General features: G+C 44.8%; 59 protein-coding genes, 1 tRNA gene and 1 riboswitch (1 of these 61 running past the window's edge). Of the genes, 33 read left to right on the top strand and 27 right to left on the bottom strand.

Annotated features, from left to right (window positions below):
* Positions 1-390: 390 nt before the first annotated feature.
* The 3 genes from AB6E54_RS18025 to AB6E54_RS18035 form a co-directional block, all read right to left on the bottom strand.
* Entirely contained in the window at positions 391-1,644 is a 1,254-nt protein-coding gene (locus AB6E54_RS18025; protein ID WP_372058744.1) for an HD-GYP domain-containing protein, read from the bottom strand.
* Positions 1,645-1,727: 83 nt separating this feature from the next.
* Positions 1,728-2,135, bottom strand: a complete 408-nt coding sequence (locus AB6E54_RS18030; protein ID WP_017055297.1) for a VOC family protein — start codon at positions 2,133-2,135, stop codon at positions 1,728-1,730.
* A gap of 582 nt (positions 2,136-2,717) precedes the next feature.
* Positions 2,718-2,802: transfer RNA gene (locus AB6E54_RS18035), tRNA-Leu, on the bottom strand.
* Positions 2,803-2,996: 194 nt separating this feature from the next.
* On the opposite strand from AB6E54_RS18035, the gene AB6E54_RS18040 reads away from it, so the two are divergent.
* Positions 2,997-3,473, top strand: a complete 477-nt coding sequence (locus AB6E54_RS18040; RefSeq protein ID WP_017058939.1) for an RDD family protein — start codon at positions 2,997-2,999, stop codon at positions 3,471-3,473.
* 64 nt (positions 3,474-3,537) lie between these two features.
* On the opposite strand, the gene lptG is transcribed toward AB6E54_RS18040, so the two are convergent.
* Together lptG and lptF are read right to left on the bottom strand one after the other, a co-directional pair.
* The gene (gene lptG / locus AB6E54_RS18045) at positions 3,538-4,608 is read right to left on the bottom strand and encodes an LPS export ABC transporter permease LptG (RefSeq protein WP_017058938.1); all 1,071 of its coding nucleotides are present in this window, start codon (positions 4,606-4,608) and stop codon (positions 3,538-3,540) included.
* Positions 4,609-4,611: 3 nt separating this feature from the next.
* Positions 4,612-5,712 carry an LPS export ABC transporter permease LptF gene (gene lptF / locus AB6E54_RS18050; protein ID WP_017058937.1) on the bottom strand — a complete coding sequence of 367 codons (1,101 nt, stop codon included), beginning with the start codon at positions 5,710-5,712 and terminating at the stop codon, positions 4,612-4,614.
* Between the two features lie 192 nt (positions 5,713-5,904).
* On the opposite strand from lptF, the gene pepA reads away from it, so the two are divergent.
* The 5 genes from pepA (at position 5,905) to AB6E54_RS18075 (ending at position 12,125) form a co-directional block, all read left to right on the top strand.
* Positions 5,905-7,425, top strand: coding sequence for a leucyl aminopeptidase (gene pepA, locus AB6E54_RS18055; RefSeq protein ID WP_017058936.1), 1,521 nt, complete (start codon positions 5,905-5,907; stop codon positions 7,423-7,425).
* Between the two features lie 99 nt (positions 7,426-7,524).
* Positions 7,525-7,974, top strand: a complete 450-nt coding sequence (locus AB6E54_RS18060; protein ID WP_017066664.1) for a DNA polymerase III subunit chi — start codon at positions 7,525-7,527, stop codon at positions 7,972-7,974.
* A gap of 102 nt (positions 7,975-8,076) precedes the next feature.
* Complete coding sequence (locus AB6E54_RS18065) at positions 8,077-10,950, top strand: valine--tRNA ligase (protein WP_372100564.1); 2,874 nt, start codon at positions 8,077-8,079, stop codon at positions 10,948-10,950.
* Positions 10,951-11,178: 228 nt separating this feature from the next.
* A complete protein-coding gene (locus AB6E54_RS18070; RefSeq protein ID WP_017058933.1) occupies positions 11,179-11,583 on the top strand; it encodes a DUF2061 domain-containing protein in 405 nt (134 codons plus the stop codon).
* A gap of 47 nt (positions 11,584-11,630) precedes the next feature.
* Positions 11,631-12,125: a GNAT family N-acetyltransferase gene (locus tag AB6E54_RS18075; protein WP_017066666.1), complete on the top strand. Its 495-nt coding sequence runs from the start codon at positions 11,631-11,633 to the stop codon at positions 12,123-12,125.
* A 49-nt stretch (positions 12,126-12,174) separates the two neighbouring features.
* Here AB6E54_RS18075 and AB6E54_RS18080 read toward each other — a convergent pair whose 3' ends face one another.
* Together AB6E54_RS18080 and rraB are read right to left on the bottom strand one after the other, a co-directional pair.
* Positions 12,175-12,969 (bottom strand): glycosyl hydrolase 2 galactose-binding domain-containing protein, encoded by a 795-nt coding sequence (locus AB6E54_RS18080; protein WP_017058931.1) that lies wholly within the window; start codon positions 12,967-12,969, stop codon positions 12,175-12,177.
* Positions 12,970-13,094: 125 nt separating this feature from the next.
* Complete coding sequence (gene rraB / locus AB6E54_RS18085; protein WP_017058930.1) at positions 13,095-13,511, bottom strand: ribonuclease E inhibitor RraB; 417 nt, start codon at positions 13,509-13,511, stop codon at positions 13,095-13,097.
* Between the two features lie 576 nt (positions 13,512-14,087).
* On the opposite strand from rraB, the gene arcA reads away from it, so the two are divergent.
* The 5 genes from arcA to AB6E54_RS18110 all read left to right on the top strand — a co-directional run bounded on the left by arcA (position 14,088) and on the right by AB6E54_RS18110 (position 18,666).
* Positions 14,088-15,308 carry an arginine deiminase gene (gene arcA / locus AB6E54_RS18090; protein WP_372106828.1) on the top strand — a complete coding sequence of 407 codons (1,221 nt, stop codon included), beginning with the start codon at positions 14,088-14,090 and terminating at the stop codon, positions 15,306-15,308.
* Positions 15,309-15,465: 157 nt separating this feature from the next.
* Positions 15,466-16,470 (top strand): ornithine carbamoyltransferase, encoded by a 1,005-nt coding sequence (locus AB6E54_RS18095; protein ID WP_017063738.1) that lies wholly within the window; start codon positions 15,466-15,468, stop codon positions 16,468-16,470.
* A 266-nt stretch (positions 16,471-16,736) separates the two neighbouring features.
* Complete coding sequence (gene pyrB, locus AB6E54_RS18100; RefSeq protein ID WP_012604860.1) at positions 16,737-17,666, top strand: aspartate carbamoyltransferase; 930 nt, start codon at positions 16,737-16,739, stop codon at positions 17,664-17,666.
* Between the two features lie 12 nt (positions 17,667-17,678).
* Positions 17,679-18,140 (top strand): aspartate carbamoyltransferase regulatory subunit, encoded by a 462-nt coding sequence (gene pyrI / locus AB6E54_RS18105; protein ID WP_017058927.1) that lies wholly within the window; start codon positions 17,679-17,681, stop codon positions 18,138-18,140.
* 136 nt (positions 18,141-18,276) lie between these two features.
* Positions 18,277-18,666 (top strand): RidA family protein, encoded by a 390-nt coding sequence (locus AB6E54_RS18110; protein WP_004735319.1) that lies wholly within the window; start codon positions 18,277-18,279, stop codon positions 18,664-18,666.
* 124 nt (positions 18,667-18,790) lie between these two features.
* Here AB6E54_RS18110 and AB6E54_RS18115 read toward each other — a convergent pair whose 3' ends face one another.
* The 8 genes from AB6E54_RS18115 to mlaF form a co-directional block, all read right to left on the bottom strand.
* Entirely contained in the window at positions 18,791-19,516 is a 726-nt protein-coding gene (locus AB6E54_RS18115; protein ID WP_017058926.1) for a 1-acylglycerol-3-phosphate O-acyltransferase, read from the bottom strand.
* Between the two features lie 152 nt (positions 19,517-19,668).
* Entirely contained in the window at positions 19,669-20,934 is a 1,266-nt protein-coding gene (gene murA / locus AB6E54_RS18120; RefSeq protein WP_017058925.1) for a UDP-N-acetylglucosamine 1-carboxyvinyltransferase, read from the bottom strand.
* Positions 20,935-20,942: 8 nt separating this feature from the next.
* Positions 20,943-21,197 carry a BolA family iron metabolism protein IbaG gene (gene ibaG, locus AB6E54_RS18125; RefSeq protein WP_017058924.1) on the bottom strand — a complete coding sequence of 85 codons (255 nt, stop codon included), beginning with the start codon at positions 21,195-21,197 and terminating at the stop codon, positions 20,943-20,945.
* A gap of 13 nt (positions 21,198-21,210) precedes the next feature.
* A complete protein-coding gene (locus tag AB6E54_RS18130) occupies positions 21,211-21,519 on the bottom strand; it encodes a lipid asymmetry maintenance protein MlaB (RefSeq protein WP_017058923.1) in 309 nt (102 codons plus the stop codon).
* Positions 21,519-22,148: a phospholipid-binding protein MlaC gene (locus AB6E54_RS18135; protein WP_120459707.1), complete on the bottom strand. Its 630-nt coding sequence runs from the start codon at positions 22,146-22,148 to the stop codon at positions 21,519-21,521. The genes AB6E54_RS18130 and AB6E54_RS18135 overlap by 1 nt, the downstream gene beginning before the upstream one ends.
* 52 nt (positions 22,149-22,200) lie before the next feature.
* On the bottom strand, positions 22,201-22,692 hold the full coding sequence (gene mlaD, locus AB6E54_RS18140) for an outer membrane lipid asymmetry maintenance protein MlaD (RefSeq protein ID WP_017058921.1): 492 nt from the start codon (positions 22,690-22,692) through the stop codon (positions 22,201-22,203).
* 2 nt (positions 22,693-22,694) lie between these two features.
* Positions 22,695-23,474: a lipid asymmetry maintenance ABC transporter permease subunit MlaE gene (mlaE, locus tag AB6E54_RS18145; RefSeq protein WP_017058920.1), complete on the bottom strand. Its 780-nt coding sequence runs from the start codon at positions 23,472-23,474 to the stop codon at positions 22,695-22,697.
* Between the two features lies 1 nt (position 23,475).
* Complete coding sequence (mlaF, locus tag AB6E54_RS18150; protein ID WP_017058919.1) at positions 23,476-24,270, bottom strand: phospholipid ABC transporter ATP-binding protein MlaF; 795 nt, start codon at positions 24,268-24,270, stop codon at positions 23,476-23,478.
* A gap of 264 nt (positions 24,271-24,534) precedes the next feature.
* On the opposite strand from mlaF, the gene AB6E54_RS18155 reads away from it, so the two are divergent.
* The 12 genes from AB6E54_RS18155 to mgtE all read left to right on the top strand — a co-directional run bounded on the left by AB6E54_RS18155 (position 24,535) and on the right by mgtE (position 33,807).
* A complete protein-coding gene (locus AB6E54_RS18155) occupies positions 24,535-25,500 on the top strand; it encodes a calcium/sodium antiporter (protein WP_017063737.1) in 966 nt (321 codons plus the stop codon).
* A gap of 34 nt (positions 25,501-25,534) precedes the next feature.
* Complete coding sequence (kdsD, locus tag AB6E54_RS18160) at positions 25,535-26,506, top strand: arabinose-5-phosphate isomerase KdsD (protein WP_017058917.1); 972 nt, start codon at positions 25,535-25,537, stop codon at positions 26,504-26,506.
* Positions 26,506-27,063: a 3-deoxy-manno-octulosonate-8-phosphatase KdsC gene (gene kdsC, locus AB6E54_RS18165; protein ID WP_017058916.1), complete on the top strand. Its 558-nt coding sequence runs from the start codon at positions 26,506-26,508 to the stop codon at positions 27,061-27,063. Before kdsD ends, kdsC begins: the two co-directional genes overlap by 1 nt.
* Complete coding sequence (gene lptC, locus AB6E54_RS18170; RefSeq protein WP_004735306.1) at positions 27,060-27,623, top strand: LPS export ABC transporter periplasmic protein LptC; 564 nt, start codon at positions 27,060-27,062, stop codon at positions 27,621-27,623. Before kdsC ends, lptC begins: the two co-directional genes overlap by 4 nt.
* Positions 27,604-28,098 carry a lipopolysaccharide transport periplasmic protein LptA gene (gene lptA, locus AB6E54_RS18175; RefSeq protein ID WP_017058914.1) on the top strand — a complete coding sequence of 165 codons (495 nt, stop codon included), beginning with the start codon at positions 27,604-27,606 and terminating at the stop codon, positions 28,096-28,098. The genes lptC and lptA overlap by 20 nt, the downstream gene beginning before the upstream one ends.
* A 2-nt stretch (positions 28,099-28,100) precedes the next feature.
* Positions 28,101-28,826, top strand: coding sequence for an LPS export ABC transporter ATP-binding protein (gene lptB / locus AB6E54_RS18180; protein ID WP_004735304.1), 726 nt, complete (start codon positions 28,101-28,103; stop codon positions 28,824-28,826).
* Between the two features lie 54 nt (positions 28,827-28,880).
* Positions 28,881-30,341 carry an RNA polymerase factor sigma-54 gene (locus tag AB6E54_RS18185; RefSeq protein ID WP_017058913.1) on the top strand — a complete coding sequence of 487 codons (1,461 nt, stop codon included), beginning with the start codon at positions 28,881-28,883 and terminating at the stop codon, positions 30,339-30,341.
* A 62-nt stretch (positions 30,342-30,403) separates the two neighbouring features.
* The gene (gene hpf / locus AB6E54_RS18190; RefSeq protein ID WP_372106826.1) at positions 30,404-30,691 is read left to right on the top strand and encodes a ribosome hibernation promoting factor; all 288 of its coding nucleotides are present in this window, start codon (positions 30,404-30,406) and stop codon (positions 30,689-30,691) included.
* A gap of 1 nt (position 30,692) precedes the next feature.
* Positions 30,693-31,154 carry a PTS IIA-like nitrogen regulatory protein PtsN gene (gene ptsN / locus AB6E54_RS18195; protein ID WP_004738707.1) on the top strand — a complete coding sequence of 154 codons (462 nt, stop codon included), beginning with the start codon at positions 30,693-30,695 and terminating at the stop codon, positions 31,152-31,154.
* Between the two features lies 1 nt (position 31,155).
* Entirely contained in the window at positions 31,156-32,025 is an 870-nt protein-coding gene (gene rapZ, locus AB6E54_RS18200) for an RNase adapter RapZ (protein WP_017063735.1), read from the top strand.
* Positions 32,026-32,027: 2 nt separating this feature from the next.
* A complete protein-coding gene (locus tag AB6E54_RS18205) occupies positions 32,028-32,303 on the top strand; it encodes an HPr family phosphocarrier protein (RefSeq protein ID WP_017066670.1) in 276 nt (91 codons plus the stop codon).
* A 148-nt stretch (positions 32,304-32,451) separates the two neighbouring features.
* Positions 32,452-33,807, top strand: coding sequence for a magnesium transporter (mgtE, locus tag AB6E54_RS18210; RefSeq protein ID WP_017058911.1), 1,356 nt, complete (start codon positions 32,452-32,454; stop codon positions 33,805-33,807).
* Positions 33,808-33,903: 96 nt separating this feature from the next.
* Here mgtE and pmbA read toward each other — a convergent pair whose 3' ends face one another.
* Positions 33,904-35,247, bottom strand: a complete 1,344-nt coding sequence (pmbA, locus tag AB6E54_RS18215; protein WP_017058910.1) for a metalloprotease PmbA — start codon at positions 35,245-35,247, stop codon at positions 33,904-33,906.
* 118 nt (positions 35,248-35,365) lie between these two features.
* On the opposite strand from pmbA, the gene yjgA reads away from it, so the two are divergent.
* On the top strand, positions 35,366-35,890 hold the full coding sequence (gene yjgA, locus AB6E54_RS18220; RefSeq protein ID WP_017058909.1) for a ribosome biogenesis factor YjgA: 525 nt from the start codon (positions 35,366-35,368) through the stop codon (positions 35,888-35,890).
* Between the two features lie 108 nt (positions 35,891-35,998).
* On the opposite strand, the gene thiQ is transcribed toward yjgA, so the two are convergent.
* From thiQ to mpl, 5 genes are all read right to left on the bottom strand, one after another.
* Positions 35,999-36,703 carry a thiamine ABC transporter ATP-binding protein gene (thiQ, locus tag AB6E54_RS18225; protein WP_102333029.1) on the bottom strand — a complete coding sequence of 235 codons (705 nt, stop codon included), beginning with the start codon at positions 36,701-36,703 and terminating at the stop codon, positions 35,999-36,001.
* Complete coding sequence (thiP, locus tag AB6E54_RS18230; protein WP_170967441.1) at positions 36,703-38,316, bottom strand: thiamine/thiamine pyrophosphate ABC transporter permease ThiP; 1,614 nt, start codon at positions 38,314-38,316, stop codon at positions 36,703-36,705. The genes thiQ and thiP overlap by 1 nt, the downstream gene beginning before the upstream one ends.
* Positions 38,317-38,408: 92 nt before the next feature.
* Positions 38,409-39,401, bottom strand: coding sequence for a thiamine ABC transporter substrate binding subunit (thiB, locus tag AB6E54_RS18235; RefSeq protein ID WP_102333028.1), 993 nt, complete (start codon positions 39,399-39,401; stop codon positions 38,409-38,411).
* A gap of 53 nt (positions 39,402-39,454) precedes the next feature.
* Positions 39,455-39,574: riboswitch (TPP riboswitch) on the bottom strand.
* 43 nt (positions 39,575-39,617) lie between these two features.
* A complete protein-coding gene (locus tag AB6E54_RS18240; RefSeq protein WP_016787846.1) occupies positions 39,618-40,241 on the bottom strand; it encodes a flavin prenyltransferase UbiX in 624 nt (207 codons plus the stop codon).
* Positions 40,242-40,279: 38 nt separating this feature from the next.
* Entirely contained in the window at positions 40,280-41,638 is a 1,359-nt protein-coding gene (gene mpl, locus AB6E54_RS18245) for a UDP-N-acetylmuramate:L-alanyl-gamma-D-glutamyl-meso-diaminopimelate ligase (RefSeq protein WP_065584318.1), read from the bottom strand.
* Between the two features lie 270 nt (positions 41,639-41,908).
* Between mpl and fbp the strand changes: the two genes are divergently transcribed.
* On the top strand, positions 41,909-42,919 hold the full coding sequence (gene fbp / locus AB6E54_RS18250; RefSeq protein WP_008220458.1) for a class 1 fructose-bisphosphatase: 1,011 nt from the start codon (positions 41,909-41,911) through the stop codon (positions 42,917-42,919).
* A gap of 87 nt (positions 42,920-43,006) precedes the next feature.
* On the opposite strand, the gene AB6E54_RS18255 is transcribed toward fbp, so the two are convergent.
* Genes AB6E54_RS18255 through AB6E54_RS18265 form a run of 3 tightly spaced genes read right to left on the bottom strand, consistent with a single transcriptional unit; the run spans position 43,007 to position 48,849 of the window.
* A complete protein-coding gene (locus AB6E54_RS18255; protein ID WP_017069403.1) occupies positions 43,007-43,363 on the bottom strand; it encodes a gamma-glutamylcyclotransferase in 357 nt (118 codons plus the stop codon).
* Positions 43,364-43,381: 18 nt separating this feature from the next.
* Positions 43,382-47,140 (bottom strand): translocation/assembly module TamB domain-containing protein, encoded by a 3,759-nt coding sequence (locus AB6E54_RS18260; protein ID WP_372106824.1) that lies wholly within the window; start codon positions 47,138-47,140, stop codon positions 43,382-43,384.
* A complete protein-coding gene (locus AB6E54_RS18265; protein ID WP_017063725.1) occupies positions 47,137-48,849 on the bottom strand; it encodes an autotransporter assembly complex family protein in 1,713 nt (570 codons plus the stop codon). Before AB6E54_RS18265 ends, AB6E54_RS18260 begins: the two co-directional genes overlap by 4 nt.
* Before the next feature lie 195 nt (positions 48,850-49,044).
* On the opposite strand from AB6E54_RS18265, the gene msrA reads away from it, so the two are divergent.
* A complete protein-coding gene (gene msrA / locus AB6E54_RS18270) occupies positions 49,045-49,674 on the top strand; it encodes a peptide-methionine (S)-S-oxide reductase MsrA (RefSeq protein WP_017058899.1) in 630 nt (209 codons plus the stop codon).
* A 110-nt stretch (positions 49,675-49,784) separates the two neighbouring features.
* Here msrA and AB6E54_RS18275 read toward each other — a convergent pair whose 3' ends face one another.
* Entirely contained in the window at positions 49,785-49,985 is a 201-nt protein-coding gene (locus AB6E54_RS18275) for a DUF1107 family protein (protein ID WP_017058898.1), read from the bottom strand.
* A gap of 253 nt (positions 49,986-50,238) precedes the next feature.
* Between AB6E54_RS18275 and AB6E54_RS18280 the strand changes: the two genes are divergently transcribed.
* The 7 genes from AB6E54_RS18280 to AB6E54_RS18310 all read left to right on the top strand — a co-directional run bounded on the left by AB6E54_RS18280 (position 50,239) and on the right by AB6E54_RS18310 (position 55,969).
* Complete coding sequence (locus AB6E54_RS18280) at positions 50,239-50,790, top strand: YtfJ family protein (protein ID WP_017063723.1); 552 nt, start codon at positions 50,239-50,241, stop codon at positions 50,788-50,790.
* Between the two features lie 91 nt (positions 50,791-50,881).
* On the top strand, positions 50,882-51,172 hold the full coding sequence (locus AB6E54_RS18285; protein WP_372100555.1) for a DUF2607 family protein: 291 nt from the start codon (positions 50,882-50,884) through the stop codon (positions 51,170-51,172).
* A gap of 40 nt (positions 51,173-51,212) precedes the next feature.
* A complete protein-coding gene (locus AB6E54_RS18290; RefSeq protein ID WP_372106822.1) occupies positions 51,213-51,902 on the top strand; it encodes a DUF2796 domain-containing protein in 690 nt (229 codons plus the stop codon).
* Between the two features lie 141 nt (positions 51,903-52,043).
* On the top strand, positions 52,044-52,760 hold the full coding sequence (locus tag AB6E54_RS18295) for an ABC transporter ATP-binding protein (RefSeq protein ID WP_372106820.1): 717 nt from the start codon (positions 52,044-52,046) through the stop codon (positions 52,758-52,760).
* Entirely contained in the window at positions 52,757-54,016 is a 1,260-nt protein-coding gene (locus AB6E54_RS18300; RefSeq protein WP_017067558.1) for an FtsX-like permease family protein, read from the top strand. The genes AB6E54_RS18295 and AB6E54_RS18300 overlap by 4 nt, the downstream gene beginning before the upstream one ends.
* A 14-nt stretch (positions 54,017-54,030) precedes the next feature.
* The gene (locus tag AB6E54_RS18305; protein WP_017058892.1) at positions 54,031-54,546 is read left to right on the top strand and encodes a DUF3299 domain-containing protein; all 516 of its coding nucleotides are present in this window, start codon (positions 54,031-54,033) and stop codon (positions 54,544-54,546) included.
* A gap of 514 nt (positions 54,547-55,060) precedes the next feature.
* Entirely contained in the window at positions 55,061-55,969 is a 909-nt protein-coding gene (locus tag AB6E54_RS18310) for a TIGR03899 family protein (RefSeq protein ID WP_372100553.1), read from the top strand.
* Between the two features lie 163 nt (positions 55,970-56,132).
* On the opposite strand, the gene cysC is transcribed toward AB6E54_RS18310, so the two are convergent.
* A complete protein-coding gene (gene cysC / locus AB6E54_RS18315; RefSeq protein WP_017067555.1) occupies positions 56,133-56,753 on the bottom strand; it encodes an adenylyl-sulfate kinase in 621 nt (206 codons plus the stop codon).
* A gap of 24 nt (positions 56,754-56,777) precedes the next feature.
* Positions 56,778-57,671, bottom strand: partial view of an SLC13 family permease gene (locus tag AB6E54_RS18320; protein WP_017067554.1) — the 3' portion only. The gene runs 831 nt beyond the window's last position; only the last 894 of its 1,725 coding nucleotides appear in the window; the start codon falls outside the window, past its right edge; it ends in the stop codon at positions 56,778-56,780.

Below are 57,671 nucleotides of genomic sequence, written 5' to 3' on the forward strand. Positions count from 1 at the left end.
ATATTCATCAACGAGTGCCCACACAGATTGATAGGTTTAAATTGTTAAAGAGCTTCTCTTCGTTGTGACTTACATCACTTCGGAAGAGGCGGCCATTCTAGCGATTTAATTCTCAGTGTCAAACACTTATTTGGAATTAATTCCTACTTTCTAAAAGTAGAAGCGAATCATCGCTTAAAGCTAGTTGCCTTACTAACATTTCTCGCTGAAGCCTTGTGGCGTCTGCCGTGTCAGTGAGGCGGCATTATAGAGATGCCGCTCATATTGGCAAGCAATAAATGCGTTTTTTATTAAAAAAAGAGGTTAAGCGAAGACATTTCAACCAAGGGCTTATTTATACCACTTTCACCCCAAGTTTCGAACAAATTACCCACAACGACCTGTGGATAACTACTCTCCACTATCAAAAAAGTAAGATAAACGAGCCCTAGGGTTTAGATACTCTCGAACTTGTTCAGGTAATTTGCTTGGATGAACGGCATTAACGATTTTGATCTCTTTAATAAAGAGGTCAATGATCGGAGCTTGGGTTCTTGGCACGCTAGGATCATAGATAAGTACATTTGGATAAAGCATATGTTTAGCGTTAACGGATATCACAATCCCAATCGAGTCATTTGAAAGCTGTACTACAGTTCCTGGTGGATAGACTCCCATGAACTTAACTAACAGCCCCAAGTTATCTTGGCTATATAGATGCTTGCAGCTCTTATATAGGTGGGACAGTGCCAAATACGGGATCATTTGTTGAGATTGCGTTTTACCATGGCAAAGGTTATCAAATGCATTAGCCACGGCGACTATCTTGGCAAATTCATCAATCTCATGTTCTTTTAAGCCCTCGGGGTAGCCAGAACCATCATTCATCTCATGATGTTGAGCGATCACCTTTTTAGCACTTTCAGGAAAGTCATCAATTGCCGATACAATATCCGCACCGTATTTAGTATGAAGCTTCAGGTAGTTCTCTTCTGGCACCGTTAGTGCACTCTGCTTTCTTAGTATCGCGACTGGTATTTTGATCTTGCCTACATCGTGAAACAACGCTGCGAATGAGAGGTCTTTCAATTGCTGTGTGTTATAGCCTTTGGCCTTTCCTATCATCAGTGCAACAACCGAAACATTTAGAGTATGAAAGTAAATATCTTCGAAATCTGCTTTAGCATTCATAAGGTGCAAGGTGACGTTATCATCGCTCACTAGAGTTTCAACGATATCATCAACAAGAGCCTTAACCTCCCCTACCGCATCTAAAGGTCTGTTACGGATCTTGGTCATCACAGATCGCATTCGAGCAAGCGAACGTTCAAACTCTCTCTCACAATGACTCACCCTGCGGCGGTAAGAGCTAAGGGTTTCGATACGCTCATGCTTATCTTTCCACATTCTTTCCGTTTCAAGGCTTACCTGTGAATCAATATTGACTTCTTGTTCACCTACGTGATTAACAGGTAAAGGTGAGGTATCACTTTGACTCAGGTTTATATAGACGTGCTTAATCCCAAGATGTCGAATTACTTTTACTTGAGCGTCATCTTTGATTTTAAAGCTGTTGAATAAAAATGGGTGTTCATTCCATTTTACGGGGAGTCGTATATGCAGACCGGGCTGAATGCGATCTACGGTAATCTTTATGCTGCCCATTTTTATATATAATATTGATGATTAATCTCTATTTATAATTCTAATAAAACCAAGCAGCAATTTCACTATCCAATTTCACAGGCTCAACTTAAAGAGTCGCAGTGCACCATCCAGCGTATACCGAATTTATCTTCTACTTTGCCAAATCGAGCCCCCCAAAAAGTATCTGCGAGTGGAGTCATTATCCGCCCTCCCTTCTTGAGCTTTTCAAAGATTTGTTCTTGAGTCGCGGTATCTTCAGTCACAAGAGAGAGAGCGAGATTGTTGCCTTCAAGTTCTTTTGCCTTAACACCATCAGACATCATCAGCTTCATACCAAACGCTTCGAACTCAGCATGCATAACCCAATCAGGTTGAGCGCCCTCGATTACCTGTGGTGCATCACTAAAAAGCTGCTTAGATAAAACCACACCACCAAAGCACTTGTGATAAAAATCCAACGCTTCATTACAACGACCATCAAAAAACAAGTAAGGGGTTACTGTCAGCATATCTATCTCCTCTGTTAGTCCTTTAAACATAGACAATAGAAAAGAGAATGACAGGTAACATCATGATTTAAGATAATTAATTCATTATCAGATCGAATAGCGAAGGGAAATTATGAGATTTAGGAGTGAAACATCAAGATCTGTCTGATTGAAGAGCAACTGCAACGACACGCCGGATTTCAAATTCACATACGTCCAAAACATAGAAAGGTCGCTATAAAAGCGACCTTTCTATGTTTGGTACCGATAGGCGGACTGATTGGACAGGCATTCTTGCCGCCACCGTGAAGGCAATGCTTCCTATACCCCACAACAAAGCCCCGATTTTCATCTAGGCTTTGTCATTTAAATATGGTGCCGGTAGGTGACTTGACTGGGCTTGCATCCAAGCCGACACGCTGGATTTAAAATTCACAAACGCCCAAAACGACGAAAGGTCGCTATAAAAGCGACCTTTCTATGTTTGGTACCGGTAGGCGGACTGATTGGACAGGCATTCCTGCCGCCACCGCGAAGGCAACGCTTCCTATATCCCAGATACAACAAAGCCCCGACTTTCGTCGAGGCTTTGTCATTTAAATATGGTACCGGTAGGCGGACTTGAACCGCCACGCCCGAAGGCAACGGATTTTGAATCCGTCGTGTATACCAATTTCACCATACCGGCATTATCTTGGGGCATTGCCCTTTCGATGTTTGGCATTATACGTATGCGAACTGATGTGGCAAGTATAAAAACTTGAATTCATGTGTGTTTGCCGATAATTTCGCCACTAAGTCATAAGCTGTGCGTCATGTCTCTTTTCAGGCTAAGCCTTAAACTATATTCTGACGCCTCAATTTTTAAAGAAGTAATAACACATGACATCAACAAACACTCTGCCACCAGCAGGAGTCATGCGCCGATTTGGTGCCTTGTTCTACGACGCTCTGATCGTAATCGCTATTGAAATGTTGGCGGCTGGCGTCATTGTCGCTCTACTGCACGCGCTCATGGCTCTCGGCATTTTTAACCACAGCGGTTATGCCGATGTTAGTGACTTCTTAACCAACCATCCGATTTGGAGCCCTGCATATACCTTTTACTTAGTCGCCGTTTGGGTATATTTCTTCGTGTTCTTCTGGACTAGAGCTGGTCAAACTCTCGGCATGAGAGCTTGGAAGCTGCGCGTTCAAAACAAAGATGGCTCAGCGATCACAGTAACTCAGGCGCTGATTCGTTTAGGTACTTCAGGTTTTGGACTGGCAAACCTATGTGTTCCATTCGATCCTGAAAAACGTGGCTTTCACGATATCTGGGCAAAGACCGAAGTCGTTGTGTTACCACAAGCACGATAATGTGATTTAAGTTAGCTCCAATCAAGATCAAAAAAGGAAGGCGTTATGCCTTCCTTTTTACTATTTACAGTTTCCGCCTCAAGAGCATGATGGCAATTCCAAGGAACACCACGCTCGGGGCTATTGCGCCAAAGGCGGGTGGTATTTGATAAACCAAACTCACTGGGCCAAAGAACTCACTGGATATATAGAAGGTAAAGCCAGCAATAACACCTGACAAAATCCTCGCACCCATGGTCACACTACGCAAAGGACCAAAGATAAACGACAGTGCCATCAACATCATAACCGCGATCGAAATTGGCTGGGTTATCTTTCTCCACAGCGCCAATTCATAGCGTGATGCATCTTGCTCTGACGCCTTCAGATAAGAAACATAATCATACAACCCACTTAACGATAGCTCTTCTGGTTTAACCGTTACTATCGCCAACTTATCTGGAGCTAATGACGTTTCCCAAGAGTAAGTCGGTAAACTTTCTTTAGTAATTTGAAGTTCGTTTTCAAAAGACGTGATCTCTACATCCTTCATCGTCCACACGTTGTCTCCAACGTAATCAACTTCGTCAGAATAAATAGCGGTTTTAAGTGCCTTGTTTTCATCAAAGCGCCACATGTTCATTCCATATAGCTTCTGGTCATCGATTTTGACAATGAAGATGAAGTCATTGGCATCACGAGCCCAGACACCACTTTGCGTCGAAATAATATTACCACCAGCAATCGAGATAGTTCTTAAATCACGAGCCATTTTCTGCGCTTGCGGTGCTCCCCATTGACCAAGCAATGTCACCACGATCATCAGTGGAATAGCTGTTTTAAGTACTGATAGGCCGATATCTAACTTAGAGAAACCAGCTGCCTGCATAACGACAAGCTCAGAACTTGCAGCAAGCATACCAAGCCCTATCAATGCGCCAAGCAATGCAGCCATTGGAAAGAACATTTCGATATCACGAGGGATACTCAATAAAACGAAATACAGCGCTTGTAATAGATCGTATGTACCACGGCCAACTTTTCTTAGCTGTTCTACATATTTGATGATCCCAGAGAGACCAACAAACGTCACCAATACCAGTGACGTCGTTGCGATGATGGTTCTGCCTATATATAAATCGAGAATCTTAAACACGGCTTAAGCCAACCTCTTATTCTTGAATTTTTCTTTCAAACGCCTTACTGGCACGCTATCCATAAAGTTGGCACCAATCGCGACAAATAACAATAACGCATTGATTGGCCACATGCCGATTACCGCAGGAATGCTCCCCTCTTCGATTGAAGACTTGGTTGCACTGATTGCTAAGAAATAGGTGAGATAAATCAGTATTGCTGGGCCGATTTTCGCAAAACGACCTTGTCGAGGGTTTACCGCAGACAGTGGCACGACAAGCATGGTCAACAATGGAATACAAAGTACCAAAGAAATACGCCACTGCAACTCTGCTTTCGCACTATTATTTGAGTTACCAATCAGTTCAAGCGTAGGGATCGCTTCCCAGTCTCGACCTTTCTTCTCAACTTCACGCTGACCAATCAGGCCTTCGTATTCTTCAAAGTGCGTCACCCTGTAGTCGAGGCGAGTCGGAATGCCTTCATGACGAGTACCATCGTACATTACGATCACTTGGCGACCATCACTGAGCTCTTTTACATCACCTGACTTCGAGAACATCACACTTGGCAGTACAGAATCACGCGGACGCATTTGAGCTACGAACACGTTTTCTAACTTATTACCGTCGATATCATCAATAAACACGACAGAAGAGCCATCCGGCGTACCTTCAAACTTACCTTTTGGTAGCAAATCAACGCTGTTCTCTGCAGCTACTTCTTCATACATTTGTTCAACTTTGTCTTGTGACCAAGGAGATAACCAAAATGAGTTAAAGGCTGCAACAGATGCCGTAATTAAAGCGAGGTAAAGCGCAGATTGGATCAGGAATTTATTACCGATACCGGTGGCGTTCATGACCACTATTTCACTTTCAGCGTAAAGGCGGCCAAAAGTAAGCAAAATACCAATATAGATACTGAGTGGAAGCATCAATAGGCCCATCGCTGGCATATTTAAGCCAACAATCGACAATATAAGACTCGCAGGGATATCACCATCAGAGGCATCCGCTAAAACACTGATGAATTTTTGGCTGAGAAACACGAGAAAAAGAACAAAAAAGATCGCAAATTGGCTCTTGATTGTCTCGCGGATCAAATATCTAACAATAATCACGCTCAAATTACCTATACAAAACTTGTTTTTTTGATTGAATCACTATAATTTCCCGTTGAACCTTTTATTTTTTTAAATTTTTAGCTAAGTGTTAGCGTTCTTCTTTAAGGTTAGTTCCATTATAGGATCCAACAAGTAAGAACCCATTATCTAACATTTAGTTCGATTTGTCTTCAGGATGTAGGAGTACGCATGGAGTTCAGTGTAAAAAGTGGCAGCCCAGAGAAACAGCGCAGCGCATGTATCGTTGTCGGTGTATTCGAACCGCGCCGCCTTTCTCCAGTAGCCGAGCAATTAGATAAGATTAGCGATGGCTACATTAGTTCACTGCTTCGTCGCGGTGATCTAGAGGGTAAACCTGGCCAGATGCTACTACTGCATCAAGTACCTGGTGTACTTTCAGAACGTGTTCTACTGGTAGGCTGTGGTAAAGAACGTGAGCTAGGCGAGCGTCAATACAAAGAAATTATCCAAAAAACCATCAGTACACTAAACGAAACAGGTTCTATGGAAGCTGTATGTTTCCTTACAGAACTTCACGTTAAAGGTCGCGACACTTATTGGAAAGTTCGCCAAGCGGTAGAAGCGACTAAAGATGGTCTTTACACATTTGACCAATTCAAGAGCAACAAGCCAGAGACTCGTCGCCCACTACGTAAATTGGTATTCAATGTACCAACACGTCGCGAATTGAGCCTGGGTGAGAAAGCAATCTCTCACGGCCTTGCTATTGCTTCAGGTGTAAAAGCGTCTAAAGATCTAGGCAACATGCCACCAAACATCGCAAACCCTGCTTACCTTGCTTCTCAAGCTCGTCGTTTAGCCGACGATTACGAGACAGTGAAGACTAAGATCATTGGCGAAGAAGAGATGGAAAAACTGGGTATGACATCATACCTAGCAGTTGGCCGTGGCTCTAAAAATGAATCGATGATGTCTATCATGGAATACAAAGGCGCTCCGGATCCAGATGCGAAGCCGATTGTATTAGTCGGTAAAGGTCTGACTTTCGATTCAGGCGGTATCTCGCTTAAGCCTGGTGAAGGCATGGATGAGATGAAGTACGACATGTGTGGTGCGGCGTCTGTATTCGGTACAATGAAAGCACTGGCTAAGCTGAACCTGCCTATTAACGTGGTTGGTATCCTAGCCGGTTGTGAAAACATGCCGGGCAGCAATGCTTACCGTCCAGGTGATATCCTAACGACAATGTCAGGCCAAACGGTTGAAGTACTCAACACTGATGCTGAAGGTCGCTTGGTTCTATGTGATGCTCTAACTTACGTTGAGCGTTTTGAACCTGACTGTGTTGTCGATGTTGCTACGCTAACTGGCGCATGTGTTATCGCTCTAGGTCACCACATCAGTGGCGTTCTATCGAACCACAACCCACTTTCTCACGAACTTGTTAATGCTTCAGAGCAAGCAAGTGACCGTGCATGGCGTCTACCAATGGCAGACGAGTACCATGAGCAGCTAAACAGCCCATTCGCTGATATGGCGAACATCGGTGGCCGTCCTGGCGGCACAATCACTGCTGGTTGTTTCCTGTCTAAATTCACTAAGAAGTACCACTGGGCACACATCGACAGTGCTGGTACAGCTTGGAAGTCAGGCGCAGCGAAAGGCTCGACAGGTCGTCCTGTCTCAATGCTAGTCCAATTCTTATTGAACCGCAGCGGCCAAGAGACTGAAGAGCAATCTTCAAAATAATAAAAAGGGCCTACGGGCCCTTTTTTAATAAGCGCTATTTGTTAGACCCTGTTAACCAAGTAACATTGATATCCACGATTTTCAGTTCGAGTATTAAGTATGCAGACTGCTACATTTTACATTGTGCCTTCAGACAGCCCGCAAGCCAGCGAAGATGGTTTTGCTCACTATGTGCTGTTTCTTGCTCAGCACTTTGCAAAACAAGGCGCTAAACTTTATCTCAACTGTAATGACAAAGAGCATGCCGAGCGTATTGCTGAAGTTTTCTGGCAAGTCGAACCCTGTGATTTTATTGCGCACAACTTGGTTGGCGAAGGCCCGAAGTATTCAACCAACATCGAAATTGGCTATCAAGGCGTAAAACATAATTGGAATCGTCAGCTAGTAATTAATCTGGCCGATAATCATACAACCTTTGCGAACGCCTTTGCTCAGGTGATAGACTTCGTCCCTTGCGAAGAAAAAGCTAAGCAACTCGCTCGAGAAAGGTATAAAATTTACCGTCAAGCTAGATATCAGCTACAAACTATCGAGATTCAACATCCATAGTCAAACCTCATAGTTAAAGCTATCTTTGGATTTAGATTCAAGAAGCTTCACTTATGAAGTTTGACCACGATTAACCATTCACAGTATCCGTTTAAGAGCACTATGGAAAAGACATACAACCCAACATCAATCGAACAAGCTCTGTATAAGACTTGGGAAGAGAAAGGCTACTTTAAGCCACACGGTGACACATCAAAAGAAGCTTACAGCATCATGATCCCGCCACCGAACGTCACTGGCAGCCTACACATGGGTCACGCGTTCCAAGATACGATCATGGATACGCTTATCCGTGCTCAACGTATGAAAGGCAAAAACACGCTTTGGCAAGTGGGTACTGACCACGCTGGTATCGCAACTCAAATGGTTGTTGAGCGTAAGATTGCTGCCGAAGAAGGCAAAACAAAACACGACTACGGCCGTGAAGCTTTCATCGACAAGATCTGGGAATGGAAAGGCGAATCAGGTGGCACGATCACTCAACAACTTCGTCGTCTTGGTGCATCTGTAGATTGGGATCGTGAACGATTCACTATGGATGACGGCCTATCGGCTGCGACTCAAGAAGTGTTTGTTCGTCTATACGAAGAAGACCTAATCTACCGTGGTAAACGTCTAGTAAACTGGGATCCTAAACTGCACACTGCAATCTCGGATCTTGAAGTTGAAAACAAAGACAAAAAAGGTTTCATGTGGCACTTCCGCTACCCGCTAGCGAACGGTGTTAAAACGGCAGATGGTAAAGACTACATCGTTGTTGCGACTACTCGTCCTGAAACCATGCTTGGCGATACTGGTGTTGCTGTTAACCCAGAAGATCCTCGTTACAAAGATCTTATCGGCAAAGAAATCCTACTTCCTGTTGTAAACCGTCTTATCCCTATCGTAGGCGATGAGCACGCAGACATGGAAAAAGGCACGGGTTGTGTGAAGATCACTCCAGCTCATGACTTTAACGATTACGAAGTGGGTAAGCGCAACAACCTACCGATGATCAACATCCTAACGTTCAATGCTGATATCCGTGATGCTGCTGAAGTCTTCACGACTAACGGCGAAGAAAGCGATGTTTACTCAACAGGTATCCCTGCTAAGTACCAAGGTATGGAGCGTTTTGCTGCACGTAAAGCTATCGTTGCTGAATTCGATGAGCTTGGTCTTCTTGAAGAGATCAAAGATCACGACCTGACTGTCCCTTACGGCGACCGTGGTGGCGTGGTTATCGAACCAATGCTGACTGACCAATGGTACGTGCGCACAGCACCTCTTGCAGAACCTGCAGTTAAAGCGGTTGAAGATGGTCAAATCCAATTCGTACCTAAGCAGTACGAAAACATGTACTTCGCGTGGATGCGTGACGTGCAAGACTGGTGTATCTCTCGTCAACTTTGGTGGGGCCACCGTATCCCAGCATGGTACGACAACGATGGTAAAGTTTACGTAGGTCGCACTGAAGAAGAAGTTCGTGAAAAGAACAACCTAGCGCCTGTTGTTGTGCTTAAGCAAGACGACGACGTACTGGATACTTGGTTCTCTTCTGCACTTTGGACGTTCGGCACACAAGGCTGGCCTGAAGATACTGAAGCACTGAAAACATTCCACCCATCTGAAGTACTAGTATCTGGTTTTGATATTATCTTCTTCTGGGTTGCTCGTATGATCATGATGACCATGCACTTCGTGAAAGACGAAGATGGCAAGGCTCAAGTACCTTTCAAAACTGTTTACATGACAGGTCTTATCCGTGATGAAAACGGCGATAAGATGTCTAAGTCGAAAGGTAACGTACTTGACCCAATCGACATGATTGACGGCATCGGCCTTGAAGAGCTAGTAGAGAAGCGTTGTGGCAACATGATGCAACCTAAACTGGCTGCTAAGATCGAAAAGAACACACGTAAAACATTCGAAAACGGTATCGAACCCTACGGTACTGACGCACTGCGTTTCACTCTTGCTGCTATGGCTTCAACTGGCCGTGACATCAACTGGGACATGAAGCGTCTTGAAGGTTACCGTAACTTCTGTAACAAGCTATGGAACGCAAGCCGTTACGTACTGATGAACACAGAAGAGCACGACTGTGGCATGTCACTGTCTGTAGAAGACCGTGCAAACATGGAATTCTCTCTAGCCGATAAGTGGATTGAGTCTCAGTTTGAAGTTGCAGTGAAAGAGTTTAATGCTCACCTAGACAACTACCGTCTAGACATGGCAGCAAACACGCTTTACGAATTCATCTGGAACCAATTCTGTGACTGGTACTTAGAGCTAACTAAACCTGTTCTTTGGAAAGGTACTGAAGCTCAACAACAAGCGACTCGTTACACGCTTATCACGGTTCTTGAGAAGACTCTGCGTCTTGCTCACCCTGTTCTTCCTTACATCACTGAATCTATCTGGCAGAGCGTTAAGCCGCTAGTAGACGGCGTTGAAGGCGAGACAATCATGACTCAAGCGCTTCCTCAGTTTAATGAAGCTAACTTCAATGCTGAGATCGTTGACGACATCGAATGGGTTAAGACTTTCATCACTGCTATCCGTAACCTACGTGCGGAATACGACATTGCACCAAGCCAAGGCTTAGAAGTAATGATCAAGGTTGCTGATGAGAAAGATGCCGCTCGTATCGAAGCGAACAAGATCGTTCTTACTTCTCTAGCTAAGCTAGACGATATTAAAGTTCTAGCTGATGGTGAAGAGACTCCTGCTTGTGCAACTAAACTGGTTGGCAAATCTGAGTTGATGATCCCAATGGCGGGTCTTATCGACAAAGATGCAGAGCTTGCTCGTCTAGATAAAGAAGTCGCTAAGACTCACAGCGAGATTAAACGTATCGAAGGTAAGCTAGGTAACGAAGGTTTCGTTGCTAAAGCACCAGAAGCAGTTATCGCGAAAGAGCGTGAAAAGCTTGAAGGCTACAAGGAAACTCTTGTTAAGCTTGAAGAGCAAAAAGCGACAATCGCTGCGCTTTAAAACCGAGTGAACGAGAAGGCTTCAAACTTCTCGGTCTAAATAGAAAGGTTGGTCTTGGTGACCAGCCTTTTTTTATGTCCCTGATTCCAATATTCCAATGCTTCTCACTCTAGCCGCACTGATTGATAGGTTTCATCTATCAAATTAATCTCTACTTCCCATTATACTTAATGATAATAATTCTCAATAATAGACCTATCAAAACAACACAACGACTGAGTAATTATCATGAAAAAGACACTAACCTTTGCTGCATTACATTTTACTATCGCATTTAGTGTCGCTTATGTACTAACAGGCGACATCTTAATTGGTAGCTTAATCGCTATGATTGAGCCCTCTGTGAATACTGTTGCCTTCTATTTTCATGAAAAGGCGTGGGCTCAAGTTCCAGCTCTTAAAGCTCGCCAGTGGATGACCAAATTAAAAACAGCAAGCTTTGCTACCATCCACTTTAGTGTTGCCTTTACCGTTGTCTACTTGTTGACTGGAGATGCTTTCATAGGCGGCGTGATGGCTTTGCTAGAGCCAACTTTAAATACCGTTGCTTACTACTTCCACGAGAAAGTCTGGTTACGTAAATCAGGCGACCAAATGGCACAACAACAATTCTGTTTGCACCAACATGCTTAGTCACCATATATTGGGTCACATATTAGTGACCCTTTCATAGGCAGATCATGGAACAAATTGCTGAGTTCACCCTTAGACCCATTACACCGCAAGACAACCCAAGCATCGCACAAATCATTCGCCAAGTTTCGGCTGAGCATGGACTCACAGAAGATAAAGGTTATGGCGTAGCCGACCCAACACTCGATGATATGTACTCTGTCTATAGCCAAGCGAATGCAATGTACTGGGTTATCGAACACAACGGAAAGATCGTCGGAGGCGGTGGCTTTGCCCCTCTAGCAGGTAAACCCAATGTGTGTGAGCTACAAAAGATGTACTTCTTACCGCAAACTCGAGGGCATGGCCTAGCCAAGCGAATTGTCGCTTTGAGCTTAAAGCAAGCCAAGCAACTTGGGTATCAACACATGTATTTAGAAACGACGAAGTGCTTGGGTGCTGCGGTCAAACTCTATGAGAAGCTTGGGTTTGAGCATCTTGAGTCAGCTTGGGGAGAAACAGGCCACGACGCTTGTGAGGTTGTCATGGCCAAGTCGTTATAAGCAGAATGCGCCGCTATAGCGAAAGAAGATAACGCTAAAATATACGGAGTTAACGTAGAAAGTTACTGACGCAAGAAGTTGGGTTCAAGGCAACAAAAGAACTCTCTTCTTGCCCATCAAGTACCACTTCTAATGGGTATAGATACTTGGGGTTAGGATTCTCAATATCAAAAATGATAGGAGCTTCGACCTGGAACACGACGCCAGTATGTTCAGCGCGTACATCAATCGGCATCACGAGAGTCATACCATTAAACTTGATGGATGCCGATACTAACCCCGCCTTTAGCGTTTGATAGATAACATCCACTTTAAACTCACAGCCACCACCGTGGTGCCAGATCTGCTCTGTGACAACTTGCTCTAGCTTGACGTTTCGAACGAACTGCAGGTATGGCGCTTGCCAAATCCCGATGCGTGAATCAGATTTAGCGATAGCCTGTGAAGATACAGAGTCATCCATGTCTTCTTCAAGCAATAGGCTCTCCTCTTCTTCAAGGAAAAGGATCTCGAAACGGTTTCGGCCGGACTGCATATAAGGACGGATATCTTTACGGTATTCAGCTTGGCTACCATCACAATCAAAAACAGCCACACCATTAAGTCGAACTTCAGCAAAATAATCGACTCCAGCCATCACTAACTCAACAAATGGACACGCTAACATAGCGTCATCCACTTCGATGTCGTGCATCAGGTGCCACTCTTGCTCTGCAATTTGACTTTCACTCAAGCTATCAGGGAGCTTTGAGCTTAACGGAGCCGGAAAGGTGATGTCATCTTGTGGGATAGAGAGATCCGTCAGTGGCGAAATTTGCCAAAGACCATCGAGAAGCAACCGCATATCATTCCTTGAGCTAGATCAATTTTGACCGCATTATAATGAATGAATGCATATAAAGACATTTATTTTTCTGAGGGTAAAAAAATGCCAGCTCGAGGCTGGCATTTTTTAAAATTGGGAAAGAATTACTCTTCGCCTTCATCATCTTCGTCTGGGTAGATAGCATCTTCACCTTCGTAGTAAGTGCCCCAACCGTCGTAGATAATGTCAAACTTCTCTGCAAGGTTTACAAGCTTCTCAACTTGCTCATCAATCGCTTCTGCATTCAGAGTACATTGCATCGTTGCATCACAACAAAGTAGCTTATTGCCATCTTCGTCTTCTGTCTCTTCAGCTTCAAGCACTTCAAAGCCCATTTTGAATGCTTCAACAACCGCTTTCTCAAGCACATCGAAATCTTCAGCAAATAGGTGATGCTCGATATCGTATAGAGCTTCAGGATCGCTACCATCTTCAATTAATGCTGTAATGATGTCGCGAGTCTCTTCCTTTTGAAATTCAATTAATTCCGCTACTGATAGATATTCATCTTCGTGAGACATGTGTCTGCTCCAGAGTGTTGACTATGAAAAGATCAAATTTGATTGCCACGAAATATGGCACGGATCGTCCAGAAAAGCCACCCAGATCAGGCCTAGAAAGGTAAGTTTATCGCGAGATCGCAGCGCCAATATCAATTCAAAAGTGAAATCAAAATCACAGAAACAAATTTTCAACATTTTATTAACTGCGCCGTATTTTAGCATTTCGTTTTTGTGGCCACTTTAGGGCTTATTGAATAAAACTTGCGTGATTAGTCACGTTAGGTGCATACGCTAAACCGCTTTTGGGGTGCATAAATCCTCAGCTTGTTATCAAAAAGTGCATAATAGTGAATAAAAAATCACGATTAATAAGCAAAATTCAATTCTAACAAGCCACGAATTGAGCATAGATCCTCAAAAACGTTGTTCCATTCGATAGCCAGTTAGTTGGAATTTAATCTGTATAAACTTAAAAATCACAGGTTTTATGACCAATTATTACCCAAATACCTTGTATTAACTCAATCTACAAAACTTGCATATTACGGACAAGCTTGTCATAAATAGACGCTGGATTAATAGTAAGGATGCAAAATGAGTAAGCTGTACGTTGGCTCCGAAGTCGGTCAATTGAGACGAGTTCTCCTAAATAGACCTGAAAGAGCACTCACCCACCTCACCCCTTCAAACTGTCATGATCTTCTATTTGATGATGTACTTGCCGTTGAAGCCGCTGGTGAAGAACATGATGCCTTTGCAGAAACGCTGCGCAGCCAAGACGTAGAAGTACTACTGCTGCATGACCTGCTAGTAGAAACGCTTGCCGTATCTCAGGCTCGTGAGTGGTTGCTGAATACTCAAATCTCAGATTTCCGTTATGGGCCGACTTTCGCCCGTGACTTAAGAAACTACCTTGCTCAAATGGATAATGAGCATCTAGCAACGATCTTACTCGGTGGCTTGGCCTACTCTGAGCTTCCTATCAAATCATCATCGATGCTGCCTAAAATGCATCGACCACTCGATTTCGTTATCGAGCCACTGCCTAACCACCTATTTACGCGAGATACTTCTTGCTGGGTTTATGGCGGTGTATCGCTTAACCCGATGATGAAGCCTGCACGTCAACGTGAAACGAACCACCTGCGTGCTATCTACCGCTGGCACCCAGTGTTCGCAGGCCAAGATTTCATTAAGTACTTTGGTGATGAAGACCTTCACTACGACAACGCTAACATTGAAGGCGGTGACGTACTGGTTATCGGTAAAGGTGCGGTACTGGTTGGTATTTCAGAGCGTACTAAACCACAAGGTGTCGAAAACCTAGCGGCTAGCTTATTTAGATCAGGCCAAGCGAGCGAAGTGATTGCGATCGATCTACCAAAACACCGCTCTTGTATGCACCTTGATACGGTGATGACACACATGGATATCGACACGTTCTCTGTCTATCCAGAGATCGTGCGTAAAGACCTAGACACTTGGCGCTTAACGCCAAAAGAAAATGGCGAAATGCGTGTCGAGAAAGCTGAAAACTACCTGTCAGCGATTGAAGGCGCGCTAGGCCTTAATCAACTGAAGATCATCACAACCGGCGGTGATAACTACGAAGCTGAGCGTGAACAGTGGAATGACGCAAACAACGTACTGACAGTGAAACCAGGTACCGTGATTGGTTATGAACGTAATGTTTACACCAATGAGAAATACGACAAAGCGGGTATCGAAGTTCTAACGATTCCTGGCAACGAGCTAGGCCGTGGTCGTGGCGGCGCGCGCTGTATGAGTTGCCCTATCGAAAGAGACGGTATCTAAGTCAAAGAGCTCAGTTAAACAGACTCAATAGTCTTATCTAGGCCAGTATTCATTTACTGGCCTTTTTTATCAAATTGATAAAATAAATATTCACAAATATAGCATTTTTATGTTTAACTAAGTTCTTCATTGATTCTATATACGCAAGGAGCGAGAGATGGCCTTTAATCTTCGCAATCGTAACTTTCTAAAACTTCTCGACTTTACTCCTAAAGAGATTCAGTTTTTACTCGACCTGTCTGCTGACCTAAAAAAAGCTAAGTATGCAGGCACTGAGCAGAAGAAACTCAACGGCAAAAACATTGCTTTGATCTTCGAGAAAGCATCAACTCGAACACGATGTGCGTTTGAAGTGGCCGCCTTTGATCAAGGTGCTCAAGTCTCTTACCTTGGCCCTTCTGGTTCTCAGATTGGTCAAAAAGAATCAATGAAAGATACGGCGCGTGTATTGGGACGCATGTACGATGGCATCGAGTATCGTGGCTTTGGTCAGAGTATCGTTGAAGACTTAGGCGCTTATGCGGGCGTGCCGGTTTGGAATGGCTTAACCGATGAGTTCCACCCTACTCAGATCTTGGCTGATTTCCTCACTATGCTTGAGCATGGCCGCGGGAAGCATCTACACCAAATCAGCTTTGCTTATCTAGGCGATGCACGCAATAACATGGGTAACTCTCTGTTAGTCGGAGCCGCGAAGATGGGCATGGATATTCGCCTTGTCGCGCCTAAAGCATTCTGGCCAGAAGAGCAGCTTGTTGAAGAGTGCCAAACCATTGCGCAAAACACTGGCGCAAAAATCACGTTAACTGAAGACGTTGCTGAAGGCGTGAAAGGTTGTGATTACCTATACACCGATGTTTGGGTTTCGATGGGCGAAGCCCCTGAAGCTTGGGACGAACGTGTGGCGGTAATGAAACCATACCAAGTGAATATGGATGTCATTAAGCTAACTGGTAACCCTCAAGTGAAGTTCATGCACTGCCTACCCGCTTTCCACAACAATGAAACTGTGATTGGTCAGCAAGTCTCTGACAAGTATGGAATGAACGGCTTGGAAGTGACTGACGAAGTGTTTGAATCTGACTACTCGATTGTATTTGATGAAGCTGAAAATCGCATGCACACCATCAAGGCGGTGATGGTCGCGACGCTTGGTCAATAGACAATAATGAAAGTAAACAAAAGCTTGATGTAATCGCTTGCGCTCACAAATTGAAAGCGTATAATTCTCGGCAATTTGTCTGAGAGTAGTGAAAATGACGTCAACCAATATTGTGATAACACATAGTAATATTGTGAAAACACCAAATATTGCTCGTAAGCTAAGATGCTTACCAGGCCGTCTATTCTGCTTTTCAGCACTTTTTTAAAGCCTCCCATTATGGGGGGCTTTTTTATGGCCAATACATTATTGTGGGGAAGAAGATCATGGCGAATTCGCTCTATCAAAAGCACATCATCTCAATTCCAGAGCTTTCTCGTGAAGAGCTAGAATTAATTGTTCAAACGGCAGGTCAGCTAAAGGCTGAGCCAAACCCAGAACTCATCAAGAACAAAGTTGTTGCCAGCTGCTTCTTCGAACCTTCTACGCGAACTCGTCTCTCTTTTGAAACTGCGATTCAACGCATCGGTGGTGATGTGATTGGTTTCGACAGTGGTGGTAACACTTCTTTGGCAAAGAAAGGCGAAACGCTAGCGGACTCGGTACAGGTTATCTCTTCATACGTTGACGCTTACGTGATGCGTCACCCTCAAGAAGGCGCAGCGCGTCTGGCTTCTGAGTTCTCAAACGGTGTTCCTGTTATTAACGCAGGTGACGGCGCAAACCAACACCCAACACAAACGTTATTAGACCTATTCTCTATAGCTGAGACACAAGGCCGCCTCGACAACCTAAACGTTGCATTCGTTGGTGACCTTAAGTACGGCCGTACGGTTCACTCGTTGACTCAAGCACTAGCAAAATTCGACAACATCTGTTTCTACTTCGTGGCTCCAGAAGCACTAGCGATGCCAGACTACATTTGCGAAGAGCTTGATGAAGCGGGCATCAAGTACCAACTATTGACGGACATGGAAGATGTGATTCCTGAACTAGATGTCTTGTACATGACTCGAGTTCAAAAAGAGCGCTTCGATGAGTCAGAATACGCGCACATAAAATCCGCATACATCCTGACCGCTTCGATGCTGGAAAATGCACGCGATAACCTGAAGGTTCTGCACCCTCTTCCTCGCGTTGATGAAATTACTGTCGATGTCGATAAAACACCTTACGCTTACTACTTCCAGCAAGCAGAGAATGGTGTTTACGCCCGTGAAGCATTGCTAGCCCTTGTTCTTAACGAAACGCTGTAGAGGAGATATATAATGTCTAAAGAGACTCAATTAAAAGTTGAAGCAATCAGAAACGGTACTGTTATCGACCATATCCCAGCCAATATCGGGATCAAGGTTCTAAAACTGTTCGACATGCACAATTCTCATCAGCGCGTGACGATTGGCCTAAATCTGCCGTCTTCTGCACTAGGCGGAAAAGACCTGCTCAAGATTGAGAATGTGTTTATCACAGAAGAACAGGCGAGCAAGCTGGCACTTTATGCGCCTCATGCAACAGTGAACCAAATAGAAGATTACGAAGTAGTTAAGAAGCTACCACTAGAACTTCCTGAGCAAATCAACGATGTGTTCGAGTGTCCAAATACTAACTGTATTACTCACAATGAACCGGTTGAAAGCAGCTTTAAGATCTTTGAAAAGAAAGAAGATATTCGATTGAAGTGTAAGTATTGCGAAAAAGTCTTCTCTCGCGAGATCGTGACAGAAAGATAACGTCATACGGCAAAGAAGACCGAATGTAAAAACTATCAAATACCTCGCCTATACGGGGTATTTTGCGCTTTACCTAGCCAAAGTTTGAAGGCACACTGAAAATTGATTTTTATCTAATAACTGATGGAATAAACCAATGACTAAAGTACTTCACACAGAATCTGCTCCAGCTGCAATCGGCCCATACGTACAAGGCGTTGACCTTGGCAACATGGTACTGACTTCTGGTCAAATCCCAGTAAACCCAGCAACTGGTGAAGTATCTGCTGATATCGCAGAGCAAGCTCGCCAATCTCTAGACAACGTTCAAGCGGTTGTTGAAGCTTCAGGCCTGACTGTAAAAGACATCGTAAAACTAACGGTATTCGTTAAAGACCTAAACGACTTCGGCACAGTAAACGAGGTTTACGGCAAATTCTTCGATGAGCACGGCGTTGCAAACTACCCTGCACGTTCATGTGTTGAAGTAGCTCGTCTACCAAAAGATGTAGGTATCGAGATCGAAGCTATTGCGGTTCGCAAATAGCTTTTAATCTCTAGATTAAACACCTTCGGATAAACGACTTAGCGTAATGCTGAGTGTTTATTAGATACAAAAAAGGTTGCCCCGTTGGCAACCTTTTTTATTGTTCATCGTTTCGCTTAGATAATTACTTTTTATTAAGCTCAACCACTTCTTTGTCTAACTCTTCAAGTTTCGCAGCCATCTGCTCACGAGCTAGGTTAGCCAGTTCACGAACATTAGACTTGTCGTAGCCTTCAGTGCTGATTGGTGGCAGCATTTCAACAATCACGTGACCATTGTTCCAACGGTTTAGCTTCACGCCACCTGTTGAGCTACACACGATAGGGATGATAGGCAAGCCAGCACCAATCGCAGCATGGAATGCACCTGTTTTGAATGGCAGCAGACCACGGCCACGAGAACGAGTGCCTTCAGGGAACATCCAAACTGAAACATCGCTCTCTTTTAGACTCGTCACGACCTGATCAATCGTACCTACCGCTTTGCTACGGTTAGCACGGTCAATTAGGATGTTACCCGTCAACCAGTAAAGCTGACCAAATAGAGGCATCCACACTAGGCTTTTCTTACCAACAGTTACCACTTTTGGCGTTACCGCTGATGAAATCGTGAATAGATCCCAGCTGTTTTGGTGGTTCGCCACATAAACATGTTGGCCGCGAGAGTAGGCATCTTCTGGGATGCGAAGCTCTAACTTCATGCCGAAGATCTTCGACATGCGACCGAAATAACGGCCAAAGGTAAATACGTGTTTCGGGTTGCGTGGACTTAATAGGCAGTAACCACAACCAAATACAAACATAAGAATCGCAAATATCGCCACTGCGAAAATACGTAATATTGCTATCATTTTGTTCCTCACCGACCGCCAAGTTGATTCATCTATTCGCGCAAAAATGAGCAATAGATTTACTCGCGGTAAATACAACTATAAAAAAGCCGAAACCAAGGTTCCGACTTTTATGTTTTCATCTTACTGATTCATGAATCCACTAACCTAGGTTAGTTCGACTCACTAAATCGTGTAATGTTTGCGCCTAAGGCTGACAATTTATCTTCAATCTTATCGTAGCCACGATCGATGTGATAAATACGGTCAACGATGGTTTCACCTTGAGCAATACAGCCAGCAATAACAAGGCTCGCAGATGCGCGAAGGTCCGTTGCCATTACTTGAGCTCCGCTCAGTTTTTCCGTTTCACCACAGATAGCCGTGTTACCTTCGATTTCCGCTTTTGCACCCATTCGCTGTAACTCAGGAATGTGCATAAAACGGTTTTCAAAGATAGTCTCAGTGATAACACCACTGCCCTTCGCCATCATGTTAAGCAGAGTAAACTGTGCTTGCATGTCGGTTGGGAAACCAGGGTGAGGTGCCGTTACGATTTTCACCGCTTTCAGTTCACGACCCGTCATATCAAGACTGATCCAGTCTTCGCCCGTTTCAACCTTCGCACCCGCTTCTTCAAGCTTCGCTAAGGCAGCTTCAAGAAGATGAGCGTTGGTGTTGCGACAAACCACTTTACCGCCAGAAACAGCAGCAGCAACCAGAAAAGTACCTGTTTCAATACGGTCAGCAACCACAGAGTGTTGGCCACCACCAAGACGTTCAACGCCTTCGATAGTAATCGTATCTGTACCTGCGCCAGAAATTTTAGCACCCAGTTTGTTTAGGAAGTCAGCCGTATCAACAATCTCAGGCTCACGCGCTGAGTTATCGAGTACTGTTGTTCCTTCCGCTAGCGTTGCTGCACACATGATAGTAATGGTGGCACCCACACTTACTTTATCCATCACGATGTGCGCGCCTTTCAGACGGCCATCAACACTTGCTTTCACATAACCATCTTCCAACTTAATGGTCGCACCTAGTTGCTCTAGGCCGTGGATATGCAGATCAACAGGTCGAGCACCAATTGCACAACCGCCTGGAAGTGACACTTGGCCTTCACCAAAACGAGCGACTAGAGGACCTAAAGCCCAGATAGAAGCACGCATTGTTTTCACTAAATCGTAAGGCGCACAAAATTCATTAATTTCGCTGCCATCAACATGAACACTACCATTACGCGATACTTTTGCGCCTAAACGCTTAAGCAGTTCCATCGTAGTATCGATGTCACGTAGGTGAGGAACGTTACTTACTTCCACTGGCTCTTCAGCAAGAATTGAAGCAAATAAGATAGGTAGCGCTGCATTTTTTGCGCCTGAGATCGTCACTTCACCGCTTAGCGGCTTATCCGATCCAATAACTCGAAACTTTTCCATCATAAACCTTAAAGTGACATCAGTTTCTTATCACGTTCCCACTCTTCCGGCGTGAAAGCCTTAATAGAAAGAGCATGGATGTCATTGCGTTGAATGTATTCCATTAGTGGGCCGTAGATTAGTTGCTGCTTCTTAACTCGATTCATGCCGTCAAAACATGGATCAACCGCAACAACTTCGTAATGACTGCCTTCCCCTTTCACGAAAATTTCCTGAAGGTTCAGTGCTTCTGCTAATAATTCTTGTACTTTTGTGCTGTCCACAAATAGCTCCTGCCTAATTTTTTATGTGTTCTGCCATCATTGGCTGGATATTGCTCAATTGGAACAACGTTCGTAATTGTTCTGGCACGAAACTGAGCATTATATGACAGTTTTGATTTTTTGCATGCTCTAATAAGTGAATTAGCATCACCATTCCTGCTGAATCGACTCGATTTATATGGCTAAGGTCAATTTCAACGCTCGATTCCGTCGTTTGCCACTTTTCCAATATACGCCAGATTGCAGGGACACTGTCTCGGTCTAAATCACCGAACAGTTGATACTCTTTAGAGCTTAGTGCTTGCCATTGAGAATGGCTCATTATTTGTTACTCTCAAAACGAATCGGTTGTGCGGCTAATTTCTCTAGTTCGTCTGCAACTTGTAAGATGCCTTCTTGACGAATCTTAGTATTCCACTCCGATTGCTTGCTCGACAACAAGCTAATACCTTCGGCAACCATATCAAATGCTTTCCACTCGCCAGATTTCTTGTCTTTGCGAAGCTTAAATTCAAGCTTAATGTTTGGTCGCGGCGTATCGATGATGTCGACCTTGATACTGGTAATGCGGCTATCCGCTTTGATTTTTGGTTCTGGACCAAATTCAATCGTCTGATCTGTGTATTGAGTCAGCACTTGGGCATAAGAAGAAACAAGGTATTTACGGAATGAATCGATAAACACGCCCACGTCTTTTCTATCCGCGCCTTTCAAGTTTGGTCCAAGTAACTTAAGAGCTGCATATTGTGCATTCACATAAGGCATCAACTCTTCTTCCACGATGACCTTCAATAACTCTGGATCTTGGTGGATGTTGTCTTGTTCACTCTTCAAACGCTCAAATGCCACTTCGGCAACTTGAGTCATCATCTGGTAAGGCTGAGTACGGTCAATCGATTCTGCAGCAAAGGCTTGGGTAGAAATAAGCAACGCCATTGCCGCCATAAACATTGATTTCAAGTAACCAATAGCTTTTAAATAACTAATAGTTTTCAACATTATCTTATTCCTTAGCTTCGCTGTCATTAGAACCACCAACGCTATACAGCACTTGGCCAATCAAATCTTCTAGTACCAATGCTGACTTAGTGTCTTCAATTGAATCACCATCGACCAACATCTCTTCATCATCAAAAATGAAGCCTGGAACCAGACTAATGTACTGCTCACCAATTAAGCCAGATGTTAAAATTTGAGCACTAGAGGTATCTGGAAATTGTGAGTACTTCCCGTCAATAGACAGTTCAACGACAGGAAGGTAGCTCTCGGTATCAAGCTCAATGCTTTTAACTCGTCCAACAACGACGCCACCCACTTTCACTGGAGAACGAACTTTTAGGCTGCCAATGTTGTCAAAGGTCGCTTTTAGATTGTAAGTATGGTTCGAACCTATGCCTTTTACGTCAGCGACTTGAAAGATCATGATTAAGATTGCGCAAATTCCGGCAATAACAAAGGTGCCGACCCATAATTCTAATTTTCGAGTTTGTTGCATGATTAATTCCCAAACATCAATGCGGTAAGAACAAAATCTAGCCCTAGTACCGCTAGAGAAGAGTGCACTACAGTGCGTGTGGTTGCCTGACTGATACCTTCTGAAGTCGGTACTGCGTCATAACCATTGAAAAGTGCGATCCAAGTTACGGTGATAGCGAAGACCATGCATTTGATCATGCTGTTACCAATATCTCGGCCAAGTTCTACTGAAGACTGCATCGCAGACCAGAAACTGCCGTGATCAATGCCTTTCCAATCAACACCAACCAGTTGACCGCCCCAAATACCTACCGCCATAAAAATCATAGCAAGCAATGGCATTGAGATAAGCCCGGCCCAAAGACGTGGTGCAATAATGCGTTTAAGAGGGTCAACGGCCATCATCTCAAGGCTTGAGATCTGCTCTGTTGCCTTCATTAACCCAATCTCTGCCGTGAGTGCTGAACCGGCTCGACCTGCAAATAATAACGCAGTCACCACAGGCCCCAACTCACGCAACAGTGAAAGCGCGACCATTTGACCAAGGTTTCCCTCAGCGCCGTAGTCAATTAACACGACATAGCCCTGCAGGCTGAGCACCATGCCGATAAACAGACCCGAAACTAAAATAATAGCCAATGACTGAACGCCAACGCTATAAAGTTGTTTTACTAATAAGGGGAAGTTTTTTAGTCGCGGGATGCCAAACAAAGCCCCAAATAACATCAGGCTTGCTCGACCAAATGACTCACAGCTCGCAAGTGTACGCTTACCGACACCCGCAATAGTTTTAACAATCATATTAAAACAAATCCTTTTCTAAGCTCTTCGCAGGGAATCTAAATGGTACTGGACCATCGGCTTCGCCTTGCAAAAATTGCTGCACTCTCGGATCGCTATTGTTGTACAACTCATCAGGTGTTCCAGCGGCAATAATCTTGCTATCTGCCATGAGGTAAACCCAATCAGCAATACTCATCACCTCTGGCACATCGTGAGAAACAACAATCGAGGTTAAGCCCAAGGCTTGATTGAGATTTCGTATCAATTCAACCAATACGCCCATGGTGATGGGATCTTGGCCAACAAACGGCTCATCGTACATGATAAGTTCTGGATCCAGTGCGATTGCGCGCGCCAGTGCGGCACGCCTAGCCATTCCGCCAGACAACTCACTCGGCATCAATTGCGCAGCACCACGTAATCCTACCGCTTCAAGCTTAAGTAATACGATGGTACGAATGAATTTTTCATTAAGTTCAGTGTGCTCTCGCAGCGGAAACGCCACATTATCAAAGACATTGAGATCCGTAAAAAGCGCACCCGATTGGAATAGCATGCTCATTTTCTTACGTGCTTGATATAGCTTTCGACGTGATAATGCAGGGATATTGTCACCATCAAACCAAACTTCGCCTTCATCTGGCGGCAGTTGCCCACCGATCAAACGCAGTAAAGTCGTTTTGCCGATCCCAGACGGCCCCATGATGGCGGTTATCTTGCCTTGAGGCACCTCTAAACTGATGTCATCAAAGATAACGCGGTCACCGCGTGAGAAGCTGAGGTTCTTAACTTTCACAAGCTCAGTGTTCAACATATTTTTGTTGTTTCCTTGCTTTAAAAAACGCCAATTATGGCTGCAATAATAATGAGTCTACTTTAGAATTAAAAGCACTGTTCAATTAATTCATATTAAACAGGAATCTATGCAGGGATTTGAAAGCATTAGGAAATTATCTATTGATCTCTCTTTCTTGCCTGCTAACTGGTAATTAATTTGCCGAGTGACTTCCCTTTTATCTAGCAACAGGTCAAAATTAGCGGTTAATTCTCCGTTTTTATTAATTTTTTAGGAATCATCATGCTTGAAGCGATTGCGTTTCTTATTATCGGTCTAGGTTTTTTGGTGTGGAGTGCAGATAAGCTGGTTTACGGTGCCGCTGCTCTTGCTCGCAACTTCGGTATTTCACCACTAGTTATCGGTATGACGATCTTAGCAATGGGGTCTTCGGCTCCTGAAATGATGGTTTCTGCGACAGCAGCCCTTGATGGCAAAACAGATACAGCTGTAGGCAACGTACTGGGCTCTAACATCGCCAACATCGCGCTGATTTTAGGTATTACAGCCCTTATCAAGCCGTTATCGATTAGCTCAGGCGTGATTCGTCGTGAACTACCATTAATGATCGGTGTCACTCTGCTAGCGGGCGCCCTATTGTGGGATAACCATTTAGGCTTCTATGAAGGCGTGTTGTTGTTTGTTCTTTTTGCCGCGTTTTTGTTTGCTATGTTGCAAATCAGCCGCAGCGAGAAAAAGAACGGCGATGCTTTCCTTGATGAGCAAGAATCAGAGATCCCTGAAGGCGTAAGTAACCCTAAGGCTGCAATGTGGGTCGTGATTGGTCTAATCGTCCTACCTTTAGCTGCTGATATGCTGGTAGATAACGCTGTGATCATCGCGAAGTTCTTCGGCATGAGCGACCTTGTCATTGGTTTAACCATCATTGCTGTTGGTACTAGCCTTCCTGAACTTGCAGCATCACTAGCCGGCGTTATGAAGGGTGAAGATGATATGGCTGTAGGTAATATCATTGGTTCAAACGTATTCAACATCCTTGCTGTTATGGGTATCCCGGGCATCCTAAACCCTTCGATCTTGAGCGAGTTCGCTATGGGTCGTGACTTCTGGGTAATGCTAGGCGTATCGCTACTACTTGTTGTGATGGCACTAGGAAAATCTCGTAGTGTGAATCGTATTGAAGGCGGCGTGTTAATTGTGACGTTCGTGGCCTACCAAAGTTACCTATTAATGAACATGTCGGCTTAATTGTTGATTTAACTTCCCGTACTTGGAGTATTTGATGTCTCAGCCATTTGATTACCGCAGCGTTGCAAAACAAGTTTTGGAAACCGAAGTTGCAGGTCTCACTCAATTAGACCAATATTTTAATGATGATTTTTGTAAAGCTTGCGACCTTATCCTGAACAACAAAGGCAAAGTCGTTGTGATGGGCATGGGTAAATCAGGCCACATTGGCAACAAAATCGCAGCAACATTGGCAAGTACCGGGACATCGGCTTTCTTTGTTCACCCAGGCGAAGCGGCGCATGGCGACTTAGGCATGATCGAACCTGGTGATATTGTGATTGCAATATCCAACTCCGGCGAATCGGGAGAAATCCTCAGCCTATTTCCTGTGTTAAAGCGTCTGAGCATCAAGATCATCAGCATGACAGGCAAGCCAGCATCAAACATGGCAACCCTGTCTGATATCCATTTACAAATTTCAGTACCGGAAGAAGCTTGTCCGCTGGGCTTAGCACCAACAACAAGCACCACGGCGACTTTGGTCATGGGTGATGCATTAGCCGTTGCACTTTTGCAGGCTCGAGGCTTCACCGCTCAAGACTTTGCCCTGTCTCATCCTGGTGGCGCTTTAGGTCGTCAGTTGCTGTTGAAGCTCGACGACATCATGCACACAGGCGATTCACTTCCTGTTGTAGCACCCGACGCACTAGTAAGAGACGCTCTACTAGAGATATCTCAGAAAGGCTTAGGCATGACAGCAATCGTTGGTGAAGATGGCCAAATGGCCGGTATTTTTACCGATGGTGATTTACGCCGTATCTTAGACAAACGCGTTGATATCCATAACACGCAGATCGGTGATGTGATGACGCTAAACCCGACGGTAGCCGAGCCAAACATGCTCGCGGTTGAGGGCTTAAACTTGATGCAAGCGAAGAGCATCAATGGCCTGATGTTATGCCAAGAAGGTAAATTAGTCGGAGCGTTAAACATGCATGACTTACTGAAAGCAGGAGTAATGTAATGACACAGACAGTCGAAACTCTATACGGCACTGTTAATTCAGATGTATTTGCAATTGCAAAAGAGATCAAACTGCTGATTTGCGATGTCGATGGTGTCTTCTCTGATGGTCGCATCTACATGGGCAACAACGGTGAAGAGCTGAAAACCTTCCACACTCGTGACGGTTACGGTATCAAATCACTGATGAACGCAGGCATTGAAATCGCGATCATCACGGGTCGCAAATCTCAAATTGTTGAGAATCGTATGACCGCTCTAGGCATTAAGCTGATTTATCAAGGTCAAGACGATAAAGTTAAGGCATACCAAGATATTTGCGATAAGCTTTCTGTAAACCCTGAAAATACAGGTTACATCGGAGACGATCTGATTGACTGGCCTGTAATGGAAAAAGTTGGCTTGAAGGTCTGTGTGGCAGATGGGCACCCGCTACTTGCAAAGCGTGCAAACTACGTGACAACCATTAACGGTGGTCATGGCGCGGTACGTGAAGTCTGTGACCTTATTTTACAAGCAAGAAATGAACTCGACGTGCATAAAGGTTTAAGCATATGAGTTTTACTCGTATTATCTATTTAATACTCATATTTATTGCCTCTTGGTCGACCTATTACTTGTACGACAAAGAGCAAACATCAACGATACAAGTGGCTCCAAATTTGGAGCTGCCCGCGTTTAGTGGCAAAAGCCTGAACAACATTAGCTACGACGAAAGCGGTATTCGCAGCTATCAGGTTGAATCGACGTATTTAGAACACTACTCAGTAGTTGGCGATACGCACTTTCAAAACCCAGTTCTTTCGGTATTCCGTGAAGGGCACACGATTGAATGGCAAGTCACCGCTGATCGCGCGATTATGGATGAGAATCAAGTTGTCACGTTTTATGACAACGTCGTGGCAAAGAACCTGTTGCCAGAAGCCAGCTTCGATACAATGACCACAGATAAAATGGTTGTTGAGCTGCCTAGCCGAGATTTTTATTCAGAGACTCCGGTCCATATGATCGGTACATTTTTTGAAACTGAGGGACAAGCAATGAAAGGTAACTTCGGTACCAACAATGCAACCCTCTTTAATTCTGTTCAAGGTAGATATGAAACTCTTACACCTTAGTTTATTCGCTTTGACCCTTGCGGCACCTAATGTCTATGCTCTGTCTTCGGATAGTGAGCAACCTGTCTACATTGACTCAGACAGCCAGCAATTGGATATGAAAAGTAACCAAGTGACTTTCCTTGGTGATGTGAACCTTAAACAAGGCAGCATCAATATCAATGCCGATAAGGTTATTGTTACTCGTAACGCCGTAAACGGTGAGATTGAAGAAATTCAAGGCTTCGGTAAGCCAGCAACCTTCTCTCAGCTTACTGACGACGGTAAGACACTCTACGGTGAAGCTGACGACCTGCACTACCAGCTTGTTGCCGACCGACTGATCATGACTAAGAATGCGATGTTATCTCAAGATGGCAGCATCATTCGCGGTTCTAAGATCACTTACCAGATCGGTTCTCAGAAATTAGTCGCTGACAGTGGTGAAAACAAACGAGTGTCAACGGTTTTACAACCAACGGAAGTGAATAAGTAACGATGGCTGTTCTTAAAGCAAAAAACCTAGCGAAAACCTACAGTAAACGTAAGGTTGTTACCGATGTAAGCTTACAGGTAGAGTCAGGCCAGATCGTCGGTCTGCTTGGGCCTAACGGTGCAGGTAAAACCACATCTTTCTATATGATTGTTGGTTTGGTGGCGCGTGATGAAGGTACCATCAGCATTGATGACCGAGACATCAGTATCTTACCAATGCACAGCCGCTCTCGTCTTGGTATCGGTTACCTGCCTCAAGAAGCATCGATTTTCCGTAAGTTGTCCGTAGAGAACAACATCATGGCGGTTTTACAAACCCGTGATGAAATGACCAACGAACAACGCCAAGATAAGCTGGAAGACCTGCTAGAAGAGTTCCACATCCAACATATCCGCACCAGCAATGGTATGGCTCTGTCGGGTGGTGAGCGTCGTCGTGTAGAGATTGCTCGTGCACTAGCAGCAAACCCGCAGTTCATTCTATTGGATGAACCATTCGCCGGTGTTGACCCGATCTCAGTAATCGATATCAAAAAAATCATTGTTCACCTGCGTGATCGCGGCTTGGGCGTTTTGATTACCGACCACAACGTTCGTGAAACATTAGACGTGTGTGAAAAAGCTTACATCGTAAGCCAAGGACACCTGATCGCTGAGGGTACTCCTGAAGATGTTCTCAATAACGAACAAGTTAAACAAGTTTATCTAGGCGAACAATTCCGTCTATGATTATATAGAGAGTATCGAGAGTTCTAAGAATAATAACTAGGTAAGTCACACTGAATGAAACCCTCATTACAACTTAAGCTAGGCCAACAGTTAGCAATGACTCCTCAATTGCAGCAAGCGATTCGTTTGTTGCAATTGTCTACTTTAGATTTGCAGCAAGAGATTCAAGAAGCACTTGAATCTAACCCACTACTCGATGTCGAAGAAGGCAATGAAGATACGCCAACATCGGAAGAAAAACCTAGCAGTGACGAAAAAGAAACTGTTGAAGCCACAGAGCAAGACTTACCTGATAGCTCAGACTTAATCGAAAAATCAGAGATTGGCAACGAACTAGAAATCGACACAACTTGGGAAGACGTCTACAGCGCGAACACCGGTAACACGGGTATTGCGATTGATGACGACATGCCGGTTTATCAAGGCGAAACCACTCAAAGCCTGCACGATTACCTACTTTGGCAACTCGACTTAACGCCATTCACTGACACCGACCGAAGCATCGCTTTTGCATTAATCGATGCCATCGACGACTACGGCTACCTCACTGTAACTTGTGAAGACATCCTTGAAAACTTCGACAATGAAGAGATCGAGCTTGATGAAATTGAAGCGGTACGTAAACGAATTCAGCAGTTTGATCCGCTAGGTGTCGGTTCAGTCAACCTGCAAGATTGCTTGTTACTGCAACTGGCAACCTTTCCCCAAGATACGCCTTGGCTTAACGAAGCTAAGTTAGTACTTACTAGCCATATCGACCAACTCGGCAATCGCGATTACAAACTGGTTATCAAAGAGACCAAGTTGAAAGAAGCAGAACTACGTGAAGTTTTGCAACTGATTCAACAGCTGGACCCTCGTCCTGGCAGTAAGATTACTCCGGATGAAACTGAGTATGTGGTTCCAGATGTATCTGTCTTCAAAGACCTTGGCAAATGGTTAGTGACCATTAACCCTGATAGCGTGCCTAAGTTGAAAGTGAATCAGCAGTACGCTGATCTGGGCAGTAAAGGCAACAGCGCCGACAATCAATACATCCGCTCAAATTTGCAAGAAGCAAAGTGGTTAATTAAAAGCCTAGAGAGCCGAAATGAGACGCTACTCAAAGTTGCGCGATGCATTGTTGAACATCAGCGTGATTTCTTCGAACATGGCGAAGAAGCGATGAAGCCAATGGTTCTTAATGATGTTGCGTTAGCTGTTGATATGCACGAATCCACGATCTCTCGTGTGACGACTCAAAAATTCATGCATACGCCACGTGGCATCTTCGAGCTCAAATACTTTTTCTCAAGCCATGTCAGCACTGACAATGGCGGTGAATGTTCATCTACAGCAATTCGCGCACTCATCAAGAAGCTTGTCGCAGCGGAAAATACCGCGAAGCCTCTAAGTGATAGTAAGATTGCTGCTTTACTGGCTGACCAAGGAATTCAGGTAGCTAGACGTACCATAGCGAAATACCGTGAGTCTCTGGGCATTGCCCCATCGAGTCAGCGTAAACGCCTGCTATAAGCTCATTTAGTCGCTAGTTACTTAGCAACTATGATCAGGCAACCAACTGAAAAGGAAAGTCTATGCAAATCAATATTCAAGGCCATCACGTTGATCTTACCGATTCAATGCAAGACTATGTTCACACCAAATTCGACAAACTTGAGCGCTTCTTTGATCATATCAATAGCGTTCAGGTTGTTTTAAAAGTTGAGAAAATCAATCAAATCGCAGAAGCTACCCTGCATATAAATCAGGGGGAAATCCATGCGACAGCAACAGATGAAAGCATGTATGCCGCGATTGATTCATTGGTTTATAAACTCGTCCGCCAACTCAACAAGCACAAAGAAAAGCTAAGTAGTCACTAACATGCAATTAAGCGAAGTACTTTCATTGGACTGCACCAAAAGTGCAGTCCAATGCACAAGCAAAAAAAGAGCCCTTGAGCTCATCAGCCAGATAGCAGCTGAGAGCTGCGGTCAAGATTCAACAGAGCTATTTGAGTGTATGTTGAGCCGTGAGAAGATGGGCAGTACCGGTATTGGTAATGGTATCGCGATTCCCCATGCTCGTATGAATGTCAGTGATAAAGCGATAGCTGTATTACTGCAATGCCAAGATCCTATCGAATTTGATGCGATTGATAATCGTCCTGTCGACCTACTATTTGCCCTGCTTGTTCCTAGCGAACAATGCAAAGAGCATCTAAAAACCCTTTCTTGTATGGCAGAACGACTAAACGACAAGCAGACTCTTAAACAGCTGCGTAATGCTCAGAGCGATCAAGAGCTTTACGACATCATGATTCAAGTGCCAACTTGCGAGCAATAACATGCGATTAATCGTGGTTAGTGGCCAATCAGGGGCCGGTAAAAGTGTTGCGTTACGAGTCCTAGAAGACTTGGGGTATTACTGTGTCGATAATCTACCAGTAAACCTGCTCAACAACTTTGTCGAATCGGTACGCGAAAGCAACCAAAACGTTGCGGTAAGTATTGATATACGTAACCTACCGAAAGAGCCTCAGTTAGTCACCGACACGCTCGAGCAACTCGAGTCAGCTACAAACATCGATGTTGATGTATTGTTCCTCGATGCCAGCAAGCAGACACTCCTTAAGCGCTACAGCGAAACCCGCAGAATCCACCCTTTATCAATTGGCCAAGAAAAGCTATCTCTTGAGCAAGCGATTGATTTAGAGAAGACACTTCTGACACCTCTCGCAGAGCACGCCAGCATTGTGATCGACAGCAGTGACTGCAACCTCTACGAATTGAGTGAAAAGGTTCGATTTAAAGTTGAAGGCAAAGAGAAGCAAGAGCTGATCATCGTCTTTCAATCTTTCGGTTTTAAGTATGGCTTGCCAAGTGATGCCGACTACGTGTTTGATGTTCGCTTTTTGCCGAACCCTCACTGGGAACCTGCACTACGACCACTAACCGGGCTAGATGCACCAATTCACTCCTTTCTAGAAGAACACTCAGAAGTTCTGGAACTCAAGCAACAGATCCAAGGCTTTGTTGAACAGTGGTTACCAATGTTAGAGAAGAACAATCGCAGTTACCTAACGGTCGCGATTGGCTGTACTGGCGGCAAACACCGTTCGGTTTATCTAACCCAGAAAATTGGTGAGTACTTTGAGCAACTTGGCCATCAAGTTCAAATCAGACACGCCTCCCTAGAGAAGCACCAACAGGGCTAACCATGGAATTAACTCGAACTGTACTGATCCAAAATCGCTTGGGTCTTCACGCTAGAGCAGCCGTAAAGTTGGTTGAGCTTGCACAAAGCTTTGATGCAACCATCACTATCCATAGCGAAGAAGATAAAACAGCAACAGCAGACAGCGTAATGGGGTTACTTATGCTGGAATCAGCGCAAGGGCAACATATTACGATTCAAGCTGCAGGTACCGATTCACAGCAAGCACTGGATGCCGTCTGTCATCTCATTGAAGACAAGTTTGATGAGGGTGAGTAGCGAAAACGCTTCACTCACAACGCCTAAGACTCAAACAACGAACCAACCAATATTAAATCTTAGTTCTATCTAAGTTTATGATTTAAATAAGCCCCAGAATTAAGTTACTATTCCAACCATTGTTAGAATAATGAGATAGGAGGAAAATATGGCAGAGCAATTAGAATTCGACCAAGCTCACCAAACCCTCCAAGAAGTCAGCGAAGCCCTAGAAAACGGCCGATTTGTTCACGTACGCCGACAACTTCAGGACATGGAGCCTGAAGATATTGCACACCTTTTAGAAGCCTCCCCTCGCAAAAGTCGTGACGTACTCTGGCAACTCACCGATCCTGAAGACTACGGTGAAATTCTTGATGAACTAAACGAAGACGTCAAAGATGCTCTTGTGTCGAAAATGGCACCTGAGACCTTGGCAGAAGCAACCGAAGGTATGGAAACCGATGACGTCGCGTACGTACTTCGAAGCCTACCCGACGATGTTTCTCGCGAAGTCCTTTCTCAAATGGACTCCGTCGATCGTGCATTAGTTGAAACTGCCCTGTCGTACCCTGAAGATTCAGCGGGTGCGATCATGAACACCGACGTAATCACGATTCGTGGTGATGTCGATGTTGACGTTGTATTGCGCTACATGCGTATGCGTGGCGAACTGCCGGATGCAACTGATGCTCTGTATGTTATTGATGAAGAAGAACGTCTTATCGGTAACCTATCACTTACCACGCTAGTAACGACTCAACCTGATGTCCCTGTTTCAGAAGTGATGGATGATGCCGACGAAGCGATCGCGGTAGAAACCAGTGCGTCAGATATCGCGAGCCTGTTTGAACGTCGTAACTGGGTTTCTGCGCCTGTCATCGATAGTAACCAGCACCTTGTTGGTCGTATCACCATCGATGACGTGGTTGATGTTATCCGTGAAGATGCCGAACACTCAATGATGAGTATGGCGGGTATGGACGATGACGAAGATACCTTCGCACCGGTCGTAAAATCTGCTCGTCGTCGTAGTGTGTGGCTTGGTGCTAACGTACTCGCAGCACTGGCGGCAGCATCTGTATCAAACATGTTTGAAGCAACGCTCGATCAAATGGCAGCGATTGCGGTTCTGATGACTATCGTGCCTTCGATGGGGGGTGTTGCGGGTAACCAAACCGTTGCTCTGGTGATTCGTGGTTTGGCACTCGGTCATATCGGTGACAGTAACAAACGCGAACTGCTACTCAAAGAGGCAGCCATCGGCTTCCTAAACGGCGTTCTATGGGCCGTTATCATTGGTGGTATCGTGGTGGCTTGGAAAGGTAACTGGATACTGGGAGGCATCATCTCAGCGGCGATGATGACCAACTTGATTGTCGCAGGTATTGCTGGTGTAACTATCCCAGTGATGTTGAAGAAGATGAATATCGATCCAGCCCTTGCTGGCGGTATGGCACTGACCACAGTAACCGATGTTATTGGCCTATCGGTGTTCCTAGGCTTAGCGACCATACTGATCTAGTTAGCATAAGCAGTTAGCCAATTTTTGGCGAAATACAGAAAACAAAAAGGGAGCCACGGCTCCCTTTTTTAATTCATCAGATTCGCTTTAATTGAATTACTCACCCGCGACTTTCATCGACTCAAGCAGGATAGAACCCGTTTGAATTTGCGAACGTGTTTCTACGTCGTTACCCACAGCAACAATCTGAGTAAACATGTCTTTTAGGTTACCTGCGATTGTTACTTCTGATACTGGGTATTGGATCTCTCCGTTTTCAACCCAGAAACCTGCAGCGCCACGTGAATAATCACCCGTTACGGTGTTTACGCCTTGGCCCATCACTTCAGTGACTAGGAAGCCAGTACCCAACTCTTTTAGCATCTGCTCAAAGTTTTGACCGGTCGATTTAACGAACCAGTTATGAATACCACCAGCATGACCGGTTGGCGTCATATCCATCTTACGTGCGGCATAGCTCGTTAGTAGGTAAGTTGCTAGCACACCGTCAGTGATGATTTCACGATCTTGAGTGAACACACCTTCGCTATCGAATGGGCTTGAAGCCAAACCACGCAAGATATGTGGTCGCTCAGAAATGTTAAACCAGTCAGGTAGGATTTTCTGACCGAGATGATCCAATAGGAATGACGACTTGCGGTAAAGGTTACCGCCACTGATCGCCATAACAAGGTGACCAATCAAGCCAGTTGCCACATCATTAGCGAACATAATTGGGTACTGGCCTGTTGGTAGCTTTTTCGCATCCAAACGGCTAATGGTCTTTTCTGCAGCTTCTTGACCTACACGCTCAGGCGTCCACAGCTCGTCACGGTGACGTGCAACGGTGTAGCTGTAGTCACGTTCCATTTCACCGTTAGCGCCTTGCCCAATCACGCAGCAGCTCGTGCTATGGCGACTTGAAGCGTAGCTTGCTAGTAAGCCATGGCTGTTACCATAAACCTTAACGCCATAGTGGCTATCGTAGCTTGCGCCATCACTCTGTTTGATCTTGTCGCTATAAGCTAACGCTTGCTTCTCAGCAGCAATCGCAATCTCAGCGGCATAGTCAGGGTTTGGTTCATCAGGGTGAAAAAGATCCAAGTCTGGAATTTCTTTTACCATGTATTCTTTTGCTGCAGGACCTGCAAATGGGTCTTCAGACGTGTACTGAGCGATATCAAGCGCAGCCGCGACTGTTTGAGCAATAGCCTTTTCACTCAGATCAGATGTAGATGCGCTGCCTTTTTTCTGGCCGCGATAAACAGTAATACCTAGCGCACCATCACTATTAAATTCAACGTTTTCCACTTCACACATACGTGTTGAAACACTTAAACCCGTTGACTTAGTAATAGCGACCTCAGCTGCGTCTGCACTCACTGATGCCATATCCAACGCTTTAGCTACTGCGGCTTCTAGCTCAACTCTTTGCTGGGCGACTTGCTGTTTTACATCCATATCTATTCTAATTTTTTAGGTCAATATTACGTAGGATAACAAGAATTTCGCTTTCTCCCCAAGATTCTTGCTAAAATAGGCAATATATTCGTTTGAGATAGTGACATAGGCAGAAAAGATGGCTCGCAAAAACCAAAAAGCCCCATGGGAACCAGAAGAAGAAATCATCTGGGTAAGTAAGACAGAAATGAAAACCGACATGGATGCCCTGCAAAAGCTGGGAGAAGAGCTTGTTGGTCTAAAGCCTTCTGTATTAGACAAATTTCCGCTGTCTGAAGATTTGGCACAAGCGATTAAAGATGCACAACGCTTTAAAAATGAAGCGAAGCGTCGTCAACTTCAATACATTGGTAAAGTAATGCGCAATGTCGATCCTGAGCCAATTCAAGCGGCTTTGGATAAAGTACGTAACAAACACTCACAAGCAACAGCTGAGCTACACAAGCTTGAGCAACTGCGTGATCGTGTTGTTGCTGAAGGTGATGCGGCTATTTCAGAAGTAATGGAAATGTACCCTGAAGCAGACCGTCAGCGTCTTCGTCAGCTAGCTCGCCAAGCTAACAAAGAGAAATCAGCGAACAAGCCTGCAAAGTCTTCTCGTGAGATCTTCCAAATCTTAAAAGAGCTAAAGCTAGAAGACTAATCGTTATCTCGCTTTACTCATAGAGTGAATAAAAGACCTAGCGCATGCTAGGTCTTTTTGTTTTCTACGTACTCAATATCAGAGAGATTAAACAAAAGTGATGAGTCGTCACTCACCCGCTTTAACAAATGAGCTTAATTCTACCTGTGGATGATCCGCCGTCAGTGCCTCTATCGAGTCTTCAACCAACACCTGACCTAGCGCCACAAACACAAACTTATTCGCGATACTGCGTGCGTCACCTAAATGGTGAGTCACCATCAAGACCGTAATATTTCGCTCTGCCGCTAATCGCTTCACTAAGCTAAGCATCTCTTCGCGAAGCAAAGGGTCAAGCGCAGAGAAAGGTTCATCAAGCAGCCAAATGTCATGTGGCTGAACAAAACAACGCGCTAACGCGACACGCTGGCGTTGACCACCGGATAAGTGCTCAGGCAATCTATCCAAATACTCTGCAACACCTACTTGTGCGGCTGCTTGCTCAACTTTGAGCTTTTGGGTTGCAGTAAGCTTTAAACCTGGATGCAGACCTAAACCAATATTTTCTCGCACCGTAAGGTGAGCAAACAGGTTGTGCTCTTGAAACAACATCGCCAACGGACGCTGATGTGCTTCTTTACCAATAAGCGACTGCCCAGCCACTGATATCTCACCCGATGTAGGCTCGATGAAACCAGCAACTAGCGCCAACAGTGTAGACTTACCCGCACCACTCGGCCCCATAAGCGCAACAATATCGCCCTGCTCAGCTTGAAAATCAAAGCTAAACAACTCTCTGTGATAGTGGTAATCCACATCTTTCATCACTAACATCATCGGTTCCTTAATTCTTTAGCATCGAGCTTAGATCTTCGAGTAAATAAGAATTCTATTAAGCTAAAGCTGCCGACACTCAATAACAGTAAGCTCACAGAAACTACCGCCGCCGCTTCCATTTGATAGCTGCCTAACAATTGGAATAGGTACAAAGGCAGAGTTCTAAAATCTTGGCTACCAAACAAAGCAATCGCGCTTAAATCACCCATCGCCAACATAAAGCTGATCGAGAAGGCTTGCGCCATCGGCTTACGCAATGCGCGCCATTCCACGAGCCTGAATCGAGTGAAGCCAGTCATCCCTAAACTCGCACACACATACTGATACTGCTGAGACAGGTGCAGCATAGGTTGAGCCAAGGTTTTAATTACGTAAGGCAGCGCCATTAAACTGTTGACGGCAATCACGACAAAGAAAGCTAAACTGAATACATCGGTGAATGAACGCAGTAATAAGAAGATACCCGTACTGATCACCAGCCCCGGAGTCACTAAGATAATAGTGCCAATCAGCTCGATTTTATCGGCTCGAAAATTCTTGTTCTGTAAACGCCATGCTCGGCTAGTCAGCAGTATGGCGATACCAATACCAACTGCGATAACACTTGCTAATGACGCGACTTTAACCGAGGTCATTAACGCCGCCCAAAACGGCTCGCTGCTGAGTACGGTTAATGCCTGTGAGTTAATTCCACTGACGATAACCATAGCTAATGGCGGCAATACCAGCATTGAGACTATGATGATCCAAAAGCTATCCCAAGCTTTTGACCACCAGCTGTCCTTAACCAAATATTTCTCTTCCGACAGCTGACTGGCCGTCACTGAAATAGGCTTCGATAGGCGTTGAATGCTCACCGCTAGCACACCACACAGCAGCATTTGCCATATCGCGAGCAAGGCACCAGCTTGAAGGTCAAAGTCGAATTTAATCGCCTGATAAATAGCGAGCTCGATAGTGGTTGATTTAGGTCCACCGCCTAGCGCCATCACGGTAGCAAAGCTGGTAAAACACAACATGAAGACTAAGCCACACACATGTGGTAATTGCTGCCTTAAGCGAGGCCATTCAACCCATCTGAATTTGTTCCAATGACTCATACCCAAGTGAGCACAAAGCTTGTGTTGCTCGGCAGGCACGGTATCTAACGCTTGCAGAAGTAAGCGACTGGCATAAGGCAAGTTGAAGAAAACGTGCGCCAGCAAAATACCATTCAATCCGTATATGGAAAATGGCAATTCAATATCGAAGTTCGCCAAAAACTTAGCTAACCAACCACTATTGCCATAGATCGCAAGTAAGCCAAATACACCCACTAACACTGGCAGGACTAAGGTCGACGCGAACAGCCTTAACAACAAAGCGCGTCCAAAAAATTGTCTACGACACAGCGCATGAGCAATAGGTATAGCAAAGCCAACACTCAGCACCGTTGAGAGTGTCGCCTGATAAAAACTGAATTTCGTTACATGCCAATAGTAGGGATCGGACCATACTTGGCTGATATCAAGAGAAGGGGCATTGCTAAGCAATGCCCCAACTGCTGAAACCACGAAGGCGGTAATGAGTATCGCTACCCAAATCCCAACCTTAGGTGTTTTCTTTATCATAGATTGATTTTTTACCGTAAATGATTCGCTCAGTTAACATCGAACAAACCTTTAAATACAGAAAGTTAGAAAGCTAATTTTTTAAAAGCAAATTAAAAAGTAAGTGCACTCTGCCATTCACGAATCCATGGCTTACGCTTAGCTGCAATTTCTTCGGGCGTAAAGCTTAGCGCTTTCTGAGGAACCGTAAGTTGCTCGAACCCTTTTGGAAGCTCAATATCGGTCACTGGGTACATCCAGTTGCCTGTTGGCATCGCCGATTGGAATTCATCACTTAGGATAAACGCCATAAACTCATCAGCAAGCTTTTCGTTCTTGCTGCCTTTAACCTTAGCGGCCACTTCCACTTGAGTGTAATGCCCTTCTTCGAAGCTTGCTGCTGCATACTTAGAATCGCTTTCAGCAATAATGTGGTAAGCCGGAGACGTTGTATAAGACAACACTAAATCCGACTCGCCTTCTAGGAACATAGAGTAAGCTTCAGACCAGCCTTTGGTTACAGTCACTGTTTTCTGAGCAAGCTTCTTCCATGCTGCTGTCGCTTCATCACCGTATACTGATTTCATCCAAAGCATCATGCCTTGGCCTGGTGTTGATGTACGTGGATCTTGGTAGATGACCTTAAGTTCATCACGCTGCTCAACCAGTTCTTTCAAGCTCTTCGGCGGGTTTTCCAGTTTCTCTTTATTGTAAACAAAAGCAAAGTAGCCAAAGTCATAGGGTACAAAAGTGCTGTCGTTCCAACCATTAGGAAGCGTTACCGATGACGTATCAACATTATGCTCAGCCAATAAGCCCGTCGCTTTCGCTTCAGCCATCAGGTTGTTGTCGAGACCTAGCAAGATATCGGCTTTGCTGTTGCCGCCCTCAAGACGTAAACGGTTCAGAATAGACACGCCATCTTCTAGAGCGACAAAATTCACATCACAACCACACTTCTCTTCGAATGCTTTTTCAACGGCAGGACGAGGGCCCCAATCCGCAGCAAAAGAGTCATAGGTGTATACAGTCAAAGTGTTGTCTGCAGCAAAGGCAGAAAAAGAAATAGCTGTAGTAACAGCAAGGGTAGTTAATGTGAATTTCACTGGACGCTCTCCATGGTCTGAGCGGCACAGGTTTGAGGGAGGAGAACGGTAGAGGTTGTTCCTAACTCAATTCCTACGCCAGCATTATCTGGTTCAGGTTTACGGGTCCCAAGCACCTGCTTGATCTCAGCTCGCATTCATTATTTGAATGGTTCGCTCCCCGATGAGTGTTCAGAATTGTAATTTGATTTTTAACAATAAGCTATCAAGTTTGGATCAATTACGTTGATCGTAACCCCAACGTGGCACTAAACCTTGTTCGATACCAAGGTGATCTAGAATACGCGCCACCATAAAGTCGACCAGATCTTCAATTGACTTGGGTTGATGATAAAAACCCGGAGCTGCAGGCATGATCGTTACGCCCATGGTCGAAAGTTTGTGCATGTTCTCGAGATGAAGCGTCGAAAATGGCGTCTCGCGAACCACCAACAACAATTGGCCTCGCTCTTTCATGACTACGTCTGCTGCTCGCTCAATCAGGTTATCTGATAGACCATGAGCAATCGAAGCCAAGCTTCCCGCTGAACATGGACAAACGACCATCTGTTTAGGTGCTGCTGAACCAGAGGCAACCGGCGAGAACCAATCATCTTTGCCACACACCACCAGCTTTTCAGGGTCGCAGCCAAGATGTTTAACCAAAGCTTGTTTCGCCGCATCTGGCCCAGCAGGTAACTTAAGTTCATGCTCGGTCGCCAATACCACTCGCGCTGCCGATGAAATCAGCAAGTAGACCTGATAGTCGGCTGCCAAAAGGCATTCAAGTAAACGCAGGCCATAAGGCGCACCAGATGCGCCAGTGAAAGCAAGGGTTATCGCTTTATCGTGTTTTGTCATGTTCTCAATTACTTCAAATTATAAGGTCGTGGATGCCGTTAGCCTTTGAGTGCCAATCCATCCAACAGTTTTTGATGAATGCCACCAAAGCCACCATTACTCATTACCAAAATTTGGTCGCCAGCTTGTGCCTCTGAGACAATTTTAGCAACGAATGCATCCATGTCATCACTCACGTGTGCCGGTTGGTGACAAGCGTCTGCAACATCTTGAACTGACCAATCAATGTTATCCGGTTGGAATAAGTAGGTAGAATCCGCCTGCTTCAACGAATCAGCCAGTATTTCTTTGTGCACACCACGTTTCATGGTGGCAGAACGAGGCTCTAAAACGGCAATGATTTTCTTAGTGTCGACCTTATTACGTAATCCCCCGAGCGTAAGTTCAATCGCCGTTGGATGATGAGCAAAATCGTCATAAACAGACACACCTGCCACCTCGCCTTTAAACTCCAAACGGCGCTTAGTATTAATAAAGGTAGCTAGTGATTCACAAGCAAGGTCAGGTGTCACGCCCACATGACGTGCAGCTGCAATCGCCATCAAAGCATTATTTACGTTGTGGTCGCCCACTAAATCCCAATTTACGGTTCCAACACATTCATTTTGGAAGTAAACCTCAAATTGAGAGCCATCTTTGACCAGTTTCTTGGCATCCCAGTCGCCTTGCTCGCCACTCGATTCAGTTTCACTCCAGCAACCGCGAGCTAGAACATCTTCAATAGCGCTGTCTTGCTTAGGTGAGAAAATGCGACCATTGCTTGGCACAGTACGCACCAAATGATGAAATTGTCGCTTAATCGCTTCAAGATCGTCAAAGATGTCCGCATGATCAAACTCTAGGTTATTCATCACTAAGGTTCTTGGGTGGTAATGAACGAACTTAGATCGTTTATCGAAAAAAGCACTGTCGTATTCGTCGGCTTCTACCACGAAGAACATGCTTTCACCAAGGCGAGCAGAGATACCAAAGTTACCCAACACTCCGCCAACTAAGAAGCCCGGTGCATAGCCACAGTCTTCCAAGATCCAAGCCAACATGCTTGATGTCGTGGTCTTACCGTGCGTTCCCGATACCGCTAACACCCAACGGTCATGCAGTAAGAACTCTTGCAACCACTGAGGACCAGAGGTGTATCTAAGGTTGTTATCCAACACATACTCAACACACGGATTACCGCGGCTCATTGCGTTACCGATAACCACGAGATCTGGCCTTGGTTCTAATTGGCTAGGGTCGAACCCTTCAATAATTTCAATCCCTTGTGATTCCAACAAGGTGCTCATTGGTGGGTAAACATTCGCGTCACTACCCGTAACCTTGTGACCTAATTGACGAGCCAATACCGCAGCACCACCCATGAAGGTGCCACAAATTCCTAAGATATGAATATGCATAAATTGCTTCCAAACGCTTGGCTAAATAAACAGTGCCTAATTAAAACGGCTTGCACTCATTATCATTAAATGGCGATTAAAAGCGAGCGGCAATGCAAAACAAATTGAGTCGACATAGTAAGTGAGATCTGTGTCGCTTAGTTCATTACCATTAAAAAGATCTAACCTTTAGAATTTAGGTAAGCGTCTAGATGAATAAAGCCCACTCAAGAGGCCGAATCTACAGTGCTCAAATCCCCCCTAATATTGAGAGAAGTTTAAGGAAATAACATGTCTGAGATGCGCACCCTTGGTGAGTTCATTGTTGAGAAACAGAGTGACTTCCCCCATGCAAGCGGTGATCTATCATCCCTTTTGTCGTCTATTCGACTTGCTGCAAAAATTGTTAACCGTGAGATCAACAAGGCTGGCCTAGTCGACATCACTGGCGCTGTTGGTACAGACAACGTGCAAGGTGAAGAGCAGCAAAAGCTAGACCTTTACGCGAACGACAAATTTAAAGCGGCTCTAGAAGCCCGTGACCAAGTTTGTGGTGTTGCAAGTGAAGAAGAAGACGAAGCTGTCGCCTTCAATAAAGAGCTCAACAAAAACGCAAAATACGTTGTACTGATGGATCCACTAGATGGCTCATCAAACATCGATGTAAATGTATCGGTTGGTACAATTTTCTCTATCTACCGTCGAGTATCACCGATCGGTACACCACCAACACAAGAAGATTTCTTACAGCCCGGACACAAGCAAGTAGCCGCGGGTTACGTGATTTACGGTTCTTCAACCATGCTTGTATACACAACTGGTGCTGGCGTAAATGGTTTCACCTACGATCCATCTCTGGGTACTTTCTGTCTATCTCATGAAAACATGATGATTCCAGACGAAGGCAAGATCTACTCGATCAACGAAGGTAACTACATCCGCTTCCCAACCGGTGTTAAGAAGTACATCAAATACTGTCAGGAAAGCGAGCCAAGCGATAACCGCCCTTACACGTCACGTTACATTGGTTCTCTTGTGTCTGATTTCCACCGTAACTTGCTAAAAGGCGGCATCTACTTATACCCAAGTACAGAGAGCCACCCTCAAGGTAAATTGCGTTTGCTTTATGAATGCAACCCTATTGCTTTCCTTATGGAGCAAGCTGGCGGTATTGCATCAGACGGTGCACAGCGTATCATGGATATCAAACCAACTGAGCTACACCAACGTGTGCCTTTCTTCGTTGGTTCAACAAAAATGGTACGTAAAGTAGAAGAGTTTCTTGAGCTGAACCCTGAGTAACCCTCTCATTTCATTCTCAAACTAACGCTATTAAAAAGCCAGCACCTCAGTGCTGGCTTTTTGTTGTCTCGTAAGGTGATTAACTAGTTAGGAATCATTGTTCCGCTGACACCAGTTACCCGAAAGTATTTCTTTATTAGCTGTTAGATCAAGCTGATACAAATATACCCATGCTAATCCAAATATAGTCTCTATTTGCTCACGACGATACTCAACAGGAACATCTTCTAGCCGATCGAGCGACTCTAAAATTTCGTCGTTAATGATATAGACCTCACCAGCGACACTTTTCTTTCCCAAAATCATCGCCGGATAGGCACCTAAATCAAAAAGTGCGTATTCCTTAGGTGTATCAAACTGCCCTAATAAATCGCAGCCCTGCAAATAATGGTGATTGGACTGACCTTGCCTCAAGGTTCCATAGACAAAAACAAGATGCTGCATATGCCCTCCCATACGGCTCTACTCGAACTCAAATTGATAGAGAAGATCCACAGCACTGTCTAGGCCAGAAACAGCTTCAACATAGAGATCCTGCATCAATCTATAACGAACGGTAAACTCACCTAACGAGTTAAAGATACCCACACCATACTTCACCTGTAAGCCAGGCAGGATGTAACCACTTACCGTCACTTGAGAGTCATCGCCAGAGCCTGCAGTATCCAGTTGCAAGTCCTTTACACCAAAGGCTTCACCGATTTCACCAACAACCTTACCACTCTTCGCTAAACTCAAACCGATTAAAGTCGTTGTCATCGAACCGCTCGACTCACCGTCGATATCTTGGCCACGCAAAATATAAGACAGTGCGTTCGCTTGTGGCATCGCTGGGTCAGAATAAATCTCGATGGTAGGCTCTGTCGCAGGGCCAGTCACTCGAATACCAGCGGTCACGTCATCCTGAGTATTATCAGGATTACGAATCGCGTTGATGGCTACGTATGGCTGATCCGGTGGTCCATTCATTAGGATCTTACCCTCTTCGATCAAGAGGTCTTGCCCGAATGATTGATAAGTACCATCGACGATGTTCACTTCACCTGTAATAAATGGACCTTGGTCTTTTTGAGCCACGTTGAGCTTACCGACCAAATCACCTTCAAGACCGAAGGCAGACAGTTTAAAGTCATCACCAATGGAGATATTAATGTTGGTCATCACATTGAATGGAATCGTATCTTCGTTTTCTGGCTCTAGATCTTTATTCAAAATAACCTGATCAGAAGAGACGCCAACCGCTGACGGTGGTAAATCTTCAACAACAATTCGTCCCCATGGTAATGCAATATCACCGGTGATTTTCGCCAGATCTGGTGTGACATCAATAGTCATATCAGGTACGACCTTCACCTTAACCATCGGTGGGATATCAACCATCAACTCATCAGCGAAAACTCTAACGTTCGAATGCCATGCTTTAAGATCTTGCCAATCTCCGGTTCCCTCAATATCAAGGTGACCATCAGGTGTTTCGACATTCGCATCCAGTTTTGCACTATAACCATCAAAGTCGAGGTCGATGCGGCCATCTTTCACATCAACAGGCGTAACATCGCCTTTGACTTGAATACCATCAACAGAGAATTGACCAAAGACTTGAGGGTGCATCAGAGAGCCTTTAACTTGAAGATCACTCTCAAGGTCGGCTTTCAATAAGCTGTATTCACCTAGAATTGGTTGTAAGAAATCAAGATGGAACGTGGTCAGCTTAATTGCCGCATCGACCATTTTGTCTTCGGCAAGAATATCCGGTAACGACACCGTGCCAGACAGGTCACCATTGTCGGAAACATCCAACTTAAAATCGGCATCCAGTTTGTTGTCTTTCAGTTGGGCATTCAATGCAACGCTTTCCCAACCCAGTGTGATTGGCTCACCCACTTGTTGAACAACCTGACCTTTCGGCATATCAACGCTTACCGTGACTTCAGGCTCATCTTGTTCAGACCACTTTGCATGAGCAGTCGCATTGACTAAGCCCTGTAATTGCGTCTCTTTAGGCACAAAGGCTTTAATCTGCTCGAAATCGAATTGATTGATGGCTACCTTGGCCTCACCCGATTTTCCGACACGAACGTCTTCATCCAAACACACGCTCGAACCCGATTGTTTCCAACAGTGCGCTTGAACATCGGCAAACTGTTTATCAACATCCGCATTTATCGCGACAGGTTGATCTAACACCCAAGGACCTTGCTGAGTGGTGATTTTGACTCTGTCTAACGATCCATACCAAATAAGAGAAGGCTTTTGAATCAACTCTCCGGAAATAGCTAAGCTTGTAGACACGATGTCGGATATCACATCAAGTGTCACTGTGTGTTTCTTCTCACCACCACTCACCGTGAGATCAATGCTTTTTACGCTCTGATCTTGATAGGTTAGGTTGTTAGCTTTTAATTCAAGATCAGCTTGAGCTTCAGGCAATGGCAGAGGAACCACAGAACCATTAAGCGACAAGGATTCTAGTGTTGCTTCGTTATTCCAATCTACCTTATCCACATTTAGAGCGAGATCGACTTCAGGCTTTTTCGTTAGACCACTGAGCTGGATGTTACCAATCACTTTACCTTTCAAATCAGGGACGCTTTTTACAAGCTCAGGGAAGTGAATCTCAACACCCATGTCCCATTTCTTATCAAGCTCACCCTGAGCCTTAATCGAGTTAACACCGTGAGCTAAGCTCAAACCACTGGTTTTCAGTTTTGGTTCACCGCTCGCGCTGCGATCCGACGCTGACAACTGACCTTCGATATCCAGAGGGTATTCTCGCAAGATCCCTTCAATATCCAATTTAGGCAGTTCAATCGCCCAGCCGCCCGCTTCCGTCAACTCACCCGAGGTGACGATGCTTCCGCTAATGTTGCCCTCGGCTTCAGGCCACTGCAGACCCGGCTGAATATCTTTGAGTGTCACGTCAGCTTGCCAGTTAACGAGACTCTTCCAGTTCGCTTTAACGACACCGTTAAGCTCACCGCCTAGCGTGTTGAGCTTTAGACGCTCGAGCTCAATTTGTTCCGTCGTGCCTTTACCCTGTAGATCAATGGCTAATTCAGGGATTTCCTTACCATCGGCTTCACCTTTAAGAAGAACATTGAAACCATCTAGTGAGCCATCAGCTTTGAATTGCTCAATTGTCGCTTGGTAATCGCTTTTTCCGGTAAGGGGCCACTGTGCTTGTCCGCCCTCTAAAAGAAGGTCAAATGGCAGAGTCGGTTCTAAGGGTTGAATATCCCCAGACAGCTTTGCCTCAATCAATTCAGAAAACTCGGAATCTAGGTTTAGTTTAGCTACGCTACCTTGCGCTTTCAGGGATAGCTTCTGCCCAGCAAGGTCGGTTTCTTTCACTAACGCATCCAAAGACAGCTCTAACGGGTAATCACCTTTAAGCTCAACCTTCGTCGTTAGATTTGCGCTTACTTGTGGCATATCGAGTTCGAGAGTTGAAACATCAACCGTGTGTTTACCCGCGCGTGCCTCTAGTCCAAGGTGATTAACAACGATTGGTGTTTCTTGTTCTAAGGTGAAACGGTTGAGGTCAAAACGCTCCAACACAACCTGCAAAGGAATTAAGACTTCAGGTAACTCGATAGCCGTTTTAGTGGCAGCCTCTGGTTCTACCGTTTCTGTTTGCGGTTCTTCTGTCGATTCAGCAAGCTTAATTTTTAGGTCATTGAACAAGGTTGGCGATACCGTCAGCGTTTCTCCCTGCATGCTCAGAGCCGTTGAGAACAGGCTCCATTCAATTTCATGCCCTAAGATATTCAACTTGATATCAGATAAAGCGATACGGTTGATTACGATTGGCAGCGGTGTTTTTACCGATGTTACGGGCGGAGTCGGTTCTGTTTCTTCTGTAGAGGCCGGAGGCAGTTCAGTAAATGCGAAGTCCAACCCTTGAATCGCTAAACGATCGACACACAGCTTAGGGTCGAGCAGACAGCGAGGGTTAATAGCCAAGTTCAGCTTTTGAACTTTGGTGTCGATATGCAGGCTGTCATCTTTAAACTGAACATTATTAAGCGTAAAACTCGGGAACAGAGCCCCTTTAGTGCTTTCCACTTTAAGCTGTGGCAACGCTTTTTCAGCGCCCCACAACACAGTGTTCAACCCTGGATTGGTGAACAAAACAAAACCTAGCAAGGCTATCAACAACAGCAAAATAGACGTCAATGAGATCGACGTCCACTTGATGCACTTGCCCATCACTTTGATCATAATTCTGGCCCTAAACTAAAGTGTAACTGGAACTCATCACCTTTTTCTGCATCTAGACCCCAAGCAAAATCTAAACTCACTGGACCAACAGGTGACGCCCAACGAACGCCGACACCGGTGCCGTGTTTCCATTCGGGTTTGTCATTAAATGCATCACCAATGTCGTAGAATGCTGCACCCCACCAGTTTCCAACCAAGCGGTATTGGTATTCAAACGAGCTGGTTGCAATGAATTTGGCACCCGTTAGTGCGCCACTTTCATCTCGAGGAGAGATCGACTCATAACCATAACCACGAATGCTATTGTCACCACCAGCAAAGAATCTTAGGGAGGGAGATAGCTTATCAAACTCGTCGGCAAAGTTGCCGCCAAATTGAAGTCGAGTTAAGCCTCGGTGATTGTCGCCAATGCTTCGAATCCAAGCGGTTTGACCTTGAAAACGAACAACCTTAGTTTCAGATAACAAGGTATCATCACCCGCTTCAACCATAATGGTTTGTTTATCGCCCCACATCGGCATCGAACCGCCTCGCGTTCGAGTGCGTGAGAAAGAGATACCCGGCAGCACAAATTGCGCTAAATCATCCTGCAAACCTTGCTCATAGTTTTCGACCAAGTATCGAATGAAGACCGTGCGTTGCCAACCGTTATCCAGTCGCCAATATCTTTCTAGCGCTAAGTTTGACTCCAAACTCTTGGTATCACGATTATCCAAGTTTTTCATACCGTACTTAACTTGATAGTAGTCGTTCAGCACGTCATCCAGAGGGATTTTATAGGTAGCGGTAATCGTCTGTTCAGGTTTAGAAATCGACAGGCTGCTATTGAAGCTATGGCCTTGTTCATTAACCCAAGGTTTTTTCCACTTCAGAGTGCCTTTTACGCCAAGGTCGGTTGAGACACCGATACCCGTTTCGATTTGGTTACGAGCTTGCGGAGCAAGGCTAACCTTCATCGGGATCTCTCGGCCTTCGCCTAACTGGCTTAAATCTGGTTCAACAAATACCGAGGAGAACCAATCCGTATTGGACAGGTTTTGGTTGTACTCACCGACTTTGGTGATTGAGTAAGGTTCGCCATCCTCAAATGGTTTAAGTGACTGCACCTTATCTTCTTCTATCTGGCTACCAGTAACCTGAGTAGTACCAAAGTGATAGCGGATACCACTGTTATAATGAAGACGAACATAAGCGCGGTTCAATTCAGGAGCGACTTCTAGCTTACTAAGATCATAAGCACCATCGAAGTAGCCTTTCGCTAAGCCAAGGTTGCGGATCGACGATTTCAAAGAGTCATAATTACCATGATTCAGAGTCGAACCTTTAGACAAGCTACTCTTCGCTATCAAGGCTAAAAAGTCTGGGTCATCCTTGGCTTCACCAGTTAGAACGATATCTGAAGTATAAATAACAACAGGCTCTCCCGGCTCAACCGTAACGGTCATTTCGGTATCATCTTCGGAGTGAGTAAATGTGATTTTAGGGTGGTAGTAGCCTAACGCATTCAGGGCTTCTTTAATCATAGATTCCAAGCGGGATTGGAATCTTAGTGAAACCGAATACTCTTCTTCAGGGATCGCACTCAGATAAGCATCAACATTATCCTCAAGCGCTCCATCTAGCCCTTTGATTTCAAGGGAAACGTCAGCGAAAGCAAGCGTCGATGACAATAGAGTGCCAATCAGAACTGGTAAAGTTTTTCTTATCATGTTTAATTGGTGAAGAAGTTATCAATACGTTAATAAGTGAAAAGAAATAATACCGCTAAATAGGCATTGAGTCTGTAATAAATCCTGGAATAACACGGTCTAATTTAAAGACTTATTCAATATTGACCAACAGTTAATATGAACCCACGTTAAATAAAAGCCAGCGCGGTAAACGTATGCGAAAAGGAATATAACATGCTAAACAAACAACAACTGGTTTCTGCAGCAACCGCACTACCGGGAAATGCTGACCCAATTCGAATCACTGAGCGCCATTTCGTCAATCAAACCGACCTGCTCGATGCACCCACGGGCTCTCAACAAGAAGTCCTGTTTGGTATGGGGTGCTTCTGGGGAGCTGAGCGTTTGTTTTGGCAATTGGATGGCGTTATTTCAACATCCGTTGGTTACGCTGGCGGATACACAGTTAATCCCACTTATGAACAAGTATGTACTGGGCAAACCGGCCATACCGAGGTCGTTCGTGTCATATTTGATAGTGAACAAACCTCTCTAGCTCGAATACTTGAAACCTTTTGGGAGCGTCATGACCCAACTCAAGGGATGCGCCAAGGCAACGATTTAGGGACTCAGTACCGTTCTGCGATTTACACCTTCAGTGAAGAACAACAATCTATCGCTGAGCACTCTAAACGTGAATATCAACGAGCAATGACTGAATCTTTAGGCAACGAGATCACGACGGAAGTTCTGCCTGCTGGAAAATATTTTTTCGCAGAAACCTACCACCAACAATACCTAGCTAAAAATCCGAATGGGTATTGCGGGTTGGGTGGAACAGGTGTGTGCTTCCCTCCACAATAAAGTGCCGTTCGACATACCATCGTGAACGACACGCATTAAAAAAGGGCTTCCATCAGGAAGCCCTTTTCATTGTTAATCTATTCGGTGCAAGACAAATCGATAAAGCTCAGTTACACCGGCAACGCTGCAATGGTGCCGTTAACTTCTTTAAAAATAGTGAGCTTTTGTTTGTCTGAAACTTCAGGAAGTAGCACCTTGCCTTGGTCGAAGCGAAACTCTCCAACACCTTCAATAGCAAATTGGCCTTTGAACAGGACTTTAACGAAACGCGCCACCTGACGTGGACGGTAAGTAGAAAATTTTCTTAACATAATACAACCTCAATTCCATTTGAGTACTACAGTCACATACCTGAACAGCGTCGCTGTTCAAAGCACATTTAATCGCTAATTCCTTTAGCAAACAGCAAGATAATCTATTGTTCATCTTGATATTGATGCATTATACCTTTTGGTAACAAGCCTGCAACTTCTTTCTACGTCGTACGATAAAAAAGTTAAAGAGGCATTTTTCAAATTTCATATTATACTTCCTGTGCAAACCAATAAGCGGAACAAAAATATAATGAAAAACAAAACTCTACTGGCTTTTCTAGCCGCAGCCTCTCCACTCTTCGCCAATGCTCACAACCTATCAGTAGGCGCTACCCTGCCTGCCGTTGATGTGAGTAACTATGGTGAGATTGTTCTAAACGACGGAAATACTGGATATCAAGCTTGGGCAACCAATGATCTTCTAGGAAAAGTTCGCGTCGTTCAAGCTATCGCTGGCCGCAGCAGCTCTAAAGAGCTCAACGCACCACTGATGGCAGCCATTACCGCATCGAAATTCTCAGAAGACAGCTACCAAACCACCACTATCATCAACCAAGATGATGCGATTTGGGGTACTGGGTCTTTTGTTAAGTCGTCTGCCGAAAGCAGCAAAGAAGAATTTCCATGGTCTTCTATGGTCCTAGATGAAGACGGCGCCGTTGCGTCAACATGGGCTCTAAAAGAAGAAAGCTCAGCGATTATCGTTCAAGACAAGCAAGGTAAAATCTTGTTTGTAAAAGAAGGTGCATTAAACGAATCAGAAGTCACTCAAGTCATTGAGTTGATTAAAGCGAGCCTTTAATAAGATATTCGCGTCTTTTTCGAGACCTAACCAAAGGATATTGTTATATTATAACAGTATCCTTTTTTTAATTCTGTGGTTAATCATCCTGATGTGGCAAAACACACCCAACAATGTGAAACGAAAAACAGGCTTCTTGCTTGGGCTTATGCTCATGTTAAGCGTGTTAGCCGCAACACACATTGTGGATATCGCACCAGAGCACCACACTTCACACCATTGTGAGCTGTTTTCGCTTAATCAGTTCATCACAGCGCACTCACTACCACAGATTCCAGAGTTACATTCGGAATTTACTGTCGCTATTACAGAGTCAGTAACTTCACTACAGCGGCTATATTTCGCTTATTTGGCACGCTCACCTCCTGTAAATATCGCTTAATTACCACTACTTTTTAATTAACCTTTATTCAGGAAAAAACATGAAACCTACTTTTTTAGCCGTTGTTATCGGCATGACTGTCTCTACAAATGCTCTAGCTAACGAAGAATTCCGCTCTCATGATGCACACGTACATGGCCAAGTTGAAGTAAACATCGCGCAAGATGGGCAAGAATTGCTTGTTGAAGTAACAGCTCCAGGCGCAGATGTGGTTGGGTTTGAACATGCTCCAAAAACTGCAGAACAGAAGAAAGTGTTTGAACAGGCTATCGCACAATTAAACAAGCCAGAAGAGCTGTTTAGTTTTAACAATGCGAGTTGTACTCTGAAGTTCAAGTCAGTAGCAAACGCCTTAGAAGGCGGTCATGACGACCATGAAGGCCATGACCATGCGGAACACGGTCATGGCGACCACAAAGACCATGATCACGCTGAACACGATCATGACGACCACAAAGACCATGACCACGCTGAACACGATCATGATGACCACAAAGACCATGACCACGCTGAGCACGATCATGAAGGCCACGATCACTCAGAAGGTGGCCACGGTGAGTTCACTGTTGAGTACCACTATGAATGTTCAGATGTTGCTAAGCTAGACACAGTTAGCACTCAGTGGTTCTCTAAGTTCAGCAACACTGAAAAAATGACGGTGAACCTACTAACAGACACAGCTCAAGTACAAGAAGTGCTTAACGCAGAGCGTATTAGTTTCCGATTCTAATCACTCCTAGATCGGATTAAACGTAAAATAAACAGCCAGGTAAGTCATCGCTTACTTGGCTGTTCAAATCGGTGTGTTCCTGGGAATTTATGTTTCAAATTACTGTCCAGTAGATACACCGCTTTAATTATTGGAGCTAGCATGTCTTCTGACAGTTCATCACTTGTGGTCAAACTCGAAAATATCAGCTTTCGTTGGAAGCCTGAATTACCACCAACGCTAGAGATCCCCTCTCTTCACATCCAAGCCCAAGAGCACCTTTTTATTAAAGGGCCAAGTGGTTGTGGAAAATCAACTTTGTTAGGGCTACTGACCGGAATCAACCAAGCTGAGCAAGGAGAAGTCTCTATCCTTGATCAAGACCTCACTCAGCTTACACCTCGTCAAAGAGATAAATTCAGAGCCGATCATATTGGTTATATTTTCCAACAATTTAACCTGCTTCCTTATCTATCAGTTATCGATAACGTGACGCTTCCTTGCCAGTTTTCACAGATTCGTAAACAGCAAGTCGCTGAAAGCCAGAAAAGCTTACAAGAGACGGCTCGAGAGTTGTTACTCCGATTAAAGCTACCTCAAGCTTTAATGGACAAGCCCGTTACCGAGTTGAGCATCGGTCAACAACAACGTGTTGCTGCCGCTCGTGCTTTGATCGGCCAACCCAAAATCATTATTGCCGACGAGCCAACCTCGGCTTTGGATCATGAAAACCGAGAAGCTTTTATCGAACTGTTGTTAGAACAAGCCAACCAGGCAGGTTCTACTCTTATCTTTGTTAGCCATGATCCAACACTAGAAAAGTTGTTCACTCGAACCATAGATTTAAAAACCGTTAACCAAGCTAAGGTTGTCGTATGAAAGTAATTACTCACTTAGCCTTAAAAAGCGTACTCAACCGTAAAGCCACAGCCATTCTAACTATTCTCACTGTGGCTGTATCCGTCATTCTATTACTCGGTGTGGAACGTGTAAGAACCGAAGCTAAGAGCAGCTTCGCCAATACGATTTCAGGTACTGACCTTATCGTCGGTGGCCGCTCTGGTCAGGTAAACCTGCTGCTTTATTCCGTATTTAGAATCGGTAATGCGACCAACAACATCGACTGGAAAAGCTATGAAGAATTTAGCCAGCACAACGCAGTAAAGTGGGCGATACCAATATCATTGGGCGATTCACACAAAGGCTTCCGTGTGATGGGTACAAATCATAGTTACTTTGAAAACTATCGCTATGGAAGTAAGCAATTACTTACTTTCCAACAAGGTAAAGAGTTTAATCAGCTATTTGACGTAGTGATTGGTGCCGACGTCGCGAAGAAGCTAGATTACAAAATAGGTGATCAAATCATTCTTGCGCACGGTATCAGTGATGTTGCGTTTAGCCGTCACGATAATCTGCCCTTCAAGATTGTGGGAATACTCGCGCCAACAGGAACACCAGTAGACAAAACCGTACACGTATCGCTAGAGGCAATCGAAGCAATTCATGTTGGCTGGGAATCAGGTGCCAACCTCGGGCACACACCGAATGCTGAAGCGCTAAAGCAACGTGACTTCCAACCGAAGCAGATTACCGCGATGATGGTTGGCCTTAAATCGAAGATCCAAACCTTCGCACTGCAACGAGAAATCAATAACTACCGCCAAGAACCTTTAAGCGCCATTATGCCGGGCATTGCGCTTCACGAATTGTGGGGAATGATGGCTGTAGCAGAACAAGCATTACTGATTGTTTCAGGGTTTGTTGTTGTCGCCGGATTATTGGGTATGCTCAGTAGCCTACTCACTAGCTTGCAAGAAAGGCGTCGAGAGATGGCTATCCTACGTGCGATGGGCGCAAGACCTCGTCATGTGTTTGGTTTACTGATCAGTGAAGCCAGTGCACTAACCTTCCTTGGCATTACACTAGGTGTTGCAGTGCTGTTTGCGCTGATCGCAGTGGTTGCTCCTATTGTGCAACAAAGTTATGGTATCAACATATCGATATCCGCAATCACACCGCATGAGTGGAAACTGCTTATGCTGGTACAAGTTGCCGGAATCATTATCGGCTTTATTCCCGCTTTCAGGGCTTACCGCCAGTCATTGTCTGATGGCATGACGATTCGAATCTAAAATAGGAACCTACGATGCAACGCAAATTCCTACTGATACTTGGGCTACTTCTGTTCCCATTTATCAGTACAGCTCACGCTGAAACCACTCAGAATGACGAATCGGTATTAACACTTGAATGGATTGATTTGATTCCAGAATCAGAACGTGCTCAGCTAGATTCATTTGGTATGCCGATGGTTGACCACAATAGTATGGACAAACCTCAACAATCGACACTTGGTGCTGTTCGCCCAGAGCTGAATGGCAGCACAGTGAAGATTCCTGGCTTTGTGATTCCATTGGAAGGTGATGAGAATATGATCACTGAGTTTCTGCTGGTACCGTACTTTGGCGCATGTATCCACGTGCCACCGCCGCCACCGAACCAAATCATCTACGTGAAGTTCCCGAAAGGTGCACCAATACAGCAGTTATGGGATGTGATCTATTTGGTCGGAACGCTGAAAACTGAGTCAATCAGCCATGACTTAGCGCAAACCGGTTATCTTATTGAAGGTACTGCGATTGAAGAGTATGACGACATGTAGTCATTAGAAGGGTGGCTCAAGGATGAGCTGCCGTCACTGAACGAGTGTGATTATTCAATAACAGTTTAATAACGATAATTTTCTTCTGAATTACGCGATGTAATTAGATAAGTAAGCTAGAACAGCGACATAAATCGCGAGTAATAACCCTATACTAAGCTGTTTCTTCAGCTTGTTATCATTGACTTGATTCATAACTCCTCCTTGAGAATTACAACAAATTTAACATTTTATTATCATTAACAAAAGTAAAATTTTGTTGAAACCTTCAACTATGCTCGCAAAATCTAGCCACCAATAAGATAAAGAGTTACATTTTAGACAGTTATACCAATCACAATAAGTAAGTGTTCAGAAATAGCGTAGGAAAAAGCCTTGAGAACAAGGCGGAGCTTTTTGATAAGTAGTTATTCTACAATCAAAAGTTCTAACGCCGTTATCGAGCGTTTTAACAAGCTAGAGCGAGCAATTATTTACTACGATTGGTCTTGAGTCGTCTCCTAACGGTACTCTTATGTCAGAAACCAAACAGCCAGTGATCATTGAGCATGCTAGCGACACACAGCATAAGCATGAGAAAAAGCCTCATATTGCCGACAGTGCCAGCAGAATGCTGCACATCGCACAAAGCTTCGGCCTCGATTCCTTAATTAGTCATAGTGCCAAGCCAAAGGATAAAGCTGAGAGTACGCTTATCGAACGGGCACTATTGCGAGAGAAAAAACGTAGAGAGCTTCGCCAAAAGAACCTAGAACAGATTCTAAAGTTGGCGCACTCTTCATGTAAGGATGAAGCGGCTGGAGACCCGGATCAGGACTGGTTATACCGTTTCTTCGACATGGCCCAAGAGATCCACAATACATCGATGCAGAGGCTATGGGCTCAAGTACTGAAACGAGAAGTCACCAACCCAGGCTCGACGTCGATGAAGGCACTGCAAATCTTAAAAGACATGACACCAAAAGAAGCGTTAACCCTACAAAGGGCAGCATCACTGGGTTGTAGCTTTGGTAGCGATAACAGCAGAAAGCTCTTACTCGGCTTTAAATCTCATGCTGGGCTATTCAACTTTGGCAAAAGGGACACCACCAACACCATCAACCTTGGTGGGCACAACCTGCCCTACTCCAGCTTGCTCCACTTGATAGAGCTCGGGATTATTCTGGGCACAGAATTAGAATCCGGAGAGATTGATTTCGATCCAGCCCTGCACCTAACCTATCAAGGTAAGAGCATGTCACTGGCACCATTATCAAAAGGCGTGAAGCTGGTTTACTACCGATTCAGCCCTACAGGCAATGAGCTTTGTACCTTGCTCGGTAACAAGCCAAACACGCAGTATTACGATCAACTGATTGCACTATTGAGCCAGAAATTCACAGTACAGACAGAAGTGAAAAGCAGCGTAAATTACACCGTCTAGACACTCGACGGAGCTAAAATAGACGGTGTAAAAAGTGAAGTATAGAGAGGAATAAAGAGAATCTAGAGGATAGGTTTCTTGTCTCGGTAAACTAAGGCTGCACTATTTATCGGTCGTGAATAAACAGATAAACAGCTGAGTAGCCTTAGTCATACCAACGATCTCAGTTGGCTAAGATATTTCGCTTCTCCAACGCATCAATACACAGTTCGACCAATTCATCGAGTGTCTTCTCACCTGCAGGTAGATCAATCTCAGGGTTCTGAGGCGCTTCGTACACTGAACTAATACCTGTAAAGTTCGGGATCTCTCCGGCACGTGCTTTCTTATACAGACCTTTAGGGTCACGCTGTTCGCAAACCTCTAATGGAGTATTGACGAACACCTCAAGAAACTCACCTTCCGGCAATAAATCTCTCACGAGTTGCCTTTCAGCTTGATGCGGAGAAATAAAGGCTGACAACACGATCAAGCCTGCATCTGCCATCAATTTAGCAAGCTCACCAATACGACGGATGTTCTCTCGACGATCTTGCTCAGAGAAGCCAAGGTCGCTACATAAGCCATGACGCACATTGTCACCATCCAATAAATAAGTATGGTAACCAAGCTGTGCCAAACGATTTTCTAATGCTCCAGCGACTGTCGATTTACCAGAACCAGACAACCCCGTGAACCAGAGCACGGCTGGCTTTTGTGATTTCAGATCCGCGCGAAATGTTTTATCAATCGAGTGTTGATGCCACACAACATTCTCATCTTTGGGTTTGAGTACTGCGGTCATAATTAGTCCTTTAAATAAACAGCATTAAAATGGGAAAAAATAAGGAATTAGGGTCAGCACCAAGCCCGAATATACAATCGAGATTGGAATGCCGATACGCAGATAATCCGTTAAATGGTAATTACCTACGCTATAAACAAGTAAGTTGGTTTGGTAGCCGTATGGAGAGATAAAACTGGCACTGGCACCAAACAGTACCGCCATGATGAACGGCATAGGGTCAACGCCATAACCTACTGCCATACTGTAGCCAATCGGAAATGAGAGTGCTGCAGCCGCATTATTGGTCACCAGCTCTGTCAAAACCAAAGTCATAAAGTAGGTAGCAACTAACGCACCGAATACGCCCCAGCCATTAAACGCCTCCATAAACATCAGCCCCATCCGCTCAGATAAACCCGATGAAATCATCAGTTGAGCAATAGAAAGTGCAGAGCCCACGATCACCACAATATCGACTGGGAAACGGCGGCGGAGCTCACCCAGTTGCACCACGCCAAATGCCACCAGCAACAGTAGAAAACCAGCTAAGCCTTTGATAATAGGTACTGCATCGATAAGGGCTAAACCAATCACGCTAGCAAAGCCGAGCAACACGAACGTCGATTTGTCGGCATCAAGCTTGGCACTCGAATCTAAGTCATTCATCAACACAAACTCTTTGTTGTGTTGTTGGCGCTGTTCTTCAAAGCGTTTACCTGGAACCAAAATCAAGGTATCACCAGCGGTCAATGTGATATTCCCTAGCCCACCTTCTAGGCGTTCATGGCCACGACGAATAGCAACCACAACCGCATCGAAACGGTCTCTAAACTGGCTAGTTTTCAGGGTTTTGTTACAAAAACTTGCTGATGAACTCACCACCACTTCAACAAAGCTCTGGCCATTCAAATGATGCTGACCAAACAGAGTCAGTCC

The organism is Vibrio sp. 10N.247.311.49 (assembly GCF_041467655.1).
Classification (GTDB): Bacteria; Pseudomonadota; Gammaproteobacteria; order Enterobacterales; family Vibrionaceae; genus Vibrio; species Vibrio crassostreae_C.

Coding starts and splice junctions, on each gene's coding strand:
- AB6E54_RS18040 (WP_017058939.1), top strand. CDS start 2,997: ATGACATCAACAAACACTCTGCCACCAGCAGGAGTCATGCGCCGATTT.
- AB6E54_RS18255 (WP_017069403.1), bottom strand. CDS start 43,363: ATGCAGCATCTTGTTTTTGTCTATGGAACCTTGAGGCAAGGTCAGTCC.
- AB6E54_RS18065 (WP_372100564.1), top strand. CDS start 8,077: ATGGAAAAGACATACAACCCAACATCAATCGAACAAGCTCTGTATAAG.
- AB6E54_RS18110 (WP_004735319.1), top strand. CDS start 18,277: ATGACTAAAGTACTTCACACAGAATCTGCTCCAGCTGCAATCGGCCCA.
- AB6E54_RS18280 (WP_017063723.1), top strand. CDS start 50,239: ATGAAAAACAAAACTCTACTGGCTTTTCTAGCCGCAGCCTCTCCACTC.
- AB6E54_RS18025 (WP_372058744.1), bottom strand. CDS start 1,644: ATGGGCAGCATAAAGATTACCGTAGATCGCATTCAGCCCGGTCTGCAT.
- AB6E54_RS18075 (WP_017066666.1), top strand. CDS start 11,631: ATGGAACAAATTGCTGAGTTCACCCTTAGACCCATTACACCGCAAGAC.
- AB6E54_RS18265 (WP_017063725.1), bottom strand. CDS start 48,849: ATGATAAGAAAAACTTTACCAGTTCTGATTGGCACTCTATTGTCATCG.
- AB6E54_RS18130 (WP_017058923.1), bottom strand. CDS start 21,519: ATGAGCCATTCTCAATGGCAAGCACTAAGCTCTAAAGAGTATCAACTG.
- mgtE (WP_017058911.1), top strand. CDS start 32,452: ATGGCAGAGCAATTAGAATTCGACCAAGCTCACCAAACCCTCCAAGAA.
- AB6E54_RS18115 (WP_017058926.1), bottom strand. CDS start 19,516: ATGATAGCAATATTACGTATTTTCGCAGTGGCGATATTTGCGATTCTT.
- AB6E54_RS18095 (WP_017063738.1), top strand. CDS start 15,466: ATGGCCTTTAATCTTCGCAATCGTAACTTTCTAAAACTTCTCGACTTT.
- AB6E54_RS18030 (WP_017055297.1), bottom strand. CDS start 2,135: ATGCTGACAGTAACCCCTTACTTGTTTTTTGATGGTCGTTGTAATGAA.
- pepA (WP_017058936.1), top strand. CDS start 5,905: ATGGAGTTCAGTGTAAAAAGTGGCAGCCCAGAGAAACAGCGCAGCGCA.
- AB6E54_RS18300 (WP_017067558.1), top strand. CDS start 52,757: ATGAAAGTAATTACTCACTTAGCCTTAAAAAGCGTACTCAACCGTAAA.
- pyrB (WP_012604860.1), top strand. CDS start 16,737: ATGGCGAATTCGCTCTATCAAAAGCACATCATCTCAATTCCAGAGCTT.
- ptsN (WP_004738707.1), top strand. CDS start 30,693: ATGCAATTAAGCGAAGTACTTTCATTGGACTGCACCAAAAGTGCAGTC.
- AB6E54_RS18070 (WP_017058933.1), top strand. CDS start 11,179: ATGAAAAAGACACTAACCTTTGCTGCATTACATTTTACTATCGCATTT.
- pyrI (WP_017058927.1), top strand. CDS start 17,679: ATGTCTAAAGAGACTCAATTAAAAGTTGAAGCAATCAGAAACGGTACT.
- arcA (WP_372106828.1), top strand. CDS start 14,088: ATGAGTAAGCTGTACGTTGGCTCCGAAGTCGGTCAATTGAGACGAGTT.
- kdsC (WP_017058916.1), top strand. CDS start 26,506: ATGACACAGACAGTCGAAACTCTATACGGCACTGTTAATTCAGATGTA.
- pmbA (WP_017058910.1), bottom strand. CDS start 35,247: ATGGATGTAAAACAGCAAGTCGCCCAGCAAAGAGTTGAGCTAGAAGCC.
- mlaE (WP_017058920.1), bottom strand. CDS start 23,474: ATGATTGTTAAAACTATTGCGGGTGTCGGTAAGCGTACACTTGCGAGC.
- murA (WP_017058925.1), bottom strand. CDS start 20,934: ATGGAAAAGTTTCGAGTTATTGGATCGGATAAGCCGCTAAGCGGTGAA.
- AB6E54_RS18205 (WP_017066670.1), top strand. CDS start 32,028: ATGGAATTAACTCGAACTGTACTGATCCAAAATCGCTTGGGTCTTCAC.
- yjgA (WP_017058909.1), top strand. CDS start 35,366: ATGGCTCGCAAAAACCAAAAAGCCCCATGGGAACCAGAAGAAGAAATC.
- mlaF (WP_017058919.1), bottom strand. CDS start 24,270: ATGTTGAACACTGAGCTTGTGAAAGTTAAGAACCTCAGCTTCTCACGC.
- lptB (WP_004735304.1), top strand. CDS start 28,101: ATGGCTGTTCTTAAAGCAAAAAACCTAGCGAAAACCTACAGTAAACGT.
- mpl (WP_065584318.1), bottom strand. CDS start 41,638: ATGCATATTCATATCTTAGGAATTTGTGGCACCTTCATGGGTGGTGCT.
- AB6E54_RS18295 (WP_372106820.1), top strand. CDS start 52,044: ATGTCTTCTGACAGTTCATCACTTGTGGTCAAACTCGAAAATATCAGC.
- rraB (WP_017058930.1), bottom strand. CDS start 13,511: ATGTCTCACGAAGATGAATATCTATCAGTAGCGGAATTAATTGAATTT.
- fbp (WP_008220458.1), top strand. CDS start 41,909: ATGTCTGAGATGCGCACCCTTGGTGAGTTCATTGTTGAGAAACAGAGT.
- rapZ (WP_017063735.1), top strand. CDS start 31,156: ATGCGATTAATCGTGGTTAGTGGCCAATCAGGGGCCGGTAAAAGTGTT.
- mlaD (WP_017058921.1), bottom strand. CDS start 22,692: ATGCAACAAACTCGAAAATTAGAATTATGGGTCGGCACCTTTGTTATT.
- AB6E54_RS18185 (WP_017058913.1), top strand. CDS start 28,881: ATGAAACCCTCATTACAACTTAAGCTAGGCCAACAGTTAGCAATGACT.
- lptC (WP_004735306.1), top strand. CDS start 27,060: ATGAGTTTTACTCGTATTATCTATTTAATACTCATATTTATTGCCTCT.
- kdsD (WP_017058917.1), top strand. CDS start 25,535: ATGTCTCAGCCATTTGATTACCGCAGCGTTGCAAAACAAGTTTTGGAA.
- hpf (WP_372106826.1), top strand. CDS start 30,404: ATGCAAATCAATATTCAAGGCCATCACGTTGATCTTACCGATTCAATG.
- AB6E54_RS18155 (WP_017063737.1), top strand. CDS start 24,535: ATGCTTGAAGCGATTGCGTTTCTTATTATCGGTCTAGGTTTTTTGGTG.
- AB6E54_RS18290 (WP_372106822.1), top strand. CDS start 51,213: ATGAAACCTACTTTTTTAGCCGTTGTTATCGGCATGACTGTCTCTACA.
- msrA (WP_017058899.1), top strand. CDS start 49,045: ATGCTAAACAAACAACAACTGGTTTCTGCAGCAACCGCACTACCGGGA.
- AB6E54_RS18305 (WP_017058892.1), top strand. CDS start 54,031: ATGCAACGCAAATTCCTACTGATACTTGGGCTACTTCTGTTCCCATTT.
- thiP (WP_170967441.1), bottom strand. CDS start 38,316: ATGATAAAGAAAACACCTAAGGTTGGGATTTGGGTAGCGATACTCATT.
- AB6E54_RS18240 (WP_016787846.1), bottom strand. CDS start 40,241: ATGACAAAACACGATAAAGCGATAACCCTTGCTTTCACTGGCGCATCT.
- AB6E54_RS18275 (WP_017058898.1), bottom strand. CDS start 49,985: ATGTTAAGAAAATTTTCTACTTACCGTCCACGTCAGGTGGCGCGTTTC.
- lptA (WP_017058914.1), top strand. CDS start 27,604: ATGAAACTCTTACACCTTAGTTTATTCGCTTTGACCCTTGCGGCACCT.
- thiQ (WP_102333029.1), bottom strand. CDS start 36,703: ATGTTAGTGATGAAAGATGTGGATTACCACTATCACAGAGAGTTGTTT.
- AB6E54_RS18135 (WP_120459707.1), bottom strand. CDS start 22,148: ATGTTTATGGCGGCAATGGCGTTGCTTATTTCTACCCAAGCCTTTGCT.
- AB6E54_RS18260 (WP_372106824.1), bottom strand. CDS start 47,140: ATGATCAAAGTGATGGGCAAGTGCATCAAGTGGACGTCGATCTCATTG.
- cysC (WP_017067555.1), bottom strand. CDS start 56,753: ATGACCGCAGTACTCAAACCCAAAGATGAGAATGTTGTGTGGCATCAA.
- AB6E54_RS18080 (WP_017058931.1), bottom strand. CDS start 12,969: ATGCGGTTGCTTCTCGATGGTCTTTGGCAAATTTCGCCACTGACGGAT.
- AB6E54_RS18285 (WP_372100555.1), top strand. CDS start 50,882: ATGTGGCAAAACACACCCAACAATGTGAAACGAAAAACAGGCTTCTTG.
- AB6E54_RS18310 (WP_372100553.1), top strand. CDS start 55,061: ATGTCAGAAACCAAACAGCCAGTGATCATTGAGCATGCTAGCGACACA.
- AB6E54_RS18060 (WP_017066664.1), top strand. CDS start 7,525: ATGCAGACTGCTACATTTTACATTGTGCCTTCAGACAGCCCGCAAGCC.